This window comes from Hyphomicrobiales bacterium, assembly GCA_016125495.1.
Lineage (GTDB): Bacteria > Pseudomonadota > Alphaproteobacteria > Rhizobiales > RI-29 > RI-29.
Genome location: WGLQ01000026.1, coordinates 1 through 42,031, shown reverse-complemented (window position 1 = coordinate 42,031; position 42,031 = coordinate 1). Strand labels below are relative to the sequence as shown.

The following is a 42,031-nucleotide window of genomic DNA, read 5'->3' as shown; positions in this document are numbered from 1 at the left end:
GTTCCGCTTTGCTCCACGCTGCACCGCGCCCGGGAGCCGTGGTGTCACGGTCCCCGGATGCTGCGCGGCATGCAATGACGCGCCGCTGATCCGGGGTCGCCAGGTAGGGAGCAGAACGACGGCGGTCCCGGGTCTGCGGCGCACCGTTCCGCTTTGCTCCAGGCTGCACCGCGCCCGGGAGCCGTGGTGTGCCGATCCCCGGATGCGACGCACCCCCTCACGATCCCCGGATGCTGCGCGGCATGCAATGACGCGCTGCTGATCCGGGGTCGCGGGGAAGGGAGCAGAACGCACCCGGTCCCGGGTCTGCGGCGCACCGTTCCGCTTTGCTCCACGCTGCACCGCGCCCGGGTGCGTGCCCGCGCCGACGGGATGACGTCCGATGGGGCCCTCGCCGCAACGGTCGGCTCGCCTGACCGAGCATGGTTCGGACGTCGTGGACAGGGGCGTCGCAGAGGGCCTCCAGGCCAGCCTCGTGGAACTTGCGGGAATGCGCGGGGAGGCGCGGAAGGTCTTCCGCGTCGGCCAGTTCGAAACGGTTGATCTCGGCGAGCGTGTCGTCGAAAGTGCGGTCGTAGACGGAAAACGAGCCATCGGGGAACCGGTGCCAGGGGGCGAGCGGCACGAGCCTGACCCGACGCGCCGGCACGTCACCCTTCGATGCGGCTGCGAGACGCTCGGCCTTGCGTTCCCGGATTTCGTCCATCTCGGCTCGCGCACGGGCGCCGCCGGGCGGTCGATTCCTCTGGTGGTCCAGCACCGCATCTTCTTACGTAACAGTTGCGGCTGCAGATCGGATTTTTCACGGACCTGCGAGGACCATGCGGCAGACGACGGATATCGAGGCGGGCGCTGTCTGCGCCGACCGGTTCTCGCGGTGGCAACATCAGGTCGATGTGGGGCTCGATGAAGCGATCGAGGCGCACAGCGGCGTACCCGCACGGCTGGCCGACGCAATGCGCCACGCGGCCCTCGCGCGCGGTAAGCGCGTGCGAGCGGTGCTGATGCTGGCGCTGGCGAACGACCTCGGATTGGACGAGGGGGCCGTGCTGGCACCGGCGGTCGCGGTCGAGTTGATCCATGCGGCTTCGCTGGTTCTCGACGACGTTCCGTGTATGGACGATGCCGCCAAGCGCCGTCACCAGCCGGCGACGCACCGCGTCTTCGGCGAGGCAACCGCGATCCTGGCAGCGGTCTCGCTCGTGGCCAAGAGCTACGAGGTGATCGCGTCGGCCAGCGCGCTTTCAGGCGAGACCCGATCGGCGATCGTCGCTCACCTTGCCGAAGCGATGGGCGCACCGGGCCTGTGTGGCGGGCAGCAGGACGATCTCGAGGCCGATGCGGCAATTGATACCGACGCAGTCCTGGACGTCTATGCCCGCAAGACGGGCGCCCTTTTTGCGCTGTCACTCGCGGCTCCCTGCCTCGTCGCGCAATCCCTCGGCCGGACCGATACCAGAAATCTGGCCGCCGCCGGTCGGCGCATCGGCGTCGCCTTCCAAATCTACGACGACCTCGTCGATGTCCTTGCCAGCGATAGCACCGCTGGCAAGGACGTTCGCAAGGACGCGCGCAAGCCGACCGTGTGCCGGCTGGAAGGGTTCGACGGCGCACTTGGCCGCGCGGATGCCGAGATCATGGCAGCCCTCCGAGAGATCGGATCGCAGGCGGGAGATGGCGCGGCGACCGCGTTCATTTCCCGCATGGTAAGCCAAGCGCGCGAACGGGTCGGCCTCGGGCCCGGCCATGGCTCGGGGTGAGGAAGAGGGCGTGATGGCGTCGTTGCTGTCGGTGGAGGACCTCCATTCGCATTATGGTCAGCGCCGGGTGCTTCGCGGTGCCTCGCTGAACCTCGGGGCGGGAGAGATCTACGTGCTGCTCGGCCCGAACGGCGCCGGGAAATCGACACTCATAAAGGCCGTCACCGGTCAGGTGAGGCCCGAACGGGGGACGATCCGCCTCGAGGGCGTCGACCCGGCGGGGTCGGTGGCGGCGCGCCGGATGATCGGTCTCGTGCCACAGAACATCGCGCTCTATGAGAAGCTGACGGCGGGCGAGAACCTCGCGGTGATCGGCCGGCTCATGGGCGTTGCCGACCGCGACCTTGCGGCACGAATAGCCGAGGCACTCGAGCGGATCGCATTGGCCGACCGCGTTCGCGATCGCGTCGTGGTGCTCTCGGGCGGGATGCGGCGACGCGTCAACATCGCCGCCGCCCTCATTCATCGGCCGCGACTGCTCATCCTTGACGAGCCGACGGTCGGCATCGACCATGCTGGCCGTCACGCCATGCGCGATCTCTTGTTCTCGCTGCGCGATCACGGACTGGCGATCTTGCTGACTACCCACGAGATCGAGGAGGCCGAGGCGCTCGCCGACCGGGTTGGTGTGATGATCGAGGGGCGTGTCGAGGCTGAAGGAGCGCCGCTTGACCTCGTCCAACGGGCGTTCGGCGATCAGGTGGAATGCATGGTGCGGCTGCACGACGGCGAGGCGCGTGGCGCAGGGGTCGGCGAATTGATCGCTCGTCTCCGCCTCGCCTACGATGAAACGACCGGCCAGTGGCGTGGCCTCGTTGCACCGGGCAGCGCGGATGTCAGGACACTCGTCGAGCGGCTCGTCGAAGGTGGCGGCGGCCCGCGCGATCTCAGACTGCGACGCCCGGGGCTCGAGACGCTGATGGCTCGCCTCCTCGATCGTCGAGAGGTCGCATGAGAGCCGCTGTATTCAGGACGATGCTGCTCGCGCTCGTGCGCGATCCGGCGGCCTTTGCGATGAGCTTCGTGCTGCCAGCGGCCGTGTTCCTCATCTTCGCGGTGATTTTTTCGGGTGCGAGCGGTGGCAACCTGCAGGTTCGCGTGGCGCTGCTCGATCTCGAGGGGTCCGATGCGTCCGAGCGCTTCATGGCGGGCATCGAGAGCAACGGCCAATTGACGCGTGTCGCGCTCGACGAGCCGGGCCTCGAGGCCGTCCGACGGGCCGTGCGAACCGGCATCGCCGATGTCGGCGTGGTCGTGCGTGGCGGCGAACGCACACTGCAATCGGGATCGCCCGACGGTCAGCCGCCGCTCCTCCTCGTGACCGATCCGACGCGCGAAATCTCCGTCGCGGTCGTCGAGGGCATCGTCCAGGAAACCTACTTCGCGAGATTGCCACATATCGTGGCGGGCGGCGTCACGCGCTCGGTCACGAATGCGCTCGCGCCTCTGGAGCCGGGGCAGGCGGCGGCGCTCGAAGCCGGGCTGACGGCCATGGCGACGGCCGATGCGAGCGCAGTCGCTGCCGGTGAGCGAATCCGTCTGCCATTCGAGAGGCTGGTTGCCCGCGAGAGCGCGATCGGCGATCCGGGAGTGCCAACCAGCATTTCCTACTACGCCGGGGCGGTGGCGGCGATGTTCCTGCTGTTCTCGGCCATGAACGGCGCATTGTCCCTCCTTCAGGAGAAGGAGAGCGGACTGCTCGACCGGCTGGCGACAGGACCGGCCGGGACGTGGCCGATCATCGATGGCAAATTCCTTTTCCTCTGGGCGCAGGGGATCGTTCAGGTGGCGATGATTTACGCCGTCGCCTGGCTCGGGTTCGGTCTCGATGTTCCGGCGCGCTTTGCACTCTGGCTCGCCGTGACCGTGGCGACGGCGGCAGCCGGGGCAGGCCTCATGCTCGGCTTCGTTGCGCTTTGCCGCACCTTCCAGCAGGCTCAGACCCTCGGTTCGATCCTGATCCTGGTTGCGAGCGCGGTCGGCGGCAGCATGATCCCGCGCTTCCTGATCCCACCCTACGTCCAGGCGATCGGCTGGGCGACCCCGAACACCTGGACGCTGGAGGCCTACGGCGCCATCTTCTGGCGCAACGAGGGCTGGTACGAGGTGGCGCTTCCGATCGCGGTGCTTTCCGGTGCCGCGCTGTTCGGTCTGGTGGTGGCGCATCTCGCCATCCGGCGCCGTTGATCGCGGCGGGAATGAGGGAACTCATATGATCGATCGCGAGAGCGATACGGCAGGAGGTCAGAGCCGGGCCGATACCGCATTGGCCGCCCCGATCGGCCTTTCGCTCGCCGCCGCGATCATTTCCGCGTGGCTCGTCGTTCACGTCTACGCGGTCTTCTTCTTCGAGATCGAATGGCAGAGCGCACCGCTCGCGGTGTTGCTGTTCCTGCTGGCCACTTGGCTGAGCGTCGGTCTCTTCATCGTGGCGCACGATTGCATGCACGGCTCGCTCGTGCCGTTCCGGCCCGGGGTAAACCGGGCGATCGGCCGCCTCTGCCTTTTCCTCTATGCCGGATTTTCCTACGACGAACTCAATCGCAAGCACCATTTGCACCATCGCCATTCCGGAACCGGGGCGGATCCCGACTTCAACGATGCGCCGCCCTACGGGTTCTGGCCGTGGTTCGGCGTATTCCTCCTCGAATATTTTTCCTGGCGCCAGTACCTTCACATGAGCGCGCGGTTCCTGGCCTATGTTGTCCTCCTTCAAGCTTCGGTATCCAACGTTCTCATCCTCTGGGCCGCTCCGGCGATCGTCTCGGCGCTACAACTCTTCCTATTCGGCACCTTCTTGCCCCATCGGCCCGCCAAAGCCCCGTTCGCCGACCGTCATCGCACGCGCAGCAACGATTATCCCTGGCTGCTCTCTCTCTTGACGTGCTTTCATTTCGGCTATCACCACGAGCATCATGCTCATCCATCGGTGCCCTGGTGGCGGTTGCCCGCCCAACGTCGGCAAGCCGCATCGCATCGGGCGTCCGGCCTAGGGGAGTGACGGTGTCCAGAGGTTGTGGCGCAAGGGCGTGCCGGAGATGACGCGCGTGCGAGCCATGAGGACCGCAATTGGGGAAAGCGCCAGATTGGCGAGCTTTCGCGGCCGCGAGATGCTGACGCGCCGATCCCATGCGGCGGGCCCCCGCGCACGCACGCCCGCCCCGATCGCCCGATAGACGATCCGTGCGGCGGCGATCGCCATGGCGGGACGGTACGCGAGGCGGGCGATTCCGACTTCGGCGGAGCGATAATACTGCTCGGCCTCGTCGAGCAGTCTGACGGTTACCTTTGCGACGGCCGCGCGCAGGTGCGGGCTGGTCAGCTCTTCGGAATCGATCCCCGCCTCCGCCAACCAATCGGCGGGCAGGTAGGTGCGCCCGAGGGCCGCATCGTCCATGACATCACGCGCGATGTTCGTCAGTTGGAACGCGATCCCGAGGTCGCAGGCGCGCAAGAGCGTGTCACGCTCCGAAACGTCCATCACCCGTGCCATCATCAACCCGACGACGCCGGCGACGTGGTAGGCATAACGCAAGGTGTCCTCGAGCGTTTCGTATGAGTGCGCGCGAGCATCCATTGCAAACCCCTCGATGAGGTCGAGCGGCTGGCCATGCGGAATCGAATGGCGTTCGACGACTCTGGTCAGGGCCTCGAACACCGGGCTGTCGGGGTTCCCTCGACAGGCCGCCAGCGTGCGCTCGCGCAGCCGTGCAACGGTTTCGGCCGGGTCGGCCGGCAGCTCCGTGCCGGCTGTATGTGGGGAGGCGGCGAAGCCCAACTCCTGACCGTCGATTGCGTCATCGCAGTAGCGGCACCACGCATAGAGCATGTAGGCACTGTCGCGCATCCCACCCGGCAGCAGTCGCGCGGCGGCCGCAAAGCTCTTCGATCCGCGCTCGATGCGCTCACGCGCGAAGGTTGCAAGGAAGTCGTCCCGGGAGCCGGTCACGCCGTTTCCTCATCCATCGGCGGCCGCGCTGCAAGTGCTCGCAGCGCGGCTGAAATGGGGACCGGAGGGCGCCCGGTCAGTATTCGCGCCTGTCCCAATCGAGTGAGTTGCGCGGCATAGAACCGCGCGATGAGTGGAGCAGGCAAGCTGTAGAAGCGTTGCAGAACGCGCCAGCGCTGTTCGGGTTCGGCAGCCCGGAACAGCATCCGGTTGAGGCTCCGATAGAACCGGCGCTCGCGCCAAAGGCGCCGGGCGTGCGTTTCGATGGCGCTGAACAGAGCGCCCGAGGACAGATCCCGCTGCTCGGCAATGAGATCGGCGAGCCGTGCGGCGTCGGGCAGCGAATAGCCGGTCGTCGGATGGAACAGGCCGGCACGTAATCCCGCTACCGGTGTGCCCTCGCGAGCCCGCTCGCGCCAGAACCGGTCGATGTCGCCGCCGAGCGTGATGGGCAGTACGCCTTGCTCGTGACGCAGCACCGATGCGATACGCCAGCCAGCGTCCTCGATGTAGGCAGCCAGCCGCTCATCGAGGCGCCCGCCATCGATGGCCGCATCATCGGCATAGTAGGTATCCTCGACCAACAACCGGTGGCGGCTGAACGGCAGCAGGTAGACGAAGCGGTAGCCGTCGAGCTGCGGCACGGTGGCATCCATGATCACCGGCTCGGTGACGCCATGCGGCGTTTGCGTCGTGATCTCGATGCCGCGGAACTTTTGATAGGCGAGCCATAGACCTGCGGTCGGGCCGAGCCCGCGACAGTCGATAACCGCCCGGGCGTCGATCGTCGTACCGTCTTCGAGGGTTGCTCGACGTGGGGCGAGCGCGCGAACCGCGGCATTGCAGCGCACGATACCGTCGAGCAGGGGATGCAGAGCGGCACGCAGGCTGTCACTGGTGACCGAGCGGTAGCCGTAGTCGAGCGTGCGGCTGTAGCTGGGAAAGCGCACTGTCTGGGCCGGCCAGCGGTGTGCGACGAGCGGCGCCATCCAGCCGCCGATGCGTTCGGCCAGATCGCTCTCGTGGAACGACCAGGTGTGGTTGCCGCCGAACTCGGCCGATTGCTCGAGCAGCAGCACGCGTATTTCCGGGCGAACTTGCCTGAGGCGCGCGGCGATCAGGCAGCCCGAAAGGCCGCCCCCGGCGATGAGCACATCGACCGCACCCGGCATCGGATGAGGCTTGTTGTGGTTCTCCTGCACGGTGGTCCTCGCCTTCCTGCGCCACATCGCGCCAGAGGTTCGTTCTGCATACTTTCTTGCATTCGATCCGGAGCGACAATTGGATGAGTTGATCTCGGCGCCAGCCCCTTCAAGGTGCCGCGCCAGTCGCGCGCGGGCAACACCGATGGTCCTTGCACCGACCCGTTGATCGGACGGGTACGGATCCTGTCGTGGGTGCTGTCGCAGTGCCCTGTATTCCCCTGCGAAACGCTCCCGGTCAATGCGCGACCTGGAGCCGACTTCGCCTTTGCAGGGCGTCCCTGGCTCCGGCGCCGCACTCCATTTGCGTCATGTGCCGGGGATCGCCGGCCACCCGGAAGGAGCGGACAGGAACGCCTTGGGCGCTTCGTGCCAGGAGACCAGGCGAGCATGACGTCGGCTTGCGCACGATCCCGGCGTGGCCAAGCCGATCCCAACACGAGCGCGACTTGATCTATCGCAATTCGAAGCGTTCGCGTCCCGTGCATATTCCGACCGCCGGCCCTTATGGATAGCCCCAGTCGAAGCGAGGTCACCGAGATGTTGCTACGTGCTTGTGCGTCGATCACCCAATTTGCCGTCGTCATGCTATCGACCGCGATAGCTGCAGCGCAGGTCCCGGTCACGGACTGCGACCGTCTCGCAGCACATCCCCTCGATCGCAACGCCGTGGCCGCGGGCGCGTTCGCGACAGAACTGGACGTCGCCCGGGCGCGCGCCTCCTGTGAGGAAGCGCTTGCCGCCTATCCCGATACGCCCCGGTTCCACTTCCAACTTGCCCGCACCCATTTCGTCGAGGGCCGGCTCGACCCGGGTGCTGCGCACCTGCAATCGGCAGCGGATGCGGGCTATCCAGCCGCCATGGACCTCTTCTCCACGCTTCTCGAAAGAGTGAATGCCGGTGCCGCTCAGACCTGGCTGCACCGCGCGGCCGAAGGGGGGCACCCTTCCAGCATGTCGCGGCTCTGTCGGGCCTATGCGAGGGGCGACCAGGTGGAACAGGACCTCGACACCGCGATCGGCTGGTGCCGGCGGGCCGTCGAGGCCCGCGATCGGATCGGAATGATCCTACTGGCCGAGCACTACAAGTCGGGCAATGGCGTCGAGCGCGATCCGAAGGAGGCCGCACGCCTCTACCGTCTCGGTGCCGACGTCGAATTGAGGATCGCCCGCACCTATCCGAACCAGGTGCAATACGTGGATTGGGCCGGTTGGGGGATCGTCTTCGCCAACGAACTCGACATGGACCTAGCCACGATCGACCCGATGGTCGCGGAACTCGACGCGGTGCTGGCACGCGACTGGGTCGTCGCCCCGGATATCCGCCAGAGCGCGGACGAATTGCGGATCGAGATGCACGACGTCAAGGCGCATCTCATGGCCCAAAAGGGGGATGTCGAGGCCGCGCTCGCAGCCTACCGGGTCGTCCTCGACGCGAGCACCGAGCGCACCCAGCGGGTACAGTCGACCCTGTCCGGCATGGACTTGTTCGAGGGAGAGACCGACGGCGTCGTGACCGAGGCGTTGATCTCCGCGCTCGAGGCGTGCTTGAGAAAGGGCAACTGCTACCCCTAGCCGCTTGCCCGGGTCCTGCCCCGGATCCTGTCCGGGGGGCGATCCGGAGTTCCGTAGAGGACACGAATGACGATGACGCATCGAACGACGCGCGCCATGTTGGCGGCTGGCCGCGACGGTCCGGGCAAACCGGTCTGGTACGGGGATTGGAACGATGGCCGGCCACGCCCGCGCCATGCGGCACGGTCCCCGAAGCCCGGAGCCAGGGGAGGGGCGGCATGAGCCTCCTCGTCGACGGCCATCGGATCCCACTCGCTGAACTCGCGGACCATCGCCAGGAAGCTTGGCGGCGCCAGAGCACCTACGTCGCCGCGAACTCCGCCTTCTACCAGCGCCTCTGGGAGGGGCGCTCGCCGCCCCGGGATCTCGCCGATCTCTGCGAATTGCCGCTCTGCGACAAGGCGGACCTCAGATTGTCCCAACCCGCCACTCCCCCCTTCGGGGATTATCTCGCCGCCCCCCGCGAGCGGGTCGCGCGTCTCCATCGCACCTCGGGCACGACCGGTCAGGCGATGAACCTTGCCATGAGCGCACGCGACTGCGAGGTGACGGAGATCGTCGGCGGAAGGGCCCAGGCGCTTGCCGGGCTCGGGCCGGGCATCATGGTCGTGCACTGCCTCAACTACCAGATGTGGATGGGTGGCCTCACCGACCATCTGACGCTCGAGCGGACCGGGGCGACAGTGGTCCCCTTCGGCGTCGGCTCGAGCGCCCTTCTCGTGCGCACGATCCGCGAGACCGGGATCACGGCCATTTCCTGTACGCCGTCCTATCCGAGCGTGCTCGAGCGGGTGATCGGGGAGGAGATGCCGGGGCTGACGCCCGCCGATCTCGGCCTCCGGCTCGGCCTCTTCGGCGGTGAGCCGGGGCTCGACGATCCGGCGCTGCGCCAGCGGTTCCGCGACACGTGGGGGATGGAGGCACGCAACGCCAACTACGGCGTCTCCGACGTCTTCTGCAATTTCGCCGCCCAGTGTGCAGGCGACACGGCGCTGCACTTCGTCGCCCACGACGTCCTCCATGCCGAGTTGATCGAGCCCGAGAGCGGCGCACCGATGACGCTCGAGGCCGGCGCGACGGGCGAACTCGTCCTGACCCACCTCGAGCGCGAGTGCCAGCCGCTCGTGCGCTTTCGCACCGGTGACATCATCGCGGTGGAGGCGACCGACCGATGCCGCTGCGGCACCGCCGGGTTCCGCTTCCGCGTCGTTGGTCGCTCGGACGACATGGTTGTGGTGCGCGGTCTCAATATGTTCCCGACCATGGTGGCGGCTGTGGTCAATTCCTTTCCGGAGCTTTCGGGCGACTATCGGATCGTGCTCGACAGCCCGCCCCCCTACCACGTGCTGCCGGTGCGGGCGGAACTGGCCAAGGGGCGCACGGACGACGGCACGCTTGCCCGGCGTCTGGAAGTCGAGTTCAAGTCGCGGCTCGGCGCCACGATCAGTGCGACGATCGTGCCCGCCGGCACGTTCCCGGTGACCGAGGGCAAGACGAAGCGCGTCGTCAGGAGCACGTCATGACCGAGTTCACCTACGAAACGGTTTTATCGTCCATGACCGGGGAGGGCGTGCGCACGATCACACTCAACCGGCCGGCCTCGCTCAACGCCATGAACCGCCGCCTGATCGATGACGTGGCCGCCGCGTTCGACGATGCAAACCGGCACGAGGGCACGCGGGCCATCGTCTTCACCGGCGCGGGGCGGGCGTTCTGCGCGGGCGACGATCGCCAGGAGCACGTGCATCCTGGAACGCAAGCCGAGGCGCGTGACCTGGTCGATGCCATCCAGCGGGCGACGGTCGCCATCGTCGCTGGCGCAAAGCCGGTGGTCGGGGCGATCAACGGCTGGGCGGTCGGGGGCGGGTTCGAGTGGGCGATCAACTGCGATTTCCCGATCTGGGCCGAGAGCGCCAAGGGATTTTTTCCCGAGGTCTCTCTCAACCTCTTCGTCACGGGAGGCGTCACCGTGCTGCTGCCGGCGATCGTCGGCCCGGTCAAGGCGCGCGAGATGCTGTATTTCGGGGAGCGATATTCGGCGGCGGAGCTGAAGGGGTGCGGCATCGCCTGGAAGGTCGTGGCCGACGCTGAATTGATGACCGAGGCGCAGGCGACCGCAGCGCGTCTCGCGGGGCTGCCGACCCTTTCAACGCGGGCCATGAAGCGCGTGTTGAATCAGGCGATGGCGGGCGGCTTGCAGCAGGACATGGAACTCGAGACCGAGGCGACGGTCGCCGGCTTCCTCGATCCCGAGACGACGCGACTCCTCAAGGATTTCTAGGCGGCGGAGGGCGCAGGGCGCCTCCGCCGCTGTCCGTGTGTCAGGCTCCGTTGCGGATGATATTGTGCTCGGGTCCGAACGGAAAGCCCGTGATGTTTTCCGCGCCGTTCTCGGTGACGACGAGGATGTCGTGCTCGCGGTAGCCGCCGGCCCCGGGCGTGCCCTCCGGCAGCATGACCATTGGCTCCATCGAAACCACCATGCCGGGCTGGAGCACCGTCTCGACGTCCTCGCGCAATTCCACGCCCGCCTCACGGCCGTAGTAGTGGCAGAGCACGCCGAACGAGTGACCGTAGCCGAAGGAGCGGTATTTCAGGAGATCCCACTCCCGGTACATCTCGTTGAGTTCACCGGCGATATCGCAGCAGCGCGCGCCGGGGCGGATCAACTCGAGGCCGCGCCGGTGCACCGCGACATTCTTTTCCCAGATGTCGAGGTGGGCGTCCGAAGCATGGTCGCAAAAAAGCGTGCGCTCGAGCGCGGTATAATAGCCGAAGATCATCGGGAACGCATTGAGGCTGAGGATGTCACCCGACTGGATCTTGCGGTTGGTCACCGGGTTGTGCGCCCCGTCGGTGTTGATCCCGGACTGGAACCAGGTCCAGGTGTCCATCAATTCGACATAGGGGTGGTTGGAGGCGATCTCGCGGATCATCGCGTTCGTCGTCGCGATCGCGACTTCGTGCTCGGGCACGCCTGCCCGGATCGCCTTGACGCAAGCCTCCCCGCCGATGTCGCAGGTTCGCGCCCCCTCCTTGATCAGCTTGATTTCTTCCGCGGACTTGATCGTGCGCATCCACATCGAGGGTTGCCCGATGTCGACCAGTTCGACACCCGGCAGCGCCTCCTCGATCTGGCGGCGCAGGTCGATGTTGACATGGTCGAACTCGATCCCGACGCGCTTTGCCCCTGGCATCAGCTCGCGTACGGCCTTGAAATAATTGTCCCGGCGCCAGTCGGTGTAGGTGACGTTGTCTCCGTGGCTCCGCCGCCAGGGCTGGCCGCCGTCGATGCCGGCCGAAACAGTGGTCGCGGCATCCTGCGTGATGACCATACCGTACTTGCGGCCGAAAAAGCAGTAGAGCCAGCCGGAATAGTAGTTGATGCAGTGATAGGAGGTGAAAAGCCCGGCATCGACCCCATTCTCAGCCATCCATTTGCGGATGCCGTTCTGGCGGCGCCTCATCTCTCCGTCGGAAAACGGCAGATACTCTTTTTCACCATTGTGCCACTTGACGACGTGCAGCATGTCGTCGGCTCTTGCGTGCCCGGCCGGTTGTCCCATTGTCCTCTCCCTTCGAATCGACATGCGCTGTTCTTGCTTCGTTCCGGTGGACGAGGTGCCAATGCGGCACCATGACCGACCGCTCGGTACGGTGCCCGTTGGTGATGCCGCCGTCGCCCGGGCGCGCGATTTGCTCCGCCGCCGCGCTCCGGCCTGCCATGCCAGCCGCCATCGGCGCAAGCGCGAACTCGTGCCGCGGCGCCCGGACAAGGCCGTCGGCGTACGCCTCGAGCAAGTGCTCCCGCGTTTCGCGCGATCCCGGATGTGACAAGAAAGCAAGCAAGGCAATGACTTCGCTATCGGAGGCGGTCGGATGTGCTGGCCTGCCGGCGGCGTAGGCGGGTGGAGGCGCGAACTCGGAACCACCACGCCAATGCTGCGCCTTTGGGTTGGAGCCGGATGTTCTTGAGTTGATGTAAATCAAGGCATCGGAGCGTTCATGCTCGGTAAGGTGAGCACGGAAAGGGAACGCAAATGACAGGAGTCCACGATGCACAATGCGAATGCCTATTCCATTTCGCTCCTTTGCCTGTCCGTTTTCGTCGCGGTCGCAGCACTGGCGCATCCGGCGATGGCCGACTATCGGGGATGTGTGGCGACGGTGATCGCCCGGCCCGCCGAGGGTGAATCCGTGCGTTGGACCTATGAGGCCCGGCGCGAGATCGACAATCGCTCCGAGGCCAACCGAGCGCGGCGGGAAGCGCGCCAGCTCATCCTGGATTGTTTCTTCTCGCATTTGAACGATCGGCAGAACGGCGGTTACCCGAATTGTGGTTCGGGCTGGGCCTATATGACCGGTTATCCGTTTCGAGACCTGCACCAGGATCTGACCGTGGCGCTTTGTGCGCGCAACCGTCATCTGGCCTCCGTTCGGGCACCGTTCCTGGTGGTCCTGGAGATCACCGGTCAGGAGGCCTGCCGCGACAGGTCCGGCGGCGGTGTCGATCCGGCGGAGATCCATCGGGCCGATTATCGTGAGACGATCCGGTGTTCGGAGGTCCGCCAGGGCTTCAATCTACCGCGCGGCGACTACGACCACTTCCCGATGGCGCCCGGGGCCGGATCGCCGGACTGCAGCCGGCGATGCGCGGCGGACGCACGTTGTGTCGCCTGGACGTTCAAATATGCCGGTGGCTCCAGCGAACCGCCGCTCTGCTTTCTCAAGGAACGTGTCTCGGGGTGGCGTGAGGATGCGCGGTTCGTTTCTGGAATCAAGAACGTCCACGCGCGTTGACGGGATCGGCCCCGCCGGCTGGTCGGGCCTGCACCAGGGTCGCGACCGCGGCAACCCCGGGGGCCAACGAGCGGTTGGGGGCACGGCATCCGTTGCGTCGCCCGCCGCTCGCTCCAGATCAGGTCACGAACACAGGATTGCCGAGCACCTTCATGATCGGCTCGACGCCGAGCCCCGGGCGGTCGCCGGCGCGCATGTGTCCGCCCTCGACCGTCGGGCCGCCCTCCGCGATCGCCACGGTGTGGTACTCGTGGAAGGCCGAGGACTGGAAATGGAAGTCCTCGAGCGTCGAGTGCGCCAGATGCGCGATCGCCGCCGTCGCGATTTCGCCGCCCCAGCTGTCCTCGATCGTCATCACGATGCCGAGCGCCTGGCAGAGATCGCGCACCAGCTTGGCCCGCGTCAGTCCGCCCATGCGGTTGATCTTGAGGTTGATGAGATCCATCGCCTGGTCGTGGTAGCCGCGCAGCAGGATCGCGAGGCTCTCCATGCATTCATCGAGGATCATCGGCAGGTTGGTGTGCCGGCGCACCGCGAGGCACTCCTCGTAGGAGAGGCACGGCTGCTCGATGTAGAGGCGGATGTCGTGCTGGCTGGCCAGCGGACTGACGGCATCGACGACCCGGATGGCATCATGCTGGCGCCAGCCGGTGTTGGCGTCCGCATCCAGCACCTCGCCGGGCTGCATCTGCGCCGCCACCTTGCGAAATCGCGTGATGTCGACGGTCGGATCGGCCCCCACCTTCATCTGGAACTGGCGAAAGCCCTTCTCGCGGTACTCCGCCACGCGGGCCGCCATGAGGTCCGGATCGGCACGGGAAATGACCTTGAAGAGTTTGACCTTCTCCTGCCGCTTGCCGCCGAGCAGCGTGTAGACGGGCAGGCCGGTCGACTTGCCGAGGATGTCCCAGCACGCCATGTCGAGGGCGGATTTGACGTAAGGGTGTCCCTTGAGGAGCAAGTCCATCCGGTCGTTGATCCGCTCGATCGCGGTCGGATCCTGACCGATCATATCGGGGGCGATCTTGGCGAGACCAACCCGTGCCCCCTCGGGATAGGCGGGCAGGTAGGACGGCCCGAGCGGGCACGTCTCCCCATAGCCGATGATGCCCTCGTCCGTCTCGACGCGAACGACCGTGCTGTCGAAGGCCGAGAACGATTGCGTCGACCAGCTGTACGAGCCCTCCGTCATGGGCAGGTCGACCTGGTAGAGCGAGATGCGGGTAATCTTCACGAGTTGCTCCTCGCGACTGGCGCCGCCCCGGACGGGACAGGATGGACCGCCGCGCGTGCCTCATCGCGGCGACATGCCGTCTCTTCTAGCTCGACAGTCTGGCCTGGTCATTGTACATGAAGGTCAAACAATCGCACGCGCGCCTGACGTGTTCGGGAGGATGGCGTTGCCCTATCGGCGGGACTATAGCTGCCTCGGTCCGTCCAAGCCTGCACCGGAAACGAGGCCCCTGCTCAGGATCGGGATCGCGCCGACGCCCGACTTCACGCTTTTCTCGCTTTCCAATCTCGTCGAGTTCCTGCGCCACGCGGCCGATGAGAGCGACTTCAGCCGCCAGCTCTATTGCTCCTGGTCGCTGCTGTCGCACGACATGGAGAGCATTCGCGCGAGCTGCGGGTTCCGGATTTCTCCGACGCGACTTTTCGGAGATCCGAGGGAGTTCGATTACATTGTCATCCACGGCGGATTGCTGCATTCCGGGGCCGAGATTCCGCCGGCACTCTACGATTTCATCCTGACCACGCTCGAAGCCGGCGTGCCGCTCATCGGCCTGTGCTCGGGCCAGTTCCTGTTTGCTGAGCTCGGCCTCATGGACGGCCGGCGCTGCGCCGTCCACTTCTCCCATGAGGAGACATTCAAAAGATTGTTTCCAAAGGTGATTCCCGTCATTAGCGAGCCGTTCGTGCGGGATGGTCCGTTCACGAGCTGCCCGGGCGGACTGGCGACCCTCAAGCTCGCGATGTCGCTCGTGAACGAGCATTGCGGGATTTCCCGCACCAATAAGGTCCTGCACTATTTCATGGCCGAAAACGGCAAGCAGGACATGACCGATTCCATCCCCACGGGCGGTGCCATTCTCCCCAATTGCGGCGATCACCGGGTGACCCGTGCGATCGGCCTGATGCACCAGAAGAATTTCGAGACCGTTTCCGTCGCCGATGTCGCCCGCCAGGTCGGCACGACGAAGCGCGAACTGACGCGCCTTTTCAATCGCTATCTGCGGATGCCGCCCGGAGAGTATTGGCGCTCGATCCGCCTCAACTCCGCGCGCTGGATGGTGATCAACACCGACCGCTCCATTGCCCAGATCGCCTACGAGTGCGGCTTCACCGACAGCTCGCACATGATCCGCTGGTTCAAGCAGCGCTTCGGCATGACCCCCAAGCGCATGCGCAGCATCCACAGCGACATCGGAATCCACTAGGTCGCCGCCTGCCCGCCTCCGTGGCGCGCGGCTCCCCGTTCCTGCAAAGAAATGTCCCGAACGTACAATACGACGTGGGCCGGTTGCTCCAGCGTAAGGGGCCGTTCGTTTCGCTAGGTCTTCGGACCCGCATGTGACGCGAGCGGCGCGCTGGCCTCGCCGCGCTGCGCAGGCATTGAGTATCTCGAGTGGCGAGTTTCCTCGAGTGGCTAGGAGGAAGGCAATGAAGACGAGCGCGATGCTCACTGCGATGGCCGCTTGTGCCATCGGCCTGGGTTTGATGGCCGGCCCGGCGGCCGCCGACAAGCTCGACGACATCATCGCGGCGGGTAAGGTCCGCTGCGGCGTGATGCTGGACGTGCCCCCGGTCGGCATGCGTGACCAGAACAACAACCCCATCGGCTTCGATGTCGAGTTCTGCATGGACGTGGCCAAGGCGCTGGGCGTGGAGGCTGAAATCGTCGAGACGCCGGCTCCCGATCGCATTCCCGCGATCCTCTCGGGCCGCGTCGACATCGGCGTCGCATCGGCCACGAACTCGCTCGAGCGGGCCAAGTCGGTCGGCTTTTCGATTCCCTATCAGATCTGGGACGTGGGCGTCGCGGTTGCCGCCGGCAACGCCGACATCACCACCTACGAGCACCTCAAGGGCAAGCGCATCGGCACCGTTCGCGGCACCACCGCCGAAGTCGCCTTCCTCGCCGACCTCGCCAAGTGGGGCGCCGGCACCTCGCACGTCTCCTACGGCTCCAACGCCGAGCAATTCCTCGCCCTCTCCCAGGGCAAGGTCGATGCCATCGTCGAGAGCACGGCCATTTTCGGCGAGTACATCAAGGGGCAGGGCGCCGGCAAGATCAAGGTCTGCTGCAGCGTCACCACCGCTCCCGCCGACTGGACCGGCCTCATGGTCAAGCGCAGCGACCAGGGTCTGCTCAACTGGGTCAACCTCTTCGTCTGGCACCAGTGGAAGAACGGGCGCACCGACGAACTCTATCAGAAGTGGTTCGGCTATCCGGCCCCGAACATGGCCTATCCCGGCGTGCACGGCTACTGAGCCAGCCGCCGGCTGAACGGACGGGGCCGGCCCGATACCGGTTCCGACCCGATCTTACCGCGGGAGCCGGCGCTGAGGCGCCGGTTCCCTTTTGCATCCGGCCATGGTGCCGTGCCGGCCGTGCCATCCCCATTGGAGTGCCAGCGAGGGCATGTTCGATTACACGTTCCAATGGCGGATCGTCTGGCGCCACTGGCCGCAACTGCTGGATGCCGCACTGCTGACGCTGCAGATCACAGTGCTCTCGGTCGTGATCGGTCTCGCCATCGCCGCCGTCCTCGCCCTCTTTCGCGACAGCACCAATCCGTTCGCGCGCGCCATCGCGATCTCCTGGACCGCGCTCGCCCGCAACACGCCGGCCCTTCTCCAGATCTACATGGCCTATTTCGGCCTCGGCGCCCTCGGCATCCACCTTTCGCCCTACACCTCGGTGCTCGGTGCGATCGCCTTCAACAACGCTGGCTACCTCGCCGAGATCCTGCGCGGAGGATTTCAATCCGTTCCGGCCTCGCAACGGCTGGCGGCCCGTGGCCTCGGCATGAGCGGCCTGCAAGCCTACGTATACGTGACGCTGCCGCAGGTCCTGCGCACGGTGTTCCTGCCCATCGTCAACCAGATCATCTGGGCGATGCTCGGCACCTCCCTGGGCATGATCATCGGTTTGCAGGAGCTGACCGGGATGACGACGTTCCTGCAATCCCAGACATTCCGTCCCTTCGAGTTCTACTTCGTCGCCGCCTGCATCTATCTGGTGATCGCCAAGCTGACCACGGGCGCGGCCCATCTCGTCGCCCGCCATTATTTCCGCTGGTGAGGACGCGATGATCTACACCTTCACCACGAACGATTTCTGGCTGATGGCGCAAGGTGCCGGCATCACCTTCGTCCTGACCATCGTCTCGGGCGCCATCGGAACGCTGATAGGATTCTTCGTAGGCTGGGCGAGAACGGCGCGCAGTCGCATCGTGTTTTACCTCCTCGGTGCCTATATCGACGTCATCCGCTCGGTTCCGCTCATCATCCAGTTCGTGCTCTTCAACAGTTTCATGGCGATCGCGGGCTATCCCATGAATCCGTTCTTCTCCGGCATCATCACGCTTTCCATATACATCTCCGGCTATGTCGCCGAGGTCGTGAAGGCAGGGATCGAATCGGTGCCGGCCGTTACCCGCAAGGCGGCGCGCGGCCTCGGGCTCACCTATCTCCAGGATTTTCTCTACATCGTCGTGCCGATCGGCATGCGCACGATATTTCCCGCCTGGACCGGGCTCATGCTCGGCCTCATGAAAGACACCTCCCTCATCGCGGTCCTCGGCGCGACGCCGCCCGAGCTGCTGCGCGCCTCTCAGATCATCATCAACCGCATTCAGGAGCCGCTGATGATCCTGCTCGGCGCCGGCGCGTTCTATTTCGTGATGTGCTACGTGATCACCGTTGCCGCCGGGCGCTATGAGCGCTCGTGGCAGGAAAAACGGAAGGCCGCCTGATGATCGAGGTCGAAAACGTCCGCAAATCCTTCGGCCGGCTGGAGGTTCTCAAGGGGATCGACCTCACGGTCGAGAAGGGCGAGGTGGTCTGTCTGATCGGGGCCAGCGGCTCGGGCAAGTCGACACTGCTGCTCTGTATCAACGCTCTCGAGCCGATCGATGGCGGGCGCATCCTCGTCGACGGCATCGACGTCCATGCCCGCACCACCGACCAGGACAGGCTGCGCCGCAAGCTCGGCATCGTCTTCCAGCAGTACAACGCCTTCCCGCACCTGACGGCCCGCCAGAACGTCGCCCTCGCGCCCCGCAAGGTCCTAAAGGTGGCGCGCCGGGAGGCGGACGAGCTTGCCGAGAGGCATCTCGTCAAGGTCGGTCTCGCCGACAAGCTCGACCATTATCCCTCCCAGCTCTCCGGCGGTCAGCAGCAGCGCCTCGCGATCGCCCGCGCGCTCGCCATGCAGCCCGACTACCTGCTCCTCGATGAAGTGACCTCGGCGCTCGATCCCGAGCTCGTCGGGGAAGTGCTCGATACGCTTCGGCTCCTCGCGAGCGAGGGCATGACGATGATCGCCGTTACCCACGAGATCCCGTTCGCGCGAGAGGTGGCCGATCGCGTCGCCTTCTTCCACGAGGGTGTGATCCACGAGATCGGGCCAGCCCGCGAATTGATCACCAACCCGCGCCAACCACGAACCCGGGAGTTCCTCGGCAAGATCCTGTGAAGGGCGGCTCAGCTCGCGTGCGGAGCTGTCTGGCGCCGTGACCGTGGGCCGCTCCGATGCGCGTGCGCCCCGAACTCGAGACCGCACTGCCCGCGGTCGTCGGGTTCGTGCCGATTTTCAATTCCGAGGGACCCCGGCCTCGACGCCATGAGTATATTGCGTCACCAATCGTCGGCGCAGTGAATGCGGCTCGCGTGCCGACGGCCGAGCGTCATTTTCGTCGACGATTCCATCAGAGAGGCCACCGCTATTCTCTGTGAACCACGACGCTGACCATGGCACCCATCGGTCGCGCGGGGCGACGGAGTATTCGACTTCGACGCGCCCGTTGGAACAATCAGAGAATCTTCGTTTCGATCGAACGCGCGGTGGATGCCGCCGCCGCCACGAACCGCACTCGGCTCGCGCGGTCGGTCGCCGTCATTTCCATTGCGCCCTCGCGGATCGGACGTGCTGCGGGATACGGGCCAGAAAAGAATGTCGGATCATAGGGTTAAAACGGCTCCGCGAACCGAGCGGACCTGCTGCGCGCCCTGGAATGGAGTTCGCTTGGCGGATCATGGCCGGTTCCGTTAAGCAGACCGTGTCGCTCTGACACGGCTGGCAAGTGGTATTTCGAGCTCGATCGTGACGTCCAGGTTTGGGAATGGCATTGCCTCATTCCAAGCCAGACTGCAAAGAATTACATAATATTTCTTTCGGTTTTCTTACGAGATGGGATGTTGTGCTCGAACCGCGGTCTGAATGGAAGGGCGGAGGCGTGATTTCGGGTCCGTTATTGAGCATTTTGAAACCATGTTCGGTGCAATCAGGGGCAAGCGTTGTCGAATGTCGCGCAGTGCATGTGCGTGGTCGAGTCGAAAGTGTGTGTGATCATGGATAATAGTTCGGGTGATGGTTCCGTTGGTATCGAGTTGGCCGAGGCTGGCGCATCCGCGCCGCAAGCCACGGAACCAAGGTCCCTCGGACGACACGAGGTGGTCGAGCTGACGCCATCGGTCGCGACGCTGGACGTGCTGCTGGCCTACGTCACCGATCTCGGCGCCAAGGCGACGGTCACGTCCGATGGTCTGCTCGGCCTTCGTCTGCCGAATTGGGGCCTCGTCGTCATCACCGGCACGGGCGACCTCGTGCAGCCGTTCACTGCCGAGCCGGGCCGCCTGCTGAATCCGTTGATCGAGAACAATGCGCGCCTCGAGGCGCTGCTCGTCGAACTCGCGAACGGCGGCACTGGCCGGGTGAGCGTCGGCGATCTCATCCCGCAAAGTGAGAACATCGAGACCGCCGGGTCCGGCGTCGTCGCGCCGCCCTCGGCCCAGTCCGCCCAGTCGGGCCTTGGAAGCCTGCTCGATGTTCCGGAACTCTTCGGCGCCTCGTCGTCTGCGGGCCTTTTCAATCCCCATGCTGGCACCGGCGAGAACGTCGGCACGGGCATCGATGCGCTGACACCCCTCAATCCGGAAACCCGCCGCTGGGGCCGCGACGACCTGAAGCGCGGCGAGGTCGGCTCGCAGGGTCAGAACGTAACGACCGGCGTCGGCGGCGGTCTCGACCATCTCGTCGGTCTCCCCGACGAGGAGGTCGGACATCGCAACGGCGAAAAGCTGACGTCGTCCGACAACGAACTGTTCGCCACGATCAGCACCGACGTCGGCACCAGCATCGGCCATCTCTGGCTGCTCGGCGACACCGATTATCTCCACGCCTCGCGCGATCTGGAAGACGATCCCTTCGACGATGGCGACGGCCCGCGCGTCGTCTACGAGCCGCTCATCGTGGGCACGCCCGCCTTCTACGCCATAGAGGACACCGAACTCGGCGATCGGCTCTTTCCGGCAGGCCTCAACCCCCTGCCGATCACCGATGCCAGGCTCGAAATGGACCCGGCGGTCGGAACCATCCGTCTCGCGCCCGACGGCTCTCTGACGTTCACGCCCGCCCCTGGTTACTCGGGACAGGCGACCTTCACCTACACCTTCACCGACCCGCGAACCGGCGAGATCGTGACCGGCGAGGCCGAGATCACCGTCGAGGCGGTCGCCGATCCGGCGAGCATCTCGGGCGCGGCCCAGACCCTCGAGGACACCCGCGTCGCGACACCGATTACTGTTACCCTGAATGATCCAGACGGTTCCGAGGCGATCGAGAGGGTGGTCATCACCGGTCTGCCCGCCGGGGCCACGCTTGCTTGGGATGTCAACCTGCCGGGCCGCATCGTCGAGACGGGCGGCGTCTTCACCGTCACCGGTTCGACGGAGGAAATCCAGGCACTGCTCGCCTCGCTCACGGTCGACCCGCCGGTCGATTTCCACGGCCAGATCGTGCTCGGCGTCGCCGTCACCACCATCGAGAGCAACGTCGCGCCGGACCTGCCCGGCTACCGCGATCGGGAGACGGTCGAATTCGACTACGTGATCGACGTCATTGCCGTCGCGGACAACGTCACCGCGACCGGCGACGACGAGACCACCGACGAGGATGTTTCCGTGCACCTCGACGATCTCGCCGCCACGTTCGGTGATCTCCTCGACGGCTCCGAGACGCACACGGTGGAAATACGCGGTGTCGACGCCGGAGCAAAATTTCTCGATGCCGCGAACGGCACCGAGTATCCCTTCACCATCGCTCTCGATGGAACGAAAACCTACACCCTGACGCCGGCTGACGTTCCGTCCGTGTTTTTCCTGCCGCCACCGGACGAAAGCGGCATTTTTGACGGCATGACCATCGTCGCCATCGCTGTCGAGGGCTCGAACGGCGACACCGAGACAGCCTCGGCGCCGATCCGTGTCGTCGTTGCTCCGGTCGCCGATCCCCTCGAGATCACAGCGCCGACCCAGGCGACGAACGAAGATACGCCCGTCACCTTCGGCGATGACATCGACATCGTCGTCAACGATCCGCTGACGCAGACCGTCATCGAGGTCGTCGTCTCCGGATTTCCTGCCGGCACGCGCATCCAGTATTCGGACGAGAACGGCAACCCGGTCGACTTCATCGCGCCGCCCGCGGGGGCCACGGTGACGCTCGGCGGCGCCGGTTCGGGCTTCACGGAGGCCGAGATCCGCGCGGCGCTTGCCACGCTCACCCTGACGCCGCCGGCCGACAGCGACGGCGACATCGCCCTCACCGTCTCGGCGACGACGGAGGATTCGGGTGGGGGAGGTGCTCCCGTCACCGACACGCAGGTCGTTCCGATGGCGATCACGGTGGCCGCCGTCGCCGATCTGCCGGATGCGTCCTTCACCGGCGGTCCCAATGTGGTCGTGACACCGGGCGGCCCGGTCGTGCAGGGTCTCGAGGACACGAACCTCCCCGTTCCAGTGGCCCTCGATCTGACCGATCTCGACGGCACCGAGACAATGGACCCCGTCCGCATCACCGGTCTGCCCGCCGGGTATTCCTTCCAGGGCCTGACCCGCGAGCCCGACGGCAGCTATCTCGTCTCCGGGACCAAGGCCGCAATCCAGGCAACCCTCGCCGGTCTCGTCATCGTACCGCCGGCCAACGCCGACGACGACTTCACGCTCCAGGTGACGGTCACCGCGAGGGAGAGCAATCCGACGACGGCTGGCAGCGATGCCGGCGATGTCGCGGTCCTTACGGCGACCCGTACGCTCGACATTCCCGTCGTCTTCATCGCGGCCCACGATGCCCCGGTCGTTACGGGTTCGAGTTCGACACCCGAGGATACGGTCGTCAATTTCGGGAATAATATCGCGATCACCCGCGACGACGATACCGATGGTTCCGAATCGATCACGCGTGTCGTCATCGCGAACGTTCCGGCGGGCGCCATCATCGGCTCTCCGGGCGACGGCACCATTCCCTCCGTTGCAGGCATTTCGATCGCTGTCGGTGTCGACGGTTTCGGGCAGCCGACCTACACGCTGACCCGCACCACCGGCAGCGAAGCGGATCTCCTGACCGCAATGCGCGCGATGACCTTGACGCCGCCCGCCGACAGCGACCGCGAGATTCTACTTTCCGTTGCCGTGACGACGACCGACAACGACGGTGTTGTCGGCACGACGAACGGTTCGCATACGATCACGCTCCGCGCGGTCGCCGACGCGCCGACCATCACGGCGGGGCCGGTGACGGGCAACGAGGACCAGGCGATCAACATCGCCTTCTCGGTCGCCCGCGCCGACACCGACCCGACCCAGGCGACCGGGTCGGAGGCGATCGAGACCGTCGTCATCCGCAACGTGCCGGCGGGCTATACCCTCTCGACGACCTCGGTCGCGGCGACGCTCACCCTCAACCCGGACGGCACCTACACCGTCACCGGCCCGAACCTCGCCGACCCCATCGCCAACGACGCGGCCGTCAACGACGTCCTCGCCAACCTGGTCCTGACGCCGGACGGCTCGCGCCTGCACTTCGACGACGACTTCTCCCTCGCGGTCGACGTGACCTCCATCGAGACCAACCTCGCGGGCGGTCAGGTCGACACGCAGCGCGCCACCGCGACGACGACCATCCCCGTCACGGTGCTGCCGATCGCCGACGCGGTGACCAACACCGGCGCTTCGAGCGTCGTCGAGGACACCGCCGTCACGTTCGGGGCCGACATCGTGCTCGCCAAGGCGGACCAGAACGCCGCGCTCGGCGCCGGTCCCTCGTCCGAGACGATCACCCAGATCGTGCTGACCGGCATTCCGTCGGACATCGCCGCCGTCTCGCTCGGCACGCCGACCGCCAACGTCACCGCGACTTATGTTCCGGGCATCGGCGCCGGCACCGGCACCATCACGCTCGCCCTTCAGCCGGGCGGGACCGAAGCCGACATCCAGGCCGCGCTCGACAAACTCTCCCTGACGCCGCCCGCCGACAGCGACCGCGACATCACGCTGGGCCTGGCGGTCACGACCGTCGACCGCTTCGGCACCCCCGAGGCCTCCGCGCCCGCGACCAGCAACCTCACCCACACCATCGCCGTGACGGCGGATGCGGCCGGTGACGAACCCACCATCGCGGGCGCCGCCTCGGGCGTCGAGGATACGAACTTCGCTCTGCCGATCACCATCACACTCGGCGATACGGATGGCTCGGAAATCTTGGACCGGGTCGAGATCACGGGCCTGCCGACGGGCGCGACGATCAGCTTCGACCCGCTCGACCTGCCGGCCGGCGTGACCGCTACACCAACCGCGACCGGCTGGACCTTCGACCAGACCGTGTCGAGCTTTGCCACGACACAGGCGCTCATTTCCTTCCTCGCCAATGACCTCCTCGTGCGCGCGCCGCAGGACAGCGCCGCCGACTTCCAACTCTCCGTCACCGCCTTCAACTTCGAGCAGAACCTCTCGGGCGCTGGCGGTCGGACGCCGGCGACGCCTTCGACGACGGCGACCATCGACGTCACGGTGACGCCGGCCTTCGACGCGGTTTCGTTGCCAGCCACTTCCAGCCTCGTCAACGAGGATGAGGACGAGGCACCGTCGACATCGGATGGCTCCGCGCCCAATGTCACCAACATCCCCGGCAGCGTCGTCTTTGGCGCGGCGATCGATGCCGGCATCGTGCGCACCGGTGATACCGCGACCTTCGATGCCGCGGACCGTTCGGAAGGCATCAACCGGATCGTGCTCTCCGGTCTGCCCGCCGGCACGGTGACGTGGATCGACCAGGCGGGCGTCACCGTCACGGAAGGTCCCGTCGGAACCTTTACGCTCGCCGTCGATGCCGGCAATCCGCCCGCCGATCCGCGCGCCCTCGAGACGGTGATCCGCCAGGTGCTGGCGACCTTCACCTATGCCGCCTCCGACCACGGCTCGGCCGACATCCCCGTTGGCGTCCAGATTTCACGCCAGGACGTCGATCCCGACACTGGCACGGCGATCACCGGCGTCGCCCTCAATGCGACGCACACCATCGTCGTCAACGCGGTCGCCGATGCGCCGATCGTAACGGGCGACACCGAGACGACGAGCGAGGACGCGCCCGTCCACCTCGATGATCTCTCTGCCGTCCTGCGCGACCTCGACGGTTCGGAAACGCTCAGCGTGCGGATCACGGGCGTGCCGGCGGGCGCGAGCCTGACCGACGGTCTCGGCGGACCAGCATTCGCCTCTCCCTCAGCGGGCGTCTTCACGATCCCCGTCGCGAGCCTCGGCAATGTCTTTTTCGTTCCACCCGCCCAGGCGCACGGCACCTACGATATGACGATCGTGGCGACCGCGACCGAAGCGACCGTCGCGGGCGAGCCGACGGGCGATGATGTCGCCAGCGTCCAGGCCCCGATCCAGGTGACGGTTGGCCCGGTGGTCGACCCTGTCGTTGCCAACAACTCGGGCTCGATCGTCAACGAGAACGGCACCTTCAACCTCGGCGCCAACATCCTCGAGAGCGAGACGGATGGCGATACGCTTTCCGATTTCTCTCTCGTCGATCTCGACGGCTCGCAGTCCCTTTCCATCACCATCTCGGGCTTCCCGGCCGGGATTACCGCCTTCATGAACCCCGCATTCACGCTGCCGGTTGGCGTCACCGCGACCTTCGCTGCTGGCACCTTCACCCTCTCTGGGGCCAATGCGGCGGATGTGATGACCTCCCTTGCCGCCGTGCAGTCGCGCGTCACCGAGGACGGAGATAGGAACTTCGCCCTCACCGTGACGGCCGTGACGGACGAGAACAGTCCGGTGAGCGAGGTCGGCGATCTCGCTTCCCAGACGACGGTCATCACCCACGACGTGACGGTGCGTGCCGTCGCCGACACCCCGACCGTCAACCGGGGCGCGGCGACCAAACCGGCGGTGCTCGAGGATTCCGGTTTCGTTGCCTACCCCGTGACGACCTCGCTCAACGATTTCGACGGCTCGGAGACCTATCAGAACATCACGGTCGCCTTCTCGACGCCGGGCACCGGCGCCCGTCCGGTGCTCCAGTTCACCGTGGGAGCAACAACCATCGACACGAGCGTGAACGGATCCTTCGTGATCGGGGGCGCCTCCATGGTCGTCGCCAATGGCCTCGTCACGTTCTCGGGCATTGCCTCCACCCTCAACACCGCGCTCGCCTCGCTCCAGGCCCGGCCCGGTGCCAACAACGGCGAAAACATCTCGATCACCGTCACCGCGCGCGCCGTCGAGAGTAGCCCGACCGAGGACAACAACGGCATCGTTTTCGGCATGGGTGGCGGCCAGGTCGGTCCGGAAATCGCGGTCCCGACGGCAACGCGCACGCAGTCCTTCACCATCCCCGTAACGCCTGTCGGCGATACCCCGACGCTCACCGTCCCGGGCGGCGCGACCGGCACCGAGGATACTCAGATCAGCCTCGGCGCCTTCGCCCTCACGGCCTCACCCGACACCGACGGCTCCGAGCAGCGATTCATCGAGGTCGACACCTCGAGCTATCCGGTCGGCACGCGGTTCATCTCGGGCGGCGTGGATGTCGGCACCGTGTCGGGTGGCTTCCTGCGGATCCCCGAATCCGCCATCGCGACCCTCGCGATCGAACCTCCGACGCATTTTTCCGGCACGATCACGCTTTCGGTGCGCGGCGTCGTCGTCGACACCAACAGTGTCTCGGGTCCCGTGACCACGACGACCGGCGTCCAGAACGTCGCCGTGACCGTGCGCCCGGATGCGGACGCCATCACGCCCGCGGTCGATTCGATCGGCGTCGAGGATCGGGGGCCGGTCGCCTTCGGTGCGACGCTCGCCAATACGACGACAGGTATCCGCATCGTCGACAACGGCGTAGACGTGGCGCCGACCGAGGATAACAATCCCGAGACCGAGACCATCTCGCGCATCGTGTTGACCGTTCCGGCCGACACCGCCAATCTCACCTACACGATCGCACAGGGGGCAGGCGTCGGCTCGGCATCGGTCGCATTCGATGCCGGTGCCAGAACCTACACCATCACCTCGAGCCTCATTGCCGGCGATGGCAGCGGCGTCAGTCAGGCCGACCGCCAGCAGGCCGAGGCCGATATCCGCGCGACCCTTGCCGGCTTCACGGTCGAGATGGGACCGGCCCATACCGATCGCAACGGGACGATCGCCGTTGCCGTCACGACCCTCGACGTCAACGGGGGCGTCGCCGACAGTCAGGTGAACACCTTCACCCACGACATCGTCATGCAGGCGGTCGCCGACGCGCCAGCCGTGACCGCGATCGACCCCGTCGCTGCCACCCCCGAGGATGGCCCGAACGTGCCGTTGATCGCCACTGTTTCCCCGAGCGCCGACGACGACGGCTCCGAGACCCTCACGGTTCGCATCACCGTGCCCCAGGGCGCCGATGGCCTCGGCCCGATCGGCACGCTGACCGGCTCGCTCGCCGGAATCACGCTGGTCCACCAGGGCAATGGCGTCTATTTGCTCACCGCGACCGGCGCCACCAACGCCGCCCGCGCCGCCCTCTTCAACGAGTTCATGAACGGCGGCGCGAACGATCTCGCCCTCGATCCCCGCGAAAACTGGTCCGGCCAGCTCACGGGCACCAACGGCATCATGATCGAGGCGATCTCGACCGAGGCTGCGACCCTTTACGGCGACATCGATCCGGCTGGCGACAACGAGCTTGCGCCGAACAATTCGGCGGGCTCCGGTACGCTCGGCGACCTCGACACGCGGGTTGAAATCCGCTCCGACTTCATCGACGTGAACATCTCCGCGACGATCGACCCGGTCACCGTCAAGGGCAATGCGATCGGGTTCGAGGATTCGATGATCCCCGTCCCGATGAGCGTCACGCTCGGCGACAAGGACGGATCGGAGACGTACCAGGTGTTGCTGACCGCGGTGATCCCGCCAGCGACGCGAATTTTCGGCGCGGGTGGGACCGAGATCCTGCCGACCTTCGACGCGGGTGTGGGGGCAAACGTCTACGTGCTCGATCCCGATGATGTCGCGGCCCTGACGATCCTGCCGCCGGAGCATTATTCGACGGCGCTTTCGGGAGATATCCTCCTTCAGGGCGTCGCGCGGGTGACCGACGGGGCAACCACCGCCGACGTGCCATTCACCGACATCCGCGTCGGCGTGACGGGCGTCGCCGATGCGCCTCTCGCGCGCACCGTGACCGTGACGGCGGACGAGGACCAGGAGATCGCCATCGGTGCCGCCGTCGTCGCCGGCGCAGGCGGCAACTTGAATAACGTTCTGGTCGACGACGATACTTCGGAAAGCCTCTCCTTCGTGCTCTCTGGCGTTCCGGCGGGCGTCATCCCGTCGACGGCGAACCCGGGAGGGGGCGTCACCTACATCGGCAACGGCGCCTGGAGCGTCACCGCGGCCGCAATGGAGACGCTGACGCTCCCGGCACTGCCGAACTTCTCGGGCGAGAACCCCTATGGGTCCGTCACCTTGCGCGCCGTCTCCCAGGAGGTCGATGGCGATCAGGCGGCGACCGACTGGGACCTGACCATCCAGGTCAATCCGGTGATCAATGATGTCACGGTCGACGGATTCTCGTCCTGGTCGCTCGGGGCGAACCTCACCGAGGGCCAAAGCGAGGCGGGCGTGAACATTCCGCTCCTCAGCGCGGCCGCGCATGCCTTCGTCGACAACGACGGCTCCGAGGAGGTCATCTCCTATACGTTCGACCTCTCGGGGCTCATTGCCGATGCTGGCCTCGCCGGGCGCATCGTCGACCTCGAGGGTCCTGGCGCCGGGCTCGATGAACTCGTCGCCAACCACATCACCGGGACCTTTACCTACGACGCCGGAGCCGGCACCATAACGGTTCTCGCCGCCGACCTGCCCGGGGTCACGCTCGCCCATGAACTGTTCCTCGATTCCAACGAGGACTTTTCGATCCCCGTCTCCGCCCTCGTGCGCGATACGGCATTCTTCCCGAGTTCGGGAACGACAGTGTCGGTCGACAAGACGGAAACCGCGAACTTCGCCGTCGATCTCATCGGCACGGCCGATACACCGACCGTCTTCGTCAACGAGCCAGTCGACGGGGTGACCGGCCGGCCGACCGTCTCCGGTTCCTCGGGCACCCGCCTGTCGATTGATCTTGGCGGCGAGAGCACGGATACGGACGTCGCCCTCGGGCGCGCCGCATCGGAAGAGGTTTATTATGTCATCCGGGTCCTCAACCCTGGCACCGCTCCGCTGCTCGGCTTCACCGACGGCGCCGGCAACATCGTCGCCCTGGACAATGGCGACGGCACGTTCCTCTTGAGCGCGGCGACACCGGCTGCACTCCAGGCACTGCTGGCAGATCTTCACGTGGTTACACCCGGCGGTTCCGTCGGCACCGCGAACCTGCGTCTCACCACCATCGCGGTCGAGAACGACGGCGATACGGCGCAGAATTCGACCGACTTCGACGTCGTCGTCACCAGCACGCCAGGTGGTGGCGGAACCCCGCCGCTCCCGCCCTCGGTCACGGTCGGCGTCAGCTCCGGCATCGAGGACGACCAGGCAGGCATCGCGCTCAATGTCACGGCCCTTCCGGCGCCCGGCGATCCCTCCAATCCCTCCGTCGCGGTCATGATCTCGAACGTGCCGGCTGGCGCCCAGGTGATCGGGGCCCTCTTCAACCCGGATACCGGCCGCTGGGTCGCTTCGGCGGCGGCCGTCAATGGCGGTGCCGTGCGCATCATCCCACCGGAGAATTTCTCCGGCACGATGCAGATCACCGTGGAGGCGGTCGCAACGAACGCAACTCTCCAGAAGGCGACGACAGGGGCGCAAACCGTCGGCATCGACGTCACGCCCGTTGCCGACGGCGTCGCGATCATCGCAACGCCCGACGCCGGCACGGAGGACACGCTCGTCGCACTCAATATCGGGCTATCGCCACGCGACGGTCTCGGCGCGCGGCCGGGCGAGGATGCCGGTGAAAGTATCGGCACGATCCCAGTCGTGCTCGATGGCGATGTCGGCACCCAGATCGGCACCTATTCGTACGTCCGGCTCTCCGACGGAGCGACACTGCCCGGCCACGCCGTCGTCGCGGCGGGGGACTCCGATGCCACCATCGACGGCCAGAGCCTCGTCGGCTTCTATCGCGTGGAGATGACCGACGTCCCGAACCTGATGATGCTTCCGGCCAACGACTGGCATGGCGACGTCACGGTCACGGTCGCGGCCTACTCGGTCGAGCCGGCCAACGGCGATGTGCAACTCGAAACCTCGAACTTCACGGTTTCGGTCGCCGCCGATGCCGACGCGCCGAGCGCCACAGCTTCGAATGCAACGGGCGGGGAGGACACCGCCATCGCGCTCGTCGGGCTTTCCGCCGCGCTCAACGACGCCGTCACGACCAACGGCGCCGAGGTTCTCTCGGTCAAGATCACCGGAGTGCCGGAAGGCTCCCTGTTCTCGGCGGGCTCCAACAACGGCGATGGCAGCTGGACCATCCCCGTGACGAGCCTTGCCACTCTCACTCTGACGCCGCCGCTCCACTACTCGGGCACGATGACGCTCGCATTGACCGCCATCGCCCTCGAGCTCACCAACGGCGACGAGGCCCAGACCGTCGTGCCGTTTACGGTGACGGTGACGCCCGAAGCCGATCCGGTCGAAGTCCTCGCTCGCAACGTCACGGTCCAGGGGTCTGGCGAGGTCGCTCTCGACCTCAACGTGCGCATGACCGACGAGCGTGGCAGTGAGCCGGGAGAGAACCCGCCCGAGCAGGTCCGCCTCACCTTCACGGGCGTGCCGACCGGGTCGTCCTCGAGGCGACGGCGGGTGGGACCATGACCAACCCGGCGGCCGGGGAATGGGTCTTCACCGGAAGCGAAGCCGAGGCCAATGCGTTGAAGGCGGTCGTCTTCGAGGGCGCGACGGCTGGTGTGAACGTGGTTTCCGTCAGCGCTGTGACCATCGATCAGGCGAGCACCCTCGCTGTGGCCATCACCGACACCTTCCGCCTCGTCGTTCCGACGGTGATCAACGGTACCCCCGGTGACGACACGCTCGCAGGCACGACGGGCCGGCAGTTGATCTTCGGCGCGGCCGGGATCGACACCATCGACGCGGGAGATGGTTTCGACCTTCTCGTCGGCGGCACGGGTGCTGACATCCTCACGGGCGGGAACGGCGCCGATACCTTCCGCTGGGAAGTGGGCGACCTCGGCACCGGTGTCGACACCATCACCGACTTCGGTACCGGTAACGATGCTCTCGACATCTCGGCCCTACTGATCGGCTTCGACCCGGCGACCTCCGTCATCGCCGAGTTCGTCCAGCTGTCGGTTGGCGGTGGCGACACGACGGTGCGCATCGATCCGAACGGCGGCGGCGACAACTTCACGGACCTGGTCGTTCTGGAGAATGTGACCGGGCTGGACGTCGATACGATGCGCGCGAACGGCAACCTGATCGTCTGAACGGTGGTGGCGATTATGCCACCATCGAGATAATAGATGCTGCTTCGCCGCCACTAAACCATGGGTTGTACTCATCTGGCGGCGAATCAGTCACCTGTTGATAAAATCGCTCACCTGTTGATAAGCTCTGCAAAAGTTTCGCGCGAGCCAACGCGCGGGCAAGCCTAAAAAGCTGATTTTCAGAGACGTTAGCGGGCGGCGGGCAACGGGGGCATCTTGGAATGAATATCGCTAGAGCGGCGGCGATCGGGCTCGCGGCCCTTATTTGTGTGGGCCAAGCGGCGCGCGCCGACACCCTGACGAGTGTGGTCGAGGAAGCACTTGCCCTCAATCCCGAACTCGGCGCCATCCGCTTCAACAGGCGCGCCATCGACAACGAGTTGAACGCCGCGCGCGGGCTGAACCTGCCGACTTTCGACGTCAAGGCCCATGTCGGCACCGATCGCAACAGCTATCTGTCCGGAACGGGCATCGAAAGCAGCAACGGCTGGCACGACACGCGTGGTGTCAGCACGGTCTTTTCCCAGCGGATTTTCGACGGCTTCGAAGCCCGCCACGAGATCGCCCGCCAGAAGAACAGGGTCAGCTCGGCGCGTTGGCGCGTCAACGACACGGCGAACTCGATCGCCCTTCGCGCCGTCCAGGCCTACCTCGAGGTCATCCGCGCGGGCAGCGTTCTGGAAGCGGCCCGGGCGAACCACGCGGCCCACGAGCAGATCCATCGCCGCGTCCGAGCGCGCGTTGGCGCCGGCAAGGCGAACTCGGCCGAGGGCGCCGAGGCCGGAGCGCGGGCCGCCAACGCCAGCGCCATCGTCGCGGAAGCCGAAGGTCGGCTACAGGATGCCTATGCACTCTTCAAATCGGTCGTCGGGCGCATGCCGGGCCGGCTCGCTGCCGCGCCGGCAGCCAGTGGCTTGCCTGGGTCTGTGGAGGCCGCCGTATCAGAGGCGGTCGAGGTCGCGCCCTCGATCATGGCCACGCAGTTCGATACGCTCGCCGCGAAAGCCTCCATCGGATCGGCCTACTCGCGCTTCTTTCCGAAGGCCAATTTCGAGCTGACGACCGACCACGGCCACGGCGTCACGCAGGACGGTGATCGCGACCTCGAGGTCCGTGCACTCCTCGTCATCCGCTGGAACATCTTCAATGGCGGCATCGACAAGGCGCGCTTCTGGGAAGCCAAGGCCCGGGCGGCCGAGGCAACCGAGATCGCGGCGAACATGACGCGGGTCGTCGAGCGTGAGACGCGCGTTTCATGGAATTCGATCGTTTCTTCGCGTCAGCGGGTCGGCGATCTGCGCCGCCAGCTCGATCTTCAACGCCGTCGAAAGGCGGCATACTATGAGCAGTTCGATACCGGCAGCCGCCGGCTCCTGGACCTCCTCGATGCCCAGACCGAGCTGTTCCTTGCCGAGAGCGCTCTGCGAAACGAGGAACTGATCGGCGTCTACAGTGGCTACCGTCTGCTTGCCGCCATGGGCCGCCTCGTTCCCGCCCTCGGGCTCGATCTGCCGGCCGAGGGCATCGCCCCACCTGCCCCGACGTTGATCGACGGCTGGCGGACGGAAATCGAGTCCTGGCAGCCGGAAAACTACCACGCCAATTGGGAAACGAGCGTGGACGGCTACAAATAGTCGCGGCTTTTCCAAACGTTGTTTTCCTGCGCTTTACCAGTTTGCCGGACACTCCCTTTTTGCGGATAGGGCTTTCGTCGCGCTTCGGTGCGCCCGGGCTCGTGAGCCGCACCCCGAGGGACGTCAGCAGCGGGCCAGTATGGTCGCCCGTGAGGCAGCAGGATGAACGAGGTCGGCAAACTCCAGAGCGAACTCGAGATCGCCGCGCGCGGCATCGTCGGCGCGCGTGAAGCTTCTACTGCGGCAACCGCTGCGCCCAAAGTCCGCGCGGATCGTGACCTCCTGGCCGAAGCGATCGTCGAGGTCGCGCGCCATCACGGGCTGCCGAGTACGGCGATCGCCATCAAGGCCGGGTTACCACTGACCGATGGCCGCCTGACGCTCGCACACCTCGACATGGCGGTCGCCCGCGCCGGACTGGCGGGCGAGGCGGTCGCAAGGCCCGTCGCGCGCCTTGCCGACATCGAGCTGCCGGCCATCGTCCTCTTGCGCGACGGCGGCCTTGCGACGGTCTGGCGCATCGAGCGCCGGTGGGGCGGCCGCGCCGTGCGGGCCGAGATCTGCGACCCCGCCGACCCCGAGACCCGCAAGCTTCGCCCGATCGCCGAGTTGACGGCCGCCGCCAGCGGCACCGTCATCGTCCTGCGGCCCGCGAGCGGCCTCGACGAGCGCGGCGAGGGCGCGCTTTCCGAGCGACGCCGGGGCTGGTTCCTGCCGGCATTTTCCGCGAGCCGGGGAATTTATGCCGAGGCCATCCTGGCAACGCTTGCCATCAATGTCCTGGCGCTGGCTCTGCCGCTCTTCACCATGAACGTCTACGACCGCGTTCTGCCGAATGCGATCGAGGAAACGCTCTGGGCGCTCGCCATCGGCGTCATGCTGGCGACGGTCTTCGACATGGCGATCAAGGTGCTGCGCGCCCGCTTCGTCGATATAGCGGGTCGGCGGGCCGATGTGGTGCTCTCGGGCTTCGTCTTCGGGCGGCTGATGGGGGCTCGCCTGCCGGACCGTCCGGTCTCGGCCGGGGTGCGGGCCAATGCGCTGCGCGAGTTCGAGACCATAAGAGACTTCTTCAATTCGGCGACGCTGACGGCCTTCGGCGACGCTCCCTTCCTCTTCGTTTTCGTCGCCGCCATTTTCATCATTGCCGGACCACTCGGCTGGCTCCTTCTCGCCGCGATCCCTGTCGTCGTCCTCACGGGATGGTTGACCCAGCGTTCGCTCACCCGGTTGACCGAGGAAGCGTTTCGCGAGACCGCGCAAAAAAACGCCGTCGTGGTCGAGACGGTGGTCGGGCTCGAGACCGTCAAGGCATGCAATGCCGAGAGCTGGGCCGCCTCGAAGTGGGAGGGCGCCGTCGCCGGTCACGTGCGCACATCCCACGCCATCCGCGAGCGCTCGAGCCTCGGGCATTCCTGCGTCCAGGCCCTCCAGACCCTGACGCAGATCGCCATGATCGTCGTCGGCTTCTATCTCGTGGCCGCCGGCGACCTCACCATGGGCGGGCTCATCGCCGCGACCATGCTCGCCGGCCGCGCCCTCCAGCCACTCGGCCAGATCGCCATGCTGGTGACGCGCCTGCATCAGGTCCGCCTCGCCTTCACCGCCCTCGATGCCATCGTCCACGCCGAGCAGGAGCGCCCGGCGGGCCGCCGCCTGCTGACACCGTCGCGCATCGCCGGCCGCATCACCTTCGAGCGTGTGACCTTTTCCTATGAGCCGGACGCGCCCCCCTCGCTCCTCGATATCTCCTTCGACATCGAGCCCGGCGAAAAGGTCGCCATCATCGGCGCCATCGGCAGTGGCAAGACGACGGCGCTGCGGCTCATTCAGTCACTCGCGCGCCCGACGTCCGGACGGGTCCTCGTCGATGGTGTTCCTGCCGGCCAGTTGGACCCCGCCGTGCTGCGCCGTCACGTCGGCTTCGCGCTGCAGGGCTCCGACCTCTTCCACGGCACGATCCGCTCCAACATCGCGCTCTCCGATCCGGGCGCTTCGGACGAGGCCGTGCTCGCGGCGGTCCGCTCCGCCGGTGCGCTCGATTGGATCATGCGCATGCCGAAGGGGCTCGACACCCCGGTGCGCGAACGTGGCGCCGGCCTTTCGGGCGGTCAGCGTCAATCCGTTTCACTCGCGCGCGCTTTCCTCGGCGAGCCGAGCGTGCTCCTCCTCGACGAACCGACGAGCGACATGGACGGTCGGACCGAGCAGGTCGTCGTCGAGGCACTCACCCGCTCCTGCCGCGCGCGCACGCTGGTCGTCATTTCCCACCGTCCGGCCGTGCTCGCCATCGTCGACCGCCTCATCGTGCTCGAAGCGGGACGCAAGATTCTCGACGGCCCCAAGTCGGTCGTTCTGAAGGAACTCGAGGCCATGACGCGCACCCGCGCCGCCAGCGTTCGGATCAAGCCTGGAGCGGGGGCCGCATGACGATGGCACGCAATACCCTCACCGGCGCCCACCCGCTCGACGACCGCGCCAGCCGCCCGGTTGAGGCGCCGCGCGCCCTCGGCGTGCCGACCTCGCTCAGCGCCGATCTCATGCAGCCGCCTTCGCGCGGGGTGAGCCTGTTGTTGGCAACGCTGATGGCGCTCGTCGCGACATTCATCGCCTGGGCGGCCTTTGCGACGGTCAAGGAGGTGACGACCGGACCGGGTCGCGTCGTTCCTGCAAGTCGCCTGCAGATCGTCCAGAACCTCGAGGGCGGCATCGTGCGCGAAATCCTCGTGCGCGAGGGAGCCCGCGTCGAGGCCGGTCAAGTCATTCTGCGCATCGATCCGACGCTCGCCGGCTCCTCCCTCGGGGAGGTCCAGGAGCGGCTCGACGGCCTCGCCGCCACGATTGCCCGCCTCGAAGCCGAGGGCAATGATCGCGAGCCCGAGTTTTCCACCGACCTCGTTGCGCGGCGCCCCGAGTTGGTCGCCCGCCAACGCGAACACTACGAGACCCGGCGACGCGAATTGACCTCCGCGCTCGCCGCCTTCGAGCACCAGGCCGCCCAACGGGCCCAGGAGATCATCGAGGTCGAGGCACGGATCGAGACCCTCGCAAAGTCACTGGAACTCGCCCGCGAGGAGCATGCCCTCGTCAAGCCGCTTGCGCGCTCGGGTGCGGTCTCGCGTTCGGAGATACTGGCCATCGAGAGCAAGGTGAACGACACCGCCGGGGCGCTTGAGGCGGCCCGCCTCTCCCTGCCGCGGCTCGCGAGTGCCAGGGCCGAGGCCGAGGATCGCCGCCGCGAGCGGCTTTCGGCCTTCCGCAACGAGGCGCTGAAGGAGTTGAACGCGACCCGCATCGAGCTTGCCTCCCTCACCGAGGCAGCGCGCGCGACGGCGGACCGGCTCGAGCGGACCACGGTGACGGCCCCCGTCGGCGGCATCGTCAAGACCGTTCACGTGACGACCCCCGGCCAGGTGGTCCAGCCCGGGCACGACCTCGTCGAGATCGTGCCCGTCGACGACACGCTGCTGGTGGAGGCCCGCATCCGGCCGCAGGACATCGCGTTCCTGCGCCCCGGCCAGGAAGCGCTCGTCAAACTGAGCGCCTATGATTTTTCCCTCTATGGCGGTCTGGACGGAAAGGTTGAGCAGGTCGGCGCGGACAGCATCACCGATGATCGCGGGGAAACATATTACCTCATCCGCGTGCGCACCGAGGCGAGCACGCTGCGCAACGGACCGCGCGAACTCGAGATCATGCCGGGCATGGTCGCCGACGTCGACGTGCGAACCGGCGACAAGACGGTACTCGCCTATCTCATGAAGCCCATGACCCGCATGGCGCAGAACGCGCTGCGGGAGCGCTAGGCCAGAGGGCCGCGCGATGGGTTATGTCACCGCGGTCTCACGCATCAGCTGACGTACGACGGCGCGCAGCGCCGCGTCCTTTTCATGCCCTTCCGCGAGAGCCGCTTCGTAGGTCGCGATCTGGCGATCGGCGCTGTTGCCGCGCTCGAGAATCCGCGTGAGATGCGCGATCTCGGCGGTGCACCCGAGCGCCTCGGCGTCCTCGGCGATCAGGGCCTGCAATTCCCCGACGAGATCACGAAAGGCGACGAGTTCGCCCCGCCCGAAGTCGACGAGGCTGTCGGCAAGGCCGTAGCGCTGGGCGCGCCAGCGGTTCTCGCCGACGAGCACGCTCGAATAGGTGCGCCAGCGCTGGTTCGAAAGACGCAGCCGCCAGAGCATCCGGAGGAGGCATTGGTAGGTCGCCGCCACGGCCGCGGCATCCTCGATGAGCGTGCAGAGATCGGTGATCCGCATCTCGAGCGTCGGAAATCTGTGGTGTGGCCGCAGATCCCACCAGAGCTTGCTGCCATCCTGGATGAGACCGGCCCGCACCAGAACGGCGACGGTGCGCTGGAACTCTCCGAAGCTTGCGAATTCGGGTGCCGGCCCGGTGCGTGGCAACTCGTCGAAGACGGCGAGACGGTAGGATCGCAATCCGGTTGCCTCGCCTTGCCAGAAGGGTGAGGAGCAGGACAGCGCCAGCAGGTGTGGAAGGAAATAGGACACCTGGCTCATCAGATCGATGCGCAGATCGTCCGGCGCCACGCCGACATGCACGTGCATGCCGGAGATCAGCAGCCGGCGCGCGACCACCTGCATGTCGTGGGCAAGGACATTGTAGCGATCCTTGTCGGTGTGCGGTTGCGCCCGCCAGTTCGCCAGCGGATGGGTGGAGGCCGCGATCGGCGCGATCCCGTAGGCGGCCGCGACCTCGATGATGGTCGAGCGCAACTCGCCGAGTTCGGCCCGCGCCTCCCCCACGGTCCGGCAGACGCCGGTCCCCACCTCGACCTGCGCGCGCAGGAACTCGGGCGTCACGCGCTCGCCGAGCCGGCCCTTGAGGTCATCCATCAGCGACGCCGGAGGATCGCTCCTGAGGTCGCCGGTTTCGATATCGACGAGCAGGTACTCTTCCTCGATGCCGATCGTGAACGGCGGTTGATCGGCCATGGCGTTCCCCCGGTCGAGTGTCGTTGCTCAACTGAGGCTAGCGCCCGATGGGGCCCTGGAAAAGGGCGCACGTTTCGATGCGCGGCCTTGAATCGGCTGCATGTGCTGGTTACGTGATTTGTGAGACGAACCAAGTGCGCCGGAAAGGACTCCCGACGATGTCATCCCGCTTGTCTTTGGTTGCCGCCCTGGCGTGTCTTGCCGGCTTGCTGGCGGCCGATGCGGCTCATGCCTTCTCCAAGCGCGAGATCGCGGATGCAGCCTACCATTGGGGCCGCGTCGATCTCGCCGACGAAACCTGCGAGAATCTCGGGAGGAACGACGCGATCCGCAAGGAACTCGCCGAGACGCTGGAGAAGGCCGGCGGCGATGCCTGGACGAGTGGCTACGAACTCGGCCGTTCCGAGGCCAAGGATTTTCTCGAGGGCTCCAGCGTCGAGGCGTTCTGCGAGCTGTCGTGGGCCTTCTATGGCCGCAACGGTCAAACGGTGAAGAACCTGCTCATTCGCCAGTAGGGCGAGCCAGCGCGCGCCTGCTGGCCTGGCGCCCCCGTCGGGCCGCGCTCGCTTCGCCTCGGGGTGGCGTCGCCGACGCTCAAAAGCGCGCCAGGAACTCGCGATAGCGGCGCACGACATAGAGCTTTGCGAGATGCTCGGCTTCGTCGGCCAGCTGGTTCTCGAAGCAGTCCAGCAATTCGCCCATCGCCGTCGAGCTTCCTCGAGCGAAATGGCACCAGTCGTCGGGTGCGCGGCTGGCGATGACGGTGAGCCGCGCATCGAGATTGAAGACGCGTGGCGCCGCTTCTTGGAAATGCAGATTGCCCGAAGCCGCCGCCATCGAGACGTAAAGCGCGCGCGCGTGCAACGTGTAGCTCTGGCACTTGCCGGTGACGATCTCCTCGTCGGCCATTTTGTGCAACGCGCGCAGCACCGCCAGCCGATCCTTCTTGATGCGGCTCGCCGCCAGTCGTGCGATCATCCCTTCCGTCGCCAGTCGATACTCGAAGAGTTCCTCGACACTGTGCGCATCGACTTCGCAGACGTAGATGCCGCGGTGGCGCTCGCGGCAGACGAGCCCCTCGACCGCGAGCCGCTGCAAAGCCTCGCGCACCGGCGTGCGGCCGATCTGCAACTCGTCCATGAGCCGCTTTTCGGGCAGTTGCTCGCCGGGCATGTAGTCGAGGTGGATGATGCGGTCGACCAGCATGTCGTACGCATGGTCGGATTTGACCCTCGGCTCGATCGTCATGCGGTCGCCGTGAACCTCGCGCTCGGCCTCGATCGTCAGCATGATGAAGCCCTCCCGTGCCAGCGGCGTGCGAATGTGCAACGAGCCTCGTGCGCCACGTCCCGGCGCGAGGGCAGACCCATGGCGGCCCGCCATTCCATTGCCAATGCCTGCCGCCTCATGCCTACGTTCCTTCGCTCACGGTCGCGTCGCGTGCTTTGCGTTTCCTGCCCTTCGCGGTGCGCGCTTCACCCTTGCCTTTGCCTTTCGCGATCACGCGCGTTTCGCGTGGCACGAAACCGGCCGCAGGGAATTTCAACGCTTCGACGAAAATGTCCTGGAAGCTCGGATGGGTCGCAAGTGACACGTGCTCGACCCGGTTGGCGAGTTCGTTGGCTCTGGCACGTTCCGTCTCCGAAAGCAACGCCATCTGCGCTCCGAGCCCGGCCGCATTGCCGTAATAGGTGATGCGATCCAGTGGGATGTCGGGAAGAATTCGAATTCTGACGGCACTTGCGGTGCTGATGTAATTGCCGAACCCGCCACACAGCATCAGTTCGTCGACCTCGTCGTTGGAAAGCCCCAGCACCTTTTGCAGGAGCATGACGCCTGAGCATATGGCGCCTTTGGCGAGCTGCAATTGGCGCACGTCGCTCTGGTTCAGCGTCACGTCCTCGGGCTTTCCGGCATCCTCGGCCCAGGTCAGGACGAACTCGTCCCGGTTGTCGCGATGGCGAAGGCGCCCTGCGAGTTTCTCGGGCAATTCCGTCGCGCCCGGCGCCCTGATGAGCCCACGCTCGTTGAGGATACCCGCCCCACTCATCGCCGCGATCGCATCGATCAGTCCGGAGCCGCAGATGCCGATTGGCGGCACCCCGCCGATCACCTGGCAACTGACGTCGTCGTCGATGGTGACCCGCTCGATCGCCCCGAGCGCGCCGCGCATTCCATGGCGGATCTGGGCGCCCTCGAGGGCAGGCCCGGCCGGCGCCGAGCAGGCGATGAGGCGATCCTTGTTGCCCATCACCACCTCGCCGTTCGTGCCGATGTCGACGAGGCAACGCATGGTCTCGCTCTCGTAGATGCGCGTCGAGAGCATGCAGGCGACGGTGTCGGCACCGACGAAGCCGGCGATCAGCGGCAGGAGGCATACGCGGGCGTTGGGAACGCTCTTGAGCAGGGCGTCCCGCCCGCTCATCACGAGTTCCTCGCGCACAGACGGCGCATAGGGTGCGAGCCCCATGAATGTCGGGTCGATGCCGGCGAAGATGTGATGCATGCACGAATTACCCACGACGACGATCTTGTGGACGTGCTCGATCCCGACCCCGGCCTTCTCACAGGCCTCCTGAACGAAGCCATTGACGGCATTGAGGACCTTGGCGCGCAGCGTCTGCAGGCGCTTGGGCTCCTCCTGTACGAAGGCGATCCGCGACATGAGATCGCCACCGAATGCGGCCTGCGGGTTCATGCCGCCGACCGAGGCGAGTTCGGCGCCGCTGTCGAGGTCGAGCAGCGAGCCGACGATGCTCGTCGTGCCGATGTCGAACGCCATGCCGAATTTGTGCGCGGTCGTGTCGCCTGGCTCGATCTCGATGATCTCACCGTTGAAAGTGGTCACGGTCACTTCGCAATCCGCCTCGCGCAGGGCGCGAGGGATCTTGCGCAGGATGTCGATGGGGGTGGGCGCGGTGATCGTGACCGGGAGTTCGCGCACGATCTCCTCGATGTCCGAACTCTGGTGGTTCTCGTCGTCCGGCAGCGTGACCTTGATGAACGATTTGACGACGCCGCTGTCGAGGCCGAGGCGCGAATCGTCGGCCGGCGAACGGCGTATCGCGAGGATCTTGTGGCTCACTTCCGCTTTCGGCGGGGCGATGAGGATCGAACAATCGCCGGTGACGCGCGCCTGGCAGCCGAGACGGAAGCGCTCCTGCACCTCCTCGTGACCCAGTTGCACCGTGTCCATGATCGTCGGTGGCGAGACCTCGCCCTTCAGTACCTTGACGCGGCAGCTACGGCAGCGACCGCGCTCACCGCACGTCGCTTCGATTTCGGCGCCCGCCCGCCACGCCGCCTTGAGCAATGTCTCACCGGATTCGGCGGTGGTGGTGACGGGCTTGGCCTTGCCGTCGCCCGAAGCGAACGTAACCGTGAACCCGCTCATATCATCTCCTGTCGAATGCAGCGCTTGGACGAGTCCCGCTCGCCCTTGCGGTGATACCTCCGGTCCGCGCCCCGCCGATCGTCCAGGACCGGCAATCGGGGGCGCGGGAATGCCGCAAATCTAAGCTGTTTCGCAGCGGCAAAGGAGTTGAGCTGAAGCTGTCCGGGGTATGCGAGAGGGTGTCGCGCCAGAACGGCGGCACACCGCTCGAGGTCCCTGGAAGCGGCCGCCGCCGGCCTCCCGTCGTTCACACCGTGCCGCGGGCCAGCGCCAGCAGGTCGAAGGGCAAGAAAAGCCCGCCGTCCGGACGGTCCCCGTCGAGGGACGTCGGAACAGCGGGCCAGAGGGCGCGGGCTCACGTTTCCGAAGCGAGGGAGGGTTTCGCCGGCAACGTAACACTGGCTGCACGCGCTGGAGCGTTGTCCGCCGTCGGTCCGTCGAGCGCCGCGGCATGTCCACCTGGCGATGGCCATCGTCCCCGAGCCGCTCGCCGAAGGCAAAGCTTCCCGAGGGACGGCGCCCGCTGACGCCGTCCGGTCGGCGTTCCTGCGCCCGGCCCGCATTTCGAGTAGGCGCAGGTGAACGCACCTCGGGGCTCTGGGCCGGGACCCCATCAGTTTCTTCGCGCGCCGTCCATCTCCTCGGCGAGGTCGTCGACGAGCTGTTTGGCGAGCGAGACCGCGTGGGCGGCATCGGCGGCATAGCCGTCGGCGTCGATTTTCTCGGCCCAGTCGGAGGTCACCGGCGCACCGCC

At 66.2% G+C, this 42,031-nt stretch carries 27 protein-coding genes; 20 read left to right on the top strand and 7 right to left on the bottom strand.

Going from position 1 to position 42,031, the window contains the following annotated elements; genetic code table 11:
• The first annotated feature begins 821 nt into the window (after positions 1 to 821).
• From GC150_15905 to GC150_15890, 4 genes are read left to right on the top strand one after another with little or no spacing between them, the layout of a single operon-like run.
• The gene (locus tag GC150_15905) at positions 822 to 1,760 is read left to right on the top strand and encodes a polyprenyl synthetase family protein (GenBank protein MBI1386392.1); all 939 of its coding nucleotides are present in this window, start codon (positions 822 to 824) and stop codon (positions 1,758 to 1,760) included.
• Positions 1,747 to 2,715 (top strand): ATP-binding cassette domain-containing protein, encoded by a 969-nt coding sequence (locus GC150_15900; GenBank protein MBI1386391.1) that lies wholly within the window; start codon positions 1,747 to 1,749, stop codon positions 2,713 to 2,715. Before GC150_15905 ends, GC150_15900 begins: the two co-directional genes overlap by 14 nt.
• Positions 2,712 to 3,947, top strand: a complete 1,236-nt coding sequence (locus tag GC150_15895) for an ABC transporter permease (GenBank protein ID MBI1386390.1) — start codon at positions 2,712 to 2,714, stop codon at positions 3,945 to 3,947. The genes GC150_15900 and GC150_15895 overlap by 4 nt, the downstream gene beginning before the upstream one ends.
• A 25-nt stretch (positions 3,948 to 3,972) precedes the next feature.
• Positions 3,973 to 4,761, top strand: coding sequence for a beta-carotene ketolase (locus tag GC150_15890; GenBank protein ID MBI1386389.1), 789 nt, complete (start codon positions 3,973 to 3,975; stop codon positions 4,759 to 4,761).
• Here the strand turns inward: GC150_15890 and GC150_15885 are convergent.
• Both GC150_15885 and crtY read right to left on the bottom strand, forming a co-directional pair.
• The gene (locus GC150_15885) at positions 4,750 to 5,709 is read right to left on the bottom strand and encodes a phytoene/squalene synthase family protein (protein MBI1386388.1); all 960 of its coding nucleotides are present in this window, start codon (positions 5,707 to 5,709) and stop codon (positions 4,750 to 4,752) included. The genes GC150_15890 and GC150_15885 overlap by 12 nt on opposite strands.
• Entirely contained in the window at positions 5,706 to 6,881 is a 1,176-nt protein-coding gene (gene crtY, locus GC150_15880) for a lycopene beta-cyclase CrtY (protein ID MBI1386387.1), read from the bottom strand. Before crtY ends, GC150_15885 begins: the two co-directional genes overlap by 4 nt.
• A 537-nt stretch (positions 6,882 to 7,418) precedes the next feature.
• Between crtY and GC150_15875 the strand changes: the two genes are divergently transcribed.
• The 3 genes from GC150_15875 (at position 7,419) to GC150_15865 (ending at position 10,767) form a co-directional block, all read left to right on the top strand.
• Complete coding sequence (locus GC150_15875) at positions 7,419 to 8,486, top strand: hypothetical protein (GenBank protein MBI1386386.1); 1,068 nt, start codon at positions 7,419 to 7,421, stop codon at positions 8,484 to 8,486.
• 218 nt (positions 8,487 to 8,704) lie between these two features.
• A complete protein-coding gene (locus tag GC150_15870) occupies positions 8,705 to 10,009 on the top strand; it encodes an AMP-binding protein (GenBank protein MBI1386385.1) in 1,305 nt (434 codons plus the stop codon).
• On the top strand, positions 10,006 to 10,767 hold the full coding sequence (locus GC150_15865) for an enoyl-CoA hydratase/isomerase family protein (protein MBI1386384.1): 762 nt from the start codon (positions 10,006 to 10,008) through the stop codon (positions 10,765 to 10,767). Before GC150_15870 ends, GC150_15865 begins: the two co-directional genes overlap by 4 nt.
• Before the next feature lie 40 nt (positions 10,768 to 10,807).
• On the opposite strand, the gene GC150_15860 is transcribed toward GC150_15865, so the two are convergent.
• Entirely contained in the window at positions 10,808 to 12,052 is a 1,245-nt protein-coding gene (locus GC150_15860) for a M24 family metallopeptidase (GenBank protein MBI1386383.1), read from the bottom strand.
• A gap of 61 nt (positions 12,053 to 12,113) precedes the next feature.
• Between GC150_15860 and GC150_15855 the strand changes: the two genes are divergently transcribed.
• Together GC150_15855 and GC150_15850 are read left to right on the top strand one after the other, a co-directional pair.
• On the top strand, positions 12,114 to 12,320 hold the full coding sequence (locus tag GC150_15855) for a hypothetical protein (protein MBI1386382.1): 207 nt from the start codon (positions 12,114 to 12,116) through the stop codon (positions 12,318 to 12,320).
• Between the two features lie 222 nt (positions 12,321 to 12,542).
• Positions 12,543 to 13,286 (top strand): hypothetical protein, encoded by a 744-nt coding sequence (locus GC150_15850; protein ID MBI1386381.1) that lies wholly within the window; start codon positions 12,543 to 12,545, stop codon positions 13,284 to 13,286.
• Between the two features lie 118 nt (positions 13,287 to 13,404).
• Here GC150_15850 and GC150_15845 read toward each other — a convergent pair whose 3' ends face one another.
• A complete protein-coding gene (locus tag GC150_15845; GenBank protein MBI1386380.1) occupies positions 13,405 to 14,520 on the bottom strand; it encodes a mandelate racemase in 1,116 nt (371 codons plus the stop codon).
• A 160-nt stretch (positions 14,521 to 14,680) separates the two neighbouring features.
• Between GC150_15845 and GC150_15840 the strand changes: the two genes are divergently transcribed.
• From GC150_15840 to GC150_15795, 10 genes are all read left to right on the top strand, one after another.
• Entirely contained in the window at positions 14,681 to 15,724 is a 1,044-nt protein-coding gene (locus tag GC150_15840) for a helix-turn-helix domain-containing protein (GenBank protein MBI1386379.1), read from the top strand.
• A 223-nt stretch (positions 15,725 to 15,947) separates the two neighbouring features.
• A complete protein-coding gene (locus tag GC150_15835) occupies positions 15,948 to 16,778 on the top strand; it encodes a transporter substrate-binding domain-containing protein (protein ID MBI1386378.1) in 831 nt (276 codons plus the stop codon).
• A 151-nt stretch (positions 16,779 to 16,929) separates the two neighbouring features.
• A complete protein-coding gene (locus GC150_15830; protein ID MBI1386377.1) occupies positions 16,930 to 17,592 on the top strand; it encodes an ABC transporter permease subunit in 663 nt (220 codons plus the stop codon).
• A gap of 7 nt (positions 17,593 to 17,599) precedes the next feature.
• Complete coding sequence (locus GC150_15825) at positions 17,600 to 18,265, top strand: ABC transporter permease subunit (GenBank protein ID MBI1386376.1); 666 nt, start codon at positions 17,600 to 17,602, stop codon at positions 18,263 to 18,265.
• On the top strand, positions 18,265 to 18,987 hold the full coding sequence (locus tag GC150_15820; GenBank protein ID MBI1386375.1) for an ATP-binding cassette domain-containing protein: 723 nt from the start codon (positions 18,265 to 18,267) through the stop codon (positions 18,985 to 18,987). Before GC150_15825 ends, GC150_15820 begins: the two co-directional genes overlap by 1 nt.
• Before the next feature lie 977 nt (positions 18,988 to 19,964).
• Positions 19,965 to 30,662 (top strand): hypothetical protein, encoded by a 10,698-nt coding sequence (locus GC150_15815; protein MBI1386374.1) that lies wholly within the window; start codon positions 19,965 to 19,967, stop codon positions 30,660 to 30,662.
• Positions 30,659 to 31,291 (top strand): type I secretion C-terminal target domain-containing protein, encoded by a 633-nt coding sequence (locus GC150_15810; GenBank protein ID MBI1386373.1) that lies wholly within the window; start codon positions 30,659 to 30,661, stop codon positions 31,289 to 31,291. The genes GC150_15815 and GC150_15810 overlap by 4 nt, the downstream gene beginning before the upstream one ends.
• 221 nt (positions 31,292 to 31,512) lie before the next feature.
• Positions 31,513 to 32,925, top strand: a complete 1,413-nt coding sequence (locus GC150_15805; GenBank protein MBI1386372.1) for a TolC family outer membrane protein — start codon at positions 31,513 to 31,515, stop codon at positions 32,923 to 32,925.
• 162 nt (positions 32,926 to 33,087) lie between these two features.
• Positions 33,088 to 35,355: a type I secretion system permease/ATPase gene (locus GC150_15800; protein MBI1386371.1), complete on the top strand. Its 2,268-nt coding sequence runs from the start codon at positions 33,088 to 33,090 to the stop codon at positions 35,353 to 35,355.
• A complete protein-coding gene (locus GC150_15795; GenBank protein ID MBI1386370.1) occupies positions 35,352 to 36,731 on the top strand; it encodes an HlyD family type I secretion periplasmic adaptor subunit in 1,380 nt (459 codons plus the stop codon). Before GC150_15800 ends, GC150_15795 begins: the two co-directional genes overlap by 4 nt.
• A gap of 21 nt (positions 36,732 to 36,752) precedes the next feature.
• Here the strand turns inward: GC150_15795 and GC150_15790 are convergent, their stop codons facing one another.
• Positions 36,753 to 37,883 (bottom strand): carboxylate-amine ligase, encoded by a 1,131-nt coding sequence (locus tag GC150_15790; protein MBI1386369.1) that lies wholly within the window; start codon positions 37,881 to 37,883, stop codon positions 36,753 to 36,755.
• 158 nt (positions 37,884 to 38,041) lie between these two features.
• Between GC150_15790 and GC150_15785 the strand changes: the two genes are divergently transcribed.
• Complete coding sequence (locus GC150_15785; protein MBI1386368.1) at positions 38,042 to 38,398, top strand: hypothetical protein; 357 nt, start codon at positions 38,042 to 38,044, stop codon at positions 38,396 to 38,398.
• Positions 38,399 to 38,477: 79 nt separating this feature from the next.
• On the opposite strand, the gene GC150_15780 is transcribed toward GC150_15785, so the two are convergent.
• Positions 38,478 to 39,266, bottom strand: a complete 789-nt coding sequence (locus GC150_15780) for a GntR family transcriptional regulator (protein MBI1386367.1) — start codon at positions 39,264 to 39,266, stop codon at positions 38,478 to 38,480.
• Positions 39,267 to 39,294: 28 nt separating this feature from the next.
• Positions 39,295 to 41,277: a DUF4445 domain-containing protein gene (locus tag GC150_15775; protein MBI1386366.1), complete on the bottom strand. Its 1,983-nt coding sequence runs from the start codon at positions 41,275 to 41,277 to the stop codon at positions 39,295 to 39,297.
• Positions 41,278 to 42,031 lie beyond the last annotated feature (754 nt).

Excerpts from the sequence above, each read along its gene's own strand:
- GC150_15795 (MBI1386370.1), top strand. The coding sequence starts at position 35,352 with ATGACGATGGCACGCAATACCCTCACCGGCGCCCACCCGCTCGACGAC.
- GC150_15875 (MBI1386386.1), top strand. The coding sequence starts at position 7,419 with ATGGATAGCCCCAGTCGAAGCGAGGTCACCGAGATGTTGCTACGTGCT.
- GC150_15855 (MBI1386382.1), top strand. The coding sequence starts at position 12,114 with ATGCGGCACCATGACCGACCGCTCGGTACGGTGCCCGTTGGTGATGCC.
- GC150_15820 (MBI1386375.1), top strand. The coding sequence starts at position 18,265 with ATGATCGAGGTCGAAAACGTCCGCAAATCCTTCGGCCGGCTGGAGGTT.
- GC150_15810 (MBI1386373.1), top strand. The coding sequence starts at position 30,659 with ATGACCAACCCGGCGGCCGGGGAATGGGTCTTCACCGGAAGCGAAGCC.
- GC150_15775 (MBI1386366.1), bottom strand. The coding sequence starts at position 41,277 with ATGAGCGGGTTCACGGTTACGTTCGCTTCGGGCGACGGCAAGGCCAAG.
- GC150_15780 (MBI1386367.1), bottom strand. The coding sequence starts at position 39,266 with ATGGCGGGCCGCCATGGGTCTGCCCTCGCGCCGGGACGTGGCGCACGA.
- GC150_15870 (MBI1386385.1), top strand. The coding sequence starts at position 8,705 with ATGAGCCTCCTCGTCGACGGCCATCGGATCCCACTCGCTGAACTCGCG.
- GC150_15850 (MBI1386381.1), top strand. The coding sequence starts at position 12,543 with ATGCACAATGCGAATGCCTATTCCATTTCGCTCCTTTGCCTGTCCGTT.
- GC150_15830 (MBI1386377.1), top strand. The coding sequence starts at position 16,930 with ATGTTCGATTACACGTTCCAATGGCGGATCGTCTGGCGCCACTGGCCG.
- GC150_15805 (MBI1386372.1), top strand. The coding sequence starts at position 31,513 with ATGAATATCGCTAGAGCGGCGGCGATCGGGCTCGCGGCCCTTATTTGT.
- GC150_15900 (MBI1386391.1), top strand. The coding sequence starts at position 1,747 with ATGGCTCGGGGTGAGGAAGAGGGCGTGATGGCGTCGTTGCTGTCGGTG.
- GC150_15800 (MBI1386371.1), top strand. The coding sequence starts at position 33,088 with ATGAACGAGGTCGGCAAACTCCAGAGCGAACTCGAGATCGCCGCGCGC.
- GC150_15895 (MBI1386390.1), top strand. The coding sequence starts at position 2,712 with ATGAGAGCCGCTGTATTCAGGACGATGCTGCTCGCGCTCGTGCGCGAT.
- GC150_15860 (MBI1386383.1), bottom strand. The coding sequence starts at position 12,052 with ATGGGACAACCGGCCGGGCACGCAAGAGCCGACGACATGCTGCACGTC.
- crtY (MBI1386387.1), bottom strand. The coding sequence starts at position 6,881 with ATGCCGGGTGCGGTCGATGTGCTCATCGCCGGGGGCGGCCTTTCGGGC.
- GC150_15890 (MBI1386389.1), top strand. The coding sequence starts at position 3,973 with ATGATCGATCGCGAGAGCGATACGGCAGGAGGTCAGAGCCGGGCCGAT.
- GC150_15905 (MBI1386392.1), top strand. The coding sequence starts at position 822 with ATGCGGCAGACGACGGATATCGAGGCGGGCGCTGTCTGCGCCGACCGG.
- GC150_15840 (MBI1386379.1), top strand. The coding sequence starts at position 14,681 with ATGGCGTTGCCCTATCGGCGGGACTATAGCTGCCTCGGTCCGTCCAAG.
- GC150_15785 (MBI1386368.1), top strand. The coding sequence starts at position 38,042 with ATGTCATCCCGCTTGTCTTTGGTTGCCGCCCTGGCGTGTCTTGCCGGC.
- GC150_15835 (MBI1386378.1), top strand. The coding sequence starts at position 15,948 with ATGAAGACGAGCGCGATGCTCACTGCGATGGCCGCTTGTGCCATCGGC.
- GC150_15790 (MBI1386369.1), bottom strand. The coding sequence starts at position 37,883 with ATGGCCGATCAACCGCCGTTCACGATCGGCATCGAGGAAGAGTACCTG.
- GC150_15865 (MBI1386384.1), top strand. The coding sequence starts at position 10,006 with ATGACCGAGTTCACCTACGAAACGGTTTTATCGTCCATGACCGGGGAG.
- GC150_15825 (MBI1386376.1), top strand. The coding sequence starts at position 17,600 with ATGATCTACACCTTCACCACGAACGATTTCTGGCTGATGGCGCAAGGT.